General features: G+C 37.9%; 52 protein-coding genes, 1 pseudogene and 1 other annotated feature (1 of these 54 running past the window's edge). Of the genes and pseudogenes, 28 read left to right on the top strand and 25 right to left on the bottom strand.

All coding sequences use genetic code 11. The annotated features are described in order from the left end of the window. Positions 1-46: 46 nt before the first annotated feature. Positions 47-247 (bottom strand): hypothetical protein, encoded by a 201-nt coding sequence (locus tag PS1M3_RS08185; RefSeq protein WP_006792973.1) that lies wholly within the window; start codon positions 245-247, stop codon positions 47-49. Between the two features lie 91 nt (positions 248-338). Between PS1M3_RS08185 and PS1M3_RS08180 the strand changes: the two genes are divergently transcribed. Further along, the gene (locus PS1M3_RS08180; protein WP_203987188.1) at positions 339-827 is read left to right on the top strand and encodes a GNAT family N-acetyltransferase; all 489 of its coding nucleotides are present in this window, start codon (positions 339-341) and stop codon (positions 825-827) included. 15 nt (positions 828-842) lie between these two features. Continuing rightward, entirely contained in the window at positions 843-1,724 is an 882-nt protein-coding gene (locus tag PS1M3_RS08175; protein ID WP_203987186.1) for an alpha/beta hydrolase, read from the top strand. Positions 1,725-1,934: 210 nt separating this feature from the next. Here PS1M3_RS08175 and PS1M3_RS08170 read toward each other — a convergent pair whose 3' ends face one another. Continuing rightward, entirely contained in the window at positions 1,935-3,143 is a 1,209-nt protein-coding gene (locus PS1M3_RS08170) for a porin (protein ID WP_203987185.1), read from the bottom strand. 518 nt (positions 3,144-3,661) lie between these two features. Here PS1M3_RS08170 and PS1M3_RS08165 point away from each other — a divergent pair. From PS1M3_RS08165 to PS1M3_RS08145, 5 genes are all read left to right on the top strand, one after another. Beyond that, complete coding sequence (locus tag PS1M3_RS08165) at positions 3,662-5,251, top strand: ABC-F family ATPase (RefSeq protein WP_074210169.1); 1,590 nt, start codon at positions 3,662-3,664, stop codon at positions 5,249-5,251. Between the two features lie 205 nt (positions 5,252-5,456). Beyond that, the gene (purE, locus tag PS1M3_RS08160) at positions 5,457-5,939 is read left to right on the top strand and encodes a 5-(carboxyamino)imidazole ribonucleotide mutase (protein WP_006792966.1); all 483 of its coding nucleotides are present in this window, start codon (positions 5,457-5,459) and stop codon (positions 5,937-5,939) included. A gap of 2 nt (positions 5,940-5,941) precedes the next feature. Next, the gene (locus PS1M3_RS08155; protein WP_203987182.1) at positions 5,942-7,090 is read left to right on the top strand and encodes a 5-(carboxyamino)imidazole ribonucleotide synthase; all 1,149 of its coding nucleotides are present in this window, start codon (positions 5,942-5,944) and stop codon (positions 7,088-7,090) included. A 258-nt stretch (positions 7,091-7,348) separates the two neighbouring features. Next, positions 7,349-8,512 carry an endonuclease/exonuclease/phosphatase family protein gene (locus tag PS1M3_RS08150; RefSeq protein ID WP_203987180.1) on the top strand — a complete coding sequence of 388 codons (1,164 nt, stop codon included), beginning with the start codon at positions 7,349-7,351 and terminating at the stop codon, positions 8,510-8,512. Between the two features lie 119 nt (positions 8,513-8,631). After that, positions 8,632-11,133, top strand: a complete 2,502-nt coding sequence (locus PS1M3_RS08145; RefSeq protein ID WP_203987178.1) for a prolyl oligopeptidase family serine peptidase — start codon at positions 8,632-8,634, stop codon at positions 11,131-11,133. A 44-nt stretch (positions 11,134-11,177) separates the two neighbouring features. Here PS1M3_RS08145 and rrtA read toward each other — a convergent pair whose 3' ends face one another. Further along, positions 11,178-11,801: a rhombosortase gene (gene rrtA / locus PS1M3_RS08140; protein WP_239104493.1), complete on the bottom strand. Its 624-nt coding sequence runs from the start codon at positions 11,799-11,801 to the stop codon at positions 11,178-11,180. A gap of 64 nt (positions 11,802-11,865) precedes the next feature. Between rrtA and ggt the strand changes: the two genes are divergently transcribed. The 3 genes from ggt (at position 11,866) to PS1M3_RS08125 (ending at position 16,379) form a co-directional block, all read left to right on the top strand. Next, positions 11,866-13,644 (top strand): gamma-glutamyltransferase, encoded by a 1,779-nt coding sequence (gene ggt, locus PS1M3_RS08135; protein WP_203987176.1) that lies wholly within the window; start codon positions 11,866-11,868, stop codon positions 13,642-13,644. A 136-nt stretch (positions 13,645-13,780) separates the two neighbouring features. Next, the gene (locus PS1M3_RS08130) at positions 13,781-15,475 is read left to right on the top strand and encodes an NAD-dependent malic enzyme (RefSeq protein ID WP_008133030.1); all 1,695 of its coding nucleotides are present in this window, start codon (positions 13,781-13,783) and stop codon (positions 15,473-15,475) included. Between the two features lie 178 nt (positions 15,476-15,653). Further along, on the top strand, positions 15,654-16,379 hold the full coding sequence (locus tag PS1M3_RS08125) for an SIMPL domain-containing protein (protein ID WP_203987290.1): 726 nt from the start codon (positions 15,654-15,656) through the stop codon (positions 16,377-16,379). Here PS1M3_RS08125 and PS1M3_RS08120 read toward each other — a convergent pair. Beyond that, positions 16,367-17,734, bottom strand: a complete 1,368-nt coding sequence (locus PS1M3_RS08120; RefSeq protein ID WP_039037021.1) for a DUF2254 domain-containing protein — start codon at positions 17,732-17,734, stop codon at positions 16,367-16,369. The two genes, PS1M3_RS08125 and PS1M3_RS08120, sit on opposite strands and share 13 nt — an antisense overlap. A 155-nt stretch (positions 17,735-17,889) precedes the next feature. On the opposite strand from PS1M3_RS08120, the gene PS1M3_RS08115 reads away from it, so the two are divergent. The 4 genes from PS1M3_RS08115 (at position 17,890) to PS1M3_RS08100 (ending at position 20,643) form a co-directional block, all read left to right on the top strand. Continuing rightward, complete coding sequence (locus tag PS1M3_RS08115) at positions 17,890-18,264, top strand: MAPEG family protein (RefSeq protein WP_006792956.1); 375 nt, start codon at positions 17,890-17,892, stop codon at positions 18,262-18,264. 14 nt (positions 18,265-18,278) lie between these two features. Then, complete coding sequence (locus tag PS1M3_RS08110; RefSeq protein WP_203987174.1) at positions 18,279-18,914, top strand: sulfotransferase; 636 nt, start codon at positions 18,279-18,281, stop codon at positions 18,912-18,914. Positions 18,915-19,020: 106 nt separating this feature from the next. Beyond that, positions 19,021-19,593, top strand: a complete 573-nt coding sequence (locus PS1M3_RS08105) for a tRNA-(ms[2]io[6]A)-hydroxylase (protein ID WP_008133023.1) — start codon at positions 19,021-19,023, stop codon at positions 19,591-19,593. 273 nt (positions 19,594-19,866) lie between these two features. After that, positions 19,867-20,643, top strand: coding sequence for a DNA/RNA non-specific endonuclease (locus tag PS1M3_RS08100; protein ID WP_010556505.1), 777 nt, complete (start codon positions 19,867-19,869; stop codon positions 20,641-20,643). A gap of 281 nt (positions 20,644-20,924) precedes the next feature. Here the strand turns inward: PS1M3_RS08100 and PS1M3_RS08095 are convergent, their stop codons facing one another. From PS1M3_RS08095 to PS1M3_RS08070, 6 genes are all read right to left on the bottom strand, one after another. Next, a complete protein-coding gene (locus PS1M3_RS08095) occupies positions 20,925-21,884 on the bottom strand; it encodes a sugar-binding transcriptional regulator (protein WP_203987172.1) in 960 nt (319 codons plus the stop codon). 176 nt (positions 21,885-22,060) lie between these two features. Continuing rightward, a complete protein-coding gene (locus PS1M3_RS08090) occupies positions 22,061-23,071 on the bottom strand; it encodes an ABC transporter ATP-binding protein (RefSeq protein ID WP_010556506.1) in 1,011 nt (336 codons plus the stop codon). 10 nt (positions 23,072-23,081) lie between these two features. Beyond that, positions 23,082-23,846, bottom strand: coding sequence for a carbohydrate ABC transporter permease (locus PS1M3_RS08085; RefSeq protein ID WP_371816612.1), 765 nt, complete (start codon positions 23,844-23,846; stop codon positions 23,082-23,084). 67 nt (positions 23,847-23,913) lie between these two features. Then, positions 23,914-24,786 (bottom strand): carbohydrate ABC transporter permease, encoded by an 873-nt coding sequence (locus PS1M3_RS08080; RefSeq protein WP_203987168.1) that lies wholly within the window; start codon positions 24,784-24,786, stop codon positions 23,914-23,916. 138 nt (positions 24,787-24,924) lie between these two features. Continuing rightward, on the bottom strand, positions 24,925-26,232 hold the full coding sequence (locus PS1M3_RS08075) for a sugar ABC transporter substrate-binding protein (RefSeq protein WP_203987166.1): 1,308 nt from the start codon (positions 26,230-26,232) through the stop codon (positions 24,925-24,927). A gap of 107 nt (positions 26,233-26,339) precedes the next feature. Further along, positions 26,340-27,668 carry a hypothetical protein gene (locus PS1M3_RS08070; RefSeq protein WP_203987163.1) on the bottom strand — a complete coding sequence of 443 codons (1,329 nt, stop codon included), beginning with the start codon at positions 27,666-27,668 and terminating at the stop codon, positions 26,340-26,342. Positions 27,669-28,114: 446 nt separating this feature from the next. On the opposite strand from PS1M3_RS08070, the gene PS1M3_RS08065 reads away from it, so the two are divergent. The 5 genes from PS1M3_RS08065 to PS1M3_RS08045 are packed head-to-tail and all read left to right on the top strand — an operon-like array spanning position 28,115 to position 33,715. Continuing rightward, positions 28,115-28,498, top strand: coding sequence for a response regulator (locus PS1M3_RS08065; protein WP_006792946.1), 384 nt, complete (start codon positions 28,115-28,117; stop codon positions 28,496-28,498). A gap of 12 nt (positions 28,499-28,510) precedes the next feature. After that, positions 28,511-29,416: a MoxR family ATPase gene (locus PS1M3_RS08060; RefSeq protein ID WP_203987160.1), complete on the top strand. Its 906-nt coding sequence runs from the start codon at positions 28,511-28,513 to the stop codon at positions 29,414-29,416. A 5-nt stretch (positions 29,417-29,421) separates the two neighbouring features. Further along, positions 29,422-30,411 carry a DUF58 domain-containing protein gene (locus tag PS1M3_RS08055; RefSeq protein WP_138741142.1) on the top strand — a complete coding sequence of 330 codons (990 nt, stop codon included), beginning with the start codon at positions 29,422-29,424 and terminating at the stop codon, positions 30,409-30,411. Beyond that, positions 30,408-32,384, top strand: coding sequence for a DUF3488 and transglutaminase-like domain-containing protein (locus PS1M3_RS08050; RefSeq protein WP_203987159.1), 1,977 nt, complete (start codon positions 30,408-30,410; stop codon positions 32,382-32,384). The genes PS1M3_RS08055 and PS1M3_RS08050 overlap by 4 nt, the downstream gene beginning before the upstream one ends. An 8-nt stretch (positions 32,385-32,392) precedes the next feature. Beyond that, positions 32,393-33,715: a Na+/H+ antiporter family protein gene (locus PS1M3_RS08045; protein WP_138741144.1), complete on the top strand. Its 1,323-nt coding sequence runs from the start codon at positions 32,393-32,395 to the stop codon at positions 33,713-33,715. 180 nt (positions 33,716-33,895) lie between these two features. Here the strand turns inward: PS1M3_RS08045 and PS1M3_RS08040 are convergent, their stop codons facing one another. The 3 genes from PS1M3_RS08040 to PS1M3_RS08030 are packed head-to-tail and all read right to left on the bottom strand — an operon-like array spanning position 33,896 to position 36,001. Continuing rightward, positions 33,896-34,327 (bottom strand): acyl-CoA thioesterase, encoded by a 432-nt coding sequence (locus PS1M3_RS08040; protein WP_058404001.1) that lies wholly within the window; start codon positions 34,325-34,327, stop codon positions 33,896-33,898. A 5-nt stretch (positions 34,328-34,332) separates the two neighbouring features. Further along, positions 34,333-35,151: a M23 family metallopeptidase gene (locus tag PS1M3_RS08035; protein WP_203987157.1), complete on the bottom strand. Its 819-nt coding sequence runs from the start codon at positions 35,149-35,151 to the stop codon at positions 34,333-34,335. After that, positions 35,144-36,001 carry a 6-carboxytetrahydropterin synthase gene (locus PS1M3_RS08030; protein WP_203987155.1) on the bottom strand — a complete coding sequence of 286 codons (858 nt, stop codon included), beginning with the start codon at positions 35,999-36,001 and terminating at the stop codon, positions 35,144-35,146. Before PS1M3_RS08030 ends, PS1M3_RS08035 begins: the two co-directional genes overlap by 8 nt. Before the next feature lie 203 nt (positions 36,002-36,204). Here PS1M3_RS08030 and fabA point away from each other — a divergent pair, with 203 nt between their 5' ends. Then, on the top strand, positions 36,205-36,720 hold the full coding sequence (fabA, locus tag PS1M3_RS08025; protein ID WP_006792937.1) for a bifunctional 3-hydroxydecanoyl-ACP dehydratase/trans-2-decenoyl-ACP isomerase: 516 nt from the start codon (positions 36,205-36,207) through the stop codon (positions 36,718-36,720). 68 nt (positions 36,721-36,788) lie between these two features. Here fabA and rmf read toward each other — a convergent pair whose 3' ends face one another. Then, positions 36,789-36,959, bottom strand: a complete 171-nt coding sequence (gene rmf, locus PS1M3_RS08020; RefSeq protein WP_004586522.1) for a ribosome modulation factor — start codon at positions 36,957-36,959, stop codon at positions 36,789-36,791. Positions 36,960-37,324: 365 nt separating this feature from the next. Between rmf and PS1M3_RS08015 the strand changes: the two genes are divergently transcribed. From PS1M3_RS08015 to PS1M3_RS08005, 3 genes are all read left to right on the top strand, one after another. After that, positions 37,325-37,960, top strand: a complete 636-nt coding sequence (locus PS1M3_RS08015; RefSeq protein ID WP_203987153.1) for a TetR/AcrR family transcriptional regulator — start codon at positions 37,325-37,327, stop codon at positions 37,958-37,960. Between the two features lie 49 nt (positions 37,961-38,009). After that, positions 38,010-39,002 (top strand): MDR family oxidoreductase, encoded by a 993-nt coding sequence (locus tag PS1M3_RS08010; RefSeq protein WP_203987151.1) that lies wholly within the window; start codon positions 38,010-38,012, stop codon positions 39,000-39,002. A gap of 72 nt (positions 39,003-39,074) precedes the next feature. Continuing rightward, entirely contained in the window at positions 39,075-39,491 is a 417-nt protein-coding gene (locus tag PS1M3_RS08005; RefSeq protein ID WP_006792934.1) for a VF530 family DNA-binding protein, read from the top strand. A 138-nt stretch (positions 39,492-39,629) separates the two neighbouring features. Here the strand turns inward: PS1M3_RS08005 and PS1M3_RS08000 are convergent, their stop codons facing one another. Continuing rightward, positions 39,630-40,061, bottom strand: coding sequence for a DUF3859 domain-containing protein (locus PS1M3_RS08000; RefSeq protein WP_203987149.1), 432 nt, complete (start codon positions 40,059-40,061; stop codon positions 39,630-39,632). Between the two features lie 158 nt (positions 40,062-40,219). On the opposite strand from PS1M3_RS08000, the gene PS1M3_RS07995 reads away from it, so the two are divergent. Together PS1M3_RS07995 and PS1M3_RS07990 are read left to right on the top strand one after the other, a co-directional pair. After that, positions 40,220-41,224, top strand: a complete 1,005-nt coding sequence (locus PS1M3_RS07995) for a YHYH protein (protein ID WP_203987147.1) — start codon at positions 40,220-40,222, stop codon at positions 41,222-41,224. A 3-nt stretch (positions 41,225-41,227) separates the two neighbouring features. Then, positions 41,228-41,749 carry a hypothetical protein gene (locus PS1M3_RS07990; protein ID WP_058551942.1) on the top strand — a complete coding sequence of 174 codons (522 nt, stop codon included), beginning with the start codon at positions 41,228-41,230 and terminating at the stop codon, positions 41,747-41,749. Positions 41,750-41,801: 52 nt separating this feature from the next. On the opposite strand, the gene PS1M3_RS07985 is transcribed toward PS1M3_RS07990, so the two are convergent. Beyond that, positions 41,802-43,613: a serine/threonine protein kinase gene (locus PS1M3_RS07985; protein WP_203987145.1), complete on the bottom strand. Its 1,812-nt coding sequence runs from the start codon at positions 43,611-43,613 to the stop codon at positions 41,802-41,804. Positions 43,614-43,821: 208 nt separating this feature from the next. On the opposite strand from PS1M3_RS07985, the pseudogene PS1M3_RS07980 reads away from it, so the two are divergent. Next, positions 43,822-45,836 (top strand): annotated as a pseudogene (locus tag PS1M3_RS07980) (TonB-dependent receptor). Between the two features lie 143 nt (positions 45,837-45,979). Here PS1M3_RS07980 and PS1M3_RS07975 read toward each other — a convergent pair. Then, positions 45,980-46,654 carry an NADPH-dependent FMN reductase gene (locus PS1M3_RS07975; protein WP_008131041.1) on the bottom strand — a complete coding sequence of 225 codons (675 nt, stop codon included), beginning with the start codon at positions 46,652-46,654 and terminating at the stop codon, positions 45,980-45,982. A gap of 182 nt (positions 46,655-46,836) precedes the next feature. Here PS1M3_RS07975 and PS1M3_RS07970 point away from each other — a divergent pair, with 182 nt between their 5' ends. Beyond that, positions 46,837-48,354 (top strand): leucyl aminopeptidase, encoded by a 1,518-nt coding sequence (locus tag PS1M3_RS07970; protein ID WP_008131039.1) that lies wholly within the window; start codon positions 46,837-46,839, stop codon positions 48,352-48,354. A gap of 43 nt (positions 48,355-48,397) precedes the next feature. Here PS1M3_RS07970 and PS1M3_RS07965 read toward each other — a convergent pair whose 3' ends face one another. From PS1M3_RS07965 to PS1M3_RS07955, 3 genes are all read right to left on the bottom strand, one after another. Then, the gene (locus tag PS1M3_RS07965) at positions 48,398-48,982 is read right to left on the bottom strand and encodes a lipoyl domain-containing protein (protein ID WP_203987141.1); all 585 of its coding nucleotides are present in this window, start codon (positions 48,980-48,982) and stop codon (positions 48,398-48,400) included. Between the two features lie 137 nt (positions 48,983-49,119). Beyond that, entirely contained in the window at positions 49,120-50,133 is a 1,014-nt protein-coding gene (locus PS1M3_RS07960; protein WP_203987139.1) for a DUF5924 family protein, read from the bottom strand. Positions 50,134-50,830: 697 nt separating this feature from the next. After that, positions 50,831-51,382 carry a cytochrome b gene (locus tag PS1M3_RS07955; RefSeq protein ID WP_203987137.1) on the bottom strand — a complete coding sequence of 184 codons (552 nt, stop codon included), beginning with the start codon at positions 51,380-51,382 and terminating at the stop codon, positions 50,831-50,833. A gap of 81 nt (positions 51,383-51,463) precedes the next feature. Here PS1M3_RS07955 and PS1M3_RS07950 point away from each other — a divergent pair. Next, positions 51,464-52,644, top strand: a protein-coding gene (locus PS1M3_RS07950) for an IS3 family transposase (protein WP_086007400.1) whose coding sequence is annotated in 2 segments (ribosomal slippage) — positions 51,464-51,722 and positions 51,722-52,644 — 1,182 coding nt in all. Because the reading frame shifts where the segments join, the coding sequence is not laid out codon by codon here. Positions 52,645-53,171: 527 nt separating this feature from the next. Here PS1M3_RS07950 and PS1M3_RS07945 read toward each other — a convergent pair. From PS1M3_RS07945 to mmsB, 5 genes are all read right to left on the bottom strand, one after another. Further along, entirely contained in the window at positions 53,172-54,701 is a 1,530-nt protein-coding gene (locus PS1M3_RS07945) for an ATP-dependent endonuclease (protein WP_203987135.1), read from the bottom strand. Between the two features lie 20 nt (positions 54,702-54,721). Continuing rightward, positions 54,722-55,941, bottom strand: a protein-coding gene (locus PS1M3_RS07940) for an IS3 family transposase (protein ID WP_223230517.1) whose coding sequence is annotated in 2 segments (ribosomal slippage) — positions 54,722-55,653 and positions 55,653-55,941 — 1,221 coding nt in all. Because the reading frame shifts where the segments join, the coding sequence is not laid out codon by codon here. Continuing rightward, positions 55,547-55,663: a sequence feature (AL1L pseudoknot), on the bottom strand. (Overlaps the previous gene by 117 nt.) 12 nt (positions 55,942-55,953) lie before the next feature. Then, entirely contained in the window at positions 55,954-56,334 is a 381-nt protein-coding gene (locus PS1M3_RS07935; RefSeq protein ID WP_239104492.1) for an AAA family ATPase, read from the bottom strand. Between the two features lie 372 nt (positions 56,335-56,706). Further along, positions 56,707-57,477: an SDR family oxidoreductase gene (locus tag PS1M3_RS07930; RefSeq protein WP_138740887.1), complete on the bottom strand. Its 771-nt coding sequence runs from the start codon at positions 57,475-57,477 to the stop codon at positions 56,707-56,709. 9 nt (positions 57,478-57,486) lie between these two features. Continuing rightward, positions 57,487-57,671: the end of a 3-hydroxyisobutyrate dehydrogenase gene (gene mmsB, locus PS1M3_RS07925; RefSeq protein WP_138740886.1), read on the bottom strand. The gene runs 715 nt beyond the window's last position; 185 of the gene's 900 nt are visible here — the last part of the coding sequence; its start codon lies beyond the right edge, outside the window; the stop codon is at positions 57,487-57,489.

Below are 57,671 nucleotides of genomic sequence, written 5' to 3'. Positions count from 1 at the left end.
TTATAAAAAAGGCTGCTTAACTGCAGCCTTTTTTATTGATGGAGCGTTAGCTATTTTGCTCTCGAGCTAGCTGGTTAGGGAGTAGCTCTTCAATAATTTCACGTGCTGGTAATGTGTAACGTGTACCATCAAACATAACAGAGGTAAATTCGTTAATGTTAGTGATTCCGGTTAAGGTCCAACCTTCACCACGTTTAGGGCAGTAAACTGTAGTTGTTGGTTGTATCACTTTAAAGTCGTCACTCATGCTTGGCTGCTCTCAATTTAATGCTTGTTAATACGTTATGGTAAGTTAATAATACGCGTTCATAAAGTGCTATTTAATTTTGTATTACAACATGTATAAAAATTTGGCTACACCTCGTGTCACGCTTCGCTTAATATCCCATAAAGATGCTGCCAGTATGCATGCTATTTTAAATAATCCTCTTGTTAGCCAGTTTAATGACTACACAACACCCCTTAGCAAAAGTGATATTAAACAATTAATACAAAATGATATTAGCGGCTATTATGAGGGAGAAGTTATACGCTTTACGATTAAACAGAATACCCTCAATAAAGTAATTGGTAGTTGTGGTCTGTATAAAATTAATAAAGAAGCAAGAACCGCATTTTTAGGTTTTGAATTAGATCCTGAATTTTGGCAACAGGGCTACATGAAAGAAACGCTGCAAACTTTAATCCCAAAACTTGTTATGCATTACGAGTTAATAATGCTTTACGCAGAGGTTAACAAAGCTAATACGGCTTCGTGCAAGTTGCTTGAGGGACTAGGGTTTACTAATAACGAAAATATTTGGGTTTGTAGTCTTAAAAATAATTAGTAAAAAGAGAGATACATGTCGTTAAAAATTAATAAAAACTATCTAATTAACCTCGGATTAGCAGTCATTACGTTAAGCTTACTTATTTTAGGCGGCCGCTACTACAATCATTATGTATCGGCTTATACAGACATTACACTTGATTCAAAAATTTTAAATGAATCGCGTAAGGTATTTATTAGGCTACCCGTTAACTACGATACCAATAAAGTTTATTCGTTAATAATAAAAACCGATGGTAACTTTAACCTAGATACGTGGAATGAAACATTAGCGTCATTCTCAAACAAAGCACAGGCCGAGCAAGCTATATTGGTATCAATCCCTAACTTGTTTTTTACGGCTACTCGAAATCGTGATTTGGTACCTCCTTATGCTCGCCAAGACGTTAATACCCAAGCGCCTGAAACAAACAATATAGAACCCAACGGAGAAGCAGATAAGTTTTTACAGTTTATAGAGTTAGAATTATTACCTTATTTGACTAATCGATTTAAATTAAACAATAACCGTATTTTAAGTGGTTTTTCTGCTGGTGGCAGTTTTGTGCTTTATACGCTTCATACTAAACCGGATTTGTTTAATGGCTATTTTGCGTTTAGTCCTGCCGCCTGGTATGACGATATGACGGTAGTAAACAAAGTTGACTCGTTTTTAAAGGCGTCGAATAAAATGTTTAAAAAGCCAACGTATTTGTTTTTATCGGTAGGTGAGGAAGAGCATCCGCTTATGTTAGAGGCGTATAGTAATTTAGAGCAAGCATTAAAGGCCAGCCCTAACGAGCACTTAAAGTGGGAATCTGTTATTAATCCCAATGCGGAACATAACGATAATCCAAGACTAAGTGTTGCAGATGCGTTAGGTGGATATCAAAAGTTTTTAAATAAAAGGCCTTAATATGTTGCTAAACCAAACGTTGTAAACAGCCTACAAAATATATATACAGGTTTGCTTTAAGTAAGTTTATGTAAACCCCGTAAAGAACACATCATACAATATATGGTAAAAGTTAATCTTAGCAGGTGATTGTATATGAGAAATAATAAGAAAGAGTGAGGTTAGGGTACAGCGCCCTAAGTCACTAGAGCGCGAAAGGGTAATTACTTTCTACAATTGATATCTAAATCCAAATGCAATGCCGTCATCTTCTGACTGCTCCATTTGTGCTTGCTGATCTTTATCATTGCTTTCAAAGTCACTAAAATCCTTACGTGCTTCTATATACGTAATTGTGTCTTCGTCAATTAAATAATGAACACCAATAACAGCAAATTGACGTTTAAATACATCGTTCGGATCGGTATTAAAGTTTGGCTGAATTACGTAATCATCGCCTGCATCAAATACGTTGTAGGCAATAAAAGGGCGAAAATCGTTGTCAAAGCGGTACGATGCAAATGTTTCTATACCTATTGCATCTTTAATTAAGCGACCAAGATTATCGGTGTCATGATTTTTGTTTTTATTAATATTAGCTGAAACATAAAGACCTTTTTGATCTACTCGACCCCACATAATGCCTGCACCGTATATTAGGTCTTCAACATTTTGTGTGGTGCCATCACCGTAAGTTAAATCAAACTCGCCTCGGTTTACACCGGCTGTAAGCGTTAACATGTCAGTAGGGGGATAAGTAACCGAAGCACCAAAGGTGTAGTTAAATTCTACTTGTTGGGCAGCTGTATCGCCTGCATTCCAAAGTGTTTCGCATTCTTGTTCTGTAATGTCACTAACGTCACAGGTATAAAACTCGCTGTTTTTGAGCTGTGCTTGCAGTGTAAAACTTAAGTCATTGTAGCTATTGCGATATTGAATAAGTTTATCGCCTCGGCCCGTACCGTTTACTGCGCCATCGTCCTTGTTATAGGTATAAACACCCGCTGCATTACCATCCCATACAAAGCTGTTATTTGTGCTATAAACAACGTCGTACCATGCACCCCATTGCTTACCAATTGTAATTTGCCCGTATTTATCATGCGAGAGGCCGGCATAGCCTAAACGGTTATATAAAAATTCATCCTGGATTGATTCAAAGCGATTGTTATAAATAATATCGCTACTACCTACAGGGTTTACACCCCACTCAACTAGTCCTAAGGCTTTCCAGCCTTGCTTAAGTTTTCGATCAATTTTAAAATTTATACGTGATGTACCGTTCACGACTTCAGTTTGGTTTTGCGTATTTATTACTCTTACGTCTATAAAACCACCCACACTCATTGAATTGCGCTCGTCCGTGTATATGTTTACTTCAGAGAATACTGAAGGGCTAACCATTATTGCTACTAGCATTGATGTTAGTTTCAATTTCATTGTGTGTTTCCTTGTGTGCGATGTGGTCAATGATAAGTGCAGGGCACACTAGCAAACACCTTTGTTTGTCAAAAGTGAAAAAACATCATCGAAATTTTATACATAATAGGTAGACATTCACATTGAGTTAATTGTGTTTTTAAGTTGTTATGAATGTGTATTTTTATAGTAAATACACAAGTAGTTTGAAAATTTACAACCTTAAAAACATTTAATTATTGTGATGATTTTTCAAGTTAGCTATTAATTATGTTTCTAGTATAAAAACTCTAATTCTTATGTTTTTCAATTAAATAGCATAACTTTACTTAATTTTTAAAAATTTATATGAGCATGGCTATTTAGCATTAAATTTAATATTAACCATAAGGTAAATACCAAAATAAAATTAGAAATCTGTACTCTTAATCATTAAGTTTTGGTGCTTGGTAAGTTTGATTTGTGATAGAAAAATAGGCCATTTTGGTTTAAACTGCGCGCAATTTAAATACATCCTGTCTCCCTTGGAGGGTAGCGCTATTATTAGTACAGCTAACATCACCATGCAATTTGGTGCTAAACCGTTATTTGAAAATATCTCAGCAAAATTTGGCGAAGGAAACCGTTACGGTTTAATTGGTGCAAATGGTTGTGGTAAATCAACATTTATGAAAATACTCAGTGGTGAACTAGAGCCATCTTCGGGTAACGTAAGCACTGATCCAAATGAGCGTGTTGCTAAACTAAATCAAGACCAGTTTGCTTACGAAGAATACTCTGTAATTGATACTGTGATCATGGGTCACAAAGAGTTATGGGCTATTAAACAAGAACGTGATCGTATTTATTCTTTACCTGAAATGAGTGAAGAAGACGGTATGAAAGTAGCCGATCTTGAAACTGAATTTGCTGAAATGGATGGTTACTCAGCCGAGTCTAAAGCGGGTGAGCTTTTATTAGGTGTTGGTATTGCTACTGAGCAGCACTATGGTCCTATGTCTGAAATTGCACCGGGTTTTAAACTGCGAGTGTTACTTGCACAGGTTCTGTTTTCTGACCCTGATATTATGCTACTTGATGAGCCTACCAATAACTTGGACATTTACACTATCAAGTGGTTAGAAGATGTATTGAATCAGCGCGATTGTACTATGATAATCATTTCGCATGACCGTCACTTCTTAAACTCTGTGTGTACACACATGGCCGACATAGATTACGGTGAGCTACGCATTTATCCTGGTAACTACGACGAATACATGTTTGCAGCAACGCAAGCACGTGAACGCCTATTAAGTGAAAATGCAAAGAAGAAAAGTCAAATTGCCGAGCTCCAGCAGTTTGTATCACGCTTCTCGGCTAATGCTTCAAAAGCTAAGCAAGCCACATCGCGTGCTAAGCGTATCGATAAAATTCAGTTAGACGAAGTAAAAGCATCATCTCGTCAAACACCGTTTATTCGTTTTGACCAAGAAAAACAGCTGTTCCGCAACGCGCTAGAAATGACAAGTATCAGCCAAGGTTTTGAAGACAATACTTTATTCTCAGGCCTTGAAGGTTTAGTTGAAGTTGGCGAGCGTATTGCCATAATTGGTGAAAACGGCGTAGGTAAAACAACGTTACTTAACACGTTAGCAGGAAAACTTACACCAAAGGCAGGTGAATTTAAGTGGTCTGAAAACGCTAACATCGGTTACTATGCGCAAGACCACGCTGACGAATTCGAAAAAGACATGAACTTGTTTGAGTGGATGGAGCAATGGCAGCAAGAAGGCGACGACGAGCAAGTTGTTCGCAGCTTTTTAGGTCGTATGTTGTTCTCACAGAACGATATTAAAAAGTCGGTAAAAGTAATATCAGGTGGTGAGCAAGGCCGTATGTTGTTTGGCAAAATTATGATGCATAAACCAAACATACTTTTAATGGATGAGCCAACCAACCACATGGATATGGAATCGATTGAAGCACTAAACTTAGCGCTTGAAGCATACGAAGGCACTTTACTTTTTGTATCGCATGACCGCCAGTTTGTCTCTTCTGTTGCAACCCGTATATGGGAAATTAAAGACGGTAAAATAATCGACTTTAGAGGTAATTACTCTGAGTACCTAGCAAGTAAAGAAGCGTAATTACGTTGCAACTTCAGATTTACAAAAAGCCATGTTTAACATGGCTTTTTTTGTTTTTGTTGTGTATTAATTATTTATAAAAAATTAGCCTTTAATCTTCATTTAATACCATTCGAACCTCGCAAATTAAACGTGTTTGGGTATAATACCCGCCTAAAACCGGACATAAGTCCGCTATTTTAAAATACATTACTGAGGAGTATTTATGACTGTTGGCATTATTATGGGTTCTAAGTCAGATTGGCCAACCATGGAACACGCTGCACTGATGCTAGAGCAGTTTGGTATTAAGTACGAAACCAAAGTTGTATCTGCACACCGCACTCCTCAATTACTTGCTGATTATGCAAGCTCTGCTGCAGAACGTGGCATTAAAGTTATTATTGCCGGCGCAGGTGGCGCAGCCCATTTACCGGGTATGGCAGCGGCTTTTACATCTGTTCCTGTTTTAGGCGTTCCTGTGAAATCAAAGGCATTAAATGGTGTTGATTCTCTATTGTCAATTTGCCAAATGCCAAAAGGGGTAGCAGTAGGTACCTTAGCAATTGGTGAACCAGGCGCTGCAAACGCAGGCTTATTAGCCGCACAAATTTTAGGGTGCCATAACCCCGACATTTTTGAAAAAATCGAAGCGTTTCGTAAAAATCAAACAGACACAATATTAGCCAACCCAAACCCTGCAGAGTAACAATGAATATTTTAATTTTAGGTGCCGGACAACTTGCACGTATGATGAGCCTTGCAGGCGCACCGCTTAATTTGAATGTAGTTGCCTACGATGTGGGAACTAAACAAATTAAGCACCCGCTAACGGGTGAGATTTACACAACTACACTTGAACAAGCAATTAGCGACGCTGATGCAATCACGGCAGAATTTGAGCACATTCCTGATGATGTATTAACGCTATGCTGCAACAGTAATAAGTTTTATCCGGGTAAAGCTGCAATTAAAACGGGTGGCGATAGAGCACTAGAAAAAGCGTTACTTAACAAAACCGGTGTTGAATGCGCGCCTTATCAGTTAATTACAGAAAAAGTACATTTGGAGTTGGCCGCTAAAAACCTGGGTAAGCCACTTGTTATAAAAACCTGCCAAGCAGGGTACGATGGTAAAGGGCAGTGGCGTTTAAAATCTGATGAGCAAATTGACGAAATTTGGTCTGAAATGGCTGAGTTTATAGCATCGGGAACACTAGATGCGCCGCATACTATTATTGCTGAAAAAATGATCCCGTTTGACCGAGAAGTGTCGATTATTGGCGCAAGAGATAAGCACGGTAATGTTGCAATTTACCCATTAACAGAAAACGAACACACCAATGGTGTGTTAACACTGTCGGTTGCGGGTAAAAATAACCAAAATGTTGAAGCTCAAGCAAACGATGCATTTACAAAAATTGCAAACGAACTTAACTATGTAGGTGTATTGGCCATTGAGTTTTTTGATGTAATGGGCACACTATTAGTTAATGAAATTGCACCGCGTGTACATAACTCAGGTCATTGGACTCAGCAAGGTTGCCATTGTTCGCAATTTGAAAATCATATGCGTGCCGTTGCAGGTTTACCACTTGGTAATACTGAGCTTAAACATATTACAGCTATGATCAATGTACTAGGACAAGCAAGCATCCCTGCTGAGGTGCTTACATTACCCGACGTGACAAGTCATTGGTACGGTAAAACGGCTAAGCCAGGTCGTAAAATGGGTCATATAAATGTATCGGCTCATAATATGAATGACCTGTCAGATAAGTTAAGCCAATTAACTGATTATTTACCAGAGCACGATTACCCGGGAATTTTAAAAACGGCAGAAAAACTCATTCTAGGTTAGGGTGTTTTTTTGTATGGCTAAAGCTGTATGGTCTAGTAGGTTATGATTAGGTAAGCCTTCTTACTGTTTTGCACATGGATGTTATTTAGGGATTGAGCAGATCTTAGAAGTAGTTGCTGGCCGACTAGTTCAAAACTATACGAATAAAAAATGAAATAATAAAAGCCGAGTAATCTCGGCTTTTTTTTGCCTGAAAAAACAAAAACAGGTTACATTATTAAATAATCAAAATTACTTTTTTATAAGTAGGATAATTAAATGAAATTTGATCTAACGTTTGGTGCGTTGCTAACAGCTGCTTCATTGAGTCTCAATGCGTTCGCAACCGATACAATTCGTGTTGCAACGTTTAATGTAAGTATGGATGCCACAAATTACACCGCTAAAGGCGAGCCTATTAAAAGTGATGCCTTAGTCAACGCTCTTACCTCAAACACACAACAGATAAAAAATATTGCAGAAATTATTCAGCGCGTTCGCCCTGATATTATTTTACTGAACGAATTTGATTTTGTACCTAAAGAGCAAGGTATTGATTACTTTAAAACGCATTACTTAGCCGTAAGCCAAAACAAGCAAAAAGCCATAGATTATCCTTATTCTTATATAGCCCCCGTCAATACTGGACTTGCGACAGAGTTTGACCTAGATAACGATGGAAAAAAAAGTAAAGTGATGGGGGATGCCCAAGGCTTTGGCTTTTTTGAAGGGCATTATGGTATGGCCATATTATCGAAATACCCAATCGATTTTGACAAAATCAGAACGCTTCAAACCTTTAAATACAAAGATATGCCTAATGCAAAAATGCCGTTGATGCCAAAAACAGGCGAGAATTGGTATAACGCTCAAGAGTGGCAAGCGCTTAGGTTAAGTTCTAAATCGTTTTGGGATGTCCCCGTTGTAATTGATAATAAAGCAGTGCATATATTGGCGTCTCACCCTACGCCTCCAGTATTTGACGGCGAAGAAGATAGAAATGGTAAACGTAACCATGACGAAATTAGATTAATTGCCGACTATGTAGCCAATGTAGACTACCTATATGATGATAATGGCACAAAAGGAGGGCTAGAGGCTCAGTCGCGTTTTGTTATTTTAGGGGATTTAAACGCAGCACCAGAAGGTGATAAAGCGCGTTTAGAAACAACAGATCAATTGCTAAAAAATCCATTAATTAATGCACAGTTTGTACCTAAAAGTGCAGGCGCTAAACAGCAATATGAACTTGCCTATGCACAACACTTTACTGCCAATTGGCAAGCACGAGTAGACTATGTATTGCCATCAACTTACGGTTTAGATATTAAAGAAGGTGGGGTATTTTGGCCAGTTGAATCAAACGAACAATATCGCTTAATTAAAGATAGAAGTGCATCAAGCGATCATCGCCTAGTATGGCTAGATTTAGTGATTAAATAATTAAGGCTTAAGTAAACTGAGCTTTACCCTGTTAAATGGCTATTTATCTTAAAAAATTGCATTAACTTTAGTGCTTCTGCTTAAATACCCGTTAATTATAATAACGGTATAGAAGCACTATGATTTTTAATTTTTCTTCATCTAAAACGTTAGTAGCATTAGCTGTTGCCTCAAGCGTAATGCTTGCGGGCTGTAGTGCAACTGCAAACACAGCCTCAACAAATAATGCTTTGGAAAAAAACAAAGTTGAATCGGTGGTTAGTACACCTGCCGATGTTGGTTCAGAAAAAATAACTTTAAAACAAGCAATGGCCGATCCTGATTGGATAGGCAACCAACCACAAAATGCCTTTTGGGCTGCTGATTCGGCAACAATTATTTATGCTCAAAAGCAACAAGGTAGCACATTACGTGACTTATTTAGCCAGTCTGTAACGTCACAAACTGCAGAACAAATAGCATTAAATAAACTACATACACTGGGTGCTAGAAATGCGGTTTATTCAAACGACAAGGCTCTGCAAGCCTACGTCTTTAAAGGCAATGTGTTTGTAAAAAATATTAAAACTAACACACTGCGCCAAATAACCCATAGCACAGCTAACGAATCTAATCCGCAGTTTTTAAACGATGGTACTTTGGCTTATCGCCAAGGGAATATGTTTTTTAAAGTTGATTTAGTTACGGGGTTAACACAAGAAATTGCTAACTTAAAACTTGCTGATAAACCAAAAGGAATTAGCGAGCCAAGTTCGTACATTGCAAAAGAGCAGCATAAGCTTATTGAATACATTGCTCTTGAACACAAAAATAAAAAAGACCAACACGCACGTAACGCGAAAATAAACGAACTAAATAGCTCTGTAGCAAATACAAGTTACTATTTAGGCAAAGGTAATAAAGTTGATCACGTAGAACTTTCACCCAATGGAGATGCGTTACTAGTTGTCGTAAAAAAACAATCAAGTTGGCGAAGTGACACCGATATAATGCCACATTATGTGACTGACGACGCCACCATAGCACCTAAAAAAGTTCGCCGTCGTATAGCTGATGCAAAAGAAGAAACATCGCAAGTTATATACATTAATTTAAATGATAAAACACAAAACACACTAGCGTTTGATTCGCTGCCAGGTTTTGATGAAGATGTATTAGCAAGTGTAAAACAAGAAAATTATGCACGATTAGGTAAAACCTACGAATCAAAAAACTCACCACGCGCTATTAATTTGATCACAAATTGGGGATTAGGACAAAGCCCAATAGTTTGGAATAACGATGGTTCGCAAGTTGCTATTATGCTTGAAGCGTGGGACAACAAAGATCGCTGGATTGCGACCGTAGATTTTGAAAACAATAAACTGGTGTCGCAGCATCGTTTACATGACGACGCATGGATCGCTTATGCATTTAATAATTTTGGCTGGTTGAATAATGCAAACACGCTTTATTACCTTTCAGAAGAGTCTGGGTACAGCCAGCTTTATAAAAAACCATTAAACGGTAACGCCGTTGCGTTAACTCAGGGTGAGTTTGAGGTATCAAACCCAACAGTTACAAGCGATGATTCTGCTATTTATTACAAAGCTAATGTTGAACACCCTGGTCTATACGAAATTTTCCGTGTAGATCCACAAACAGCTAAAAGTGAAAAAATTACTGATCTAAATGGCATGACCGACTACACGTTGAGTCCAGATGAAGAAAAATTACTGCTTGTTCATTCAAAAATTACCATGCCTAGCGAGTTATATATTGCGGATGCTAAAGCAAATGCAACGCCAACACGTTTAACTAATACAGTATCAAGCGCTTTTTTAGCTAAAAAATTAACTGCACCGAAAATAGTTGCAGTGCCGTCTAGCCATACTGATGCGCCAATATATGCCAAGGTATACTACCCAGCTGATTACGTAGAAGGCGAAGGTGGTAAAACACGTAAAGCAGTTATTTTTAATCACGGTGCAGGTTATTTACAAAACTCACATATGGGTTGGTCTGTGTACTTTAGAGAGTTTATGTTTCATTCATTATTGGCTGATGAAGGTTACGTGGTAATGGATATGGACTACCGTGCATCTAAAGGGTATGGCCGCGACTGGCGTACAGCTATTTATCGTCAAATGGGCACACCAGAAACGCAAGATTTAGCTGATGGTGTTAAATGGATGGCTGAAAATGCTAACGTCGACACGCAAGCAGTAGGCACCTACGGTGGTTCTTATGGTGGCTTTATGACCTTTATGGCATTATTTACTGCACCAGAGTTGTTTCAATCAGGTGCAGCACTTCGCCCGGTAACTGATTGGGCACACTACAATACGGCCTATACGGGCAATATTTTAAACCATCCAGATGTAGATCCCATTGCATACGAGCGTAGCTCACCTATTTACTTTGCAGAAGGTTTAAATAAGCCATTATTGATAAATGCACCAATGGTAGACGATAACGTATTTTTTCAAGACTCAGTACGCTTAGTCCAGCGCTTAATTGAGCTTGAAAAAGAAAACTTTGAAACGGCTATCTTCCCAGTTGAACCACATGGTTTTGTGCAACCGTCAAGTTGGTTAGATGAATACCGCCGTATTTATAAACTATTTAAAGACACCCTTTAAATAAACTATGTAAAACGCCACTTTGATTAAAGTGGCGTTTTTATTTAACCTTTGGCTCTATTTTTATAATATTTAATAACAAGCTCGATGCCTAACAATGATCCACCAATAACGCCAATTAAATGAGCATCTATTGCAACGGTCGAATTAATAAGCTCGCCTATATCAGCACTTGGACCACTCAATTGCTCATATGCTATTTTTACCCACACACCGATGAATAATAAATACCCCGATTTAAGCCCTTGTGTAATATCTTTTACTGCGCCCCAAATAATAACACCGTGTAACAGCGCGCTTAAACCTGTATAGATATGTATGTCTGGGCAATAAAAATACACGCCTAAACCGCACCAAAGCGCTAAAGTGATTGTATTTAGAAAGTACCGGGTAGGGCTAGTATACTCACCATGTAATAACCAAATTAAAAAAATCCCGCTTATATTTAACCCCAAATGGGCCCAATTTGCGTGTACAAATTGGCTAGTAAAAATACGCCAAAGCTCATCTTTATTAACTAATGTTCGGTTAAATTCTAGTAAATTATTTAAATCAAATGCAGCAAAAATAGTGCTAAAAAGTATCAATAATAAAGGTGGTAAAATATAACGAGGCTGTATAGGTAAATTAAGCATTTTATTGTATTTTTTTAGTATTAATTTTTGCATATTGTGCCCGTTTAACTTTAAGATGCCAATTACCTATTGTAATTAAGTGTTTTTAGTATTTTTTATGCATTTTAGACTTAACTCATTATTTGCTATCGGCTTAGGTGTACTCTCTTTGCCGGTGCTATCAAAAGAACCCACAAAAGTAGAAGTTCGCGAACCAGAAGCTACCACATCAATTAGTTCTAAGCAGATCGTTGTAGGTGACAAATACATGGTTGCCGCGGCAAATCCATATGCATCTCAAGCGGGACAGCAAATATTAGCAAAAGGCGGCAGTGCAGTTGATGCAGCAATAGCCACTCAACTTGTTTTAACACTTGTTGAGCCTCAGTCATCGGGTATTGGTGGCGGTACATTTATGATGTACTACAACAAAGAAAATAATAAGTTAACCAGCTTTGATGGAAGAGAAACGGCCCCTAAAAATGCGAATGAAAATTTATTTTTAAATAAGCATGGCAAAGCGGTCAAATGGATTGAAGCCGTTGTAGGCGGTCGTTCTGTAGGCGTACCTGGTGTTCTACATGCCTTTGCAAATGCGCATAAGCACTATGGTTTATTACCTTGGGAACAGCTATTTAAACCGGCTATTGAACTTGCTGAACAAGGGTTTGTTGTATCGCCTCGATTACATGGTTTGTTAGCTCGCCAGCTAAATCCAGGTGTTATGAGTATGCCAGTGATAAATGAATACTTTTACCCAAATGGTAAACTCATTGAGGCCGGTACCGTAAAAAAAAACCAGCCGCTTGCTGATTTATACAAAGCCATTGCTAATGAAGGCATTGATGCGTTTTATAAAGGTGAAAACGCAAAAAAAATGGTAAGTGCGGTACAAAATTCAAAAATTGCACCCGGTAAATTATCTCAGCAAGACCTTGCACAATACAAAAGCAAAGAACGCGATGCTGTTTGTATAAAATACCGTGTTTATAACGTATGTTCTATGGCACCACCAAGTAGTGGCGGTGTGGCTGTTTTACAAATACTAGGGTTACTAGAGCATACAAATATTTCTGCCTTAAAGCCTAACAGCGAACAAGCAATTCATTACTTCAGCCAAGCGTCGCGTATTGCCTTTGCCGATAGAAATGTATACATGGGTGACCCAGATTTTACTGAGGTACCAACTCAAGCGCTATTAAACAAAAGCTACATTAAATCACGCGCAACACTCATAACCGAAAAAGATCAGCATGCAGTTGCCGGCGACCCCGTTAACTACTTAAGTTATGCACAAGATGATTCGTATGAACTCCCTTCAACATCGCATGTCTCTATTGTTGATAGCTTTGGTAATGCAGTATCAATGACCAGCTCAATAGAAATGGCATTTGGCTCTACAGTTATGGTTAATGGTTATATTTTAAATAATCAGTTAACCGATTTCTCACTTTCTCCTCGTAAAAACGGTAAGTTAGTTGCTAATCGTGTAGAGCCAGGAAAACGCCCGCGCAGTTCTATGTCACCGGTTATGGTTTTTAATGAAGATGGTAGCTTACGTTTAGTTGTAGGATCTCCTGGTGGTAGCCGCATTATTGACTACGTCGCTCAAGTAGTTGTTGGCGTTTTAGACTGGAATTTATCGGTGCAAGAAGCTATTAACCTGCCGCGCACTACTAATCGTAATGATTACACCAGCCTTGAAAAAGGCACCGTTATTGAATCACTTGCACCAGCACTCACTTCACGTGGTCATAAAGTGCGTGTGTTAGACCTAAATTCAGGTTTACATGGCGTTGAAGTGAAAAATAATAAGCTGTATGGCGCAGCCGATCCGCGCCGTGAAGGTGTTGCGTTGTCTGATTTAACTAACAATAACGCCACTTTCAAATTTTAAATTATTTATAATACAAACACGACCTATGTGCGTGTTTGTATTCTCAATGGTCTGACAAGTACTATGTTCATTGCATTTAAATTCTGAGCATTGATAATGACAGATCATAACTTAAGACTCATTAAAGCCTGGAAATATGACAACAAATACTGATCCTAATTACTTATATATTCATCACTCTGGCCCTGGCCTTATTGAAACGCCATTACTAAACAAGGGCAGTGCGTTTAGTAAAAAAGAGCGCGAAAATTTTAACCTTGCAGGTTTACTTCCTCCACGCTTTGAAACCATCGAAGAGCAAGTTGAACGTTGTTATCAGCAATACTCAAGTTTTACCGACAATTTAAATAAGCACATTTATTTACGTGCCATTCAAGATAACAACGAAACGCTTTATTACCGCTTAGTGCGCGATCATCTTGAAGAAATGATGCCAATTATTTACACCCCTACAGTGGGTGATGCCTGTGAAAAGTTTTCGGATATTTACCGCAGCGCACGTGGCTTGTTTATTTCGTACGAAGACCGTTACCAAATTGACGACATTTTACGTAATGCCACAAAAGGTAAAGTAAAAGTCATTGTTGTGACCGACGGTGAACGTATATTAGGGCTAGGCGACCAAGGTATTGGTGGCATGGGTATTCCTATTGGTAAATTGTCATTGTACACCGCGTGCGGTGGCATAAGCCCAGCATATACATTGCCAGTTATGCTTGACGTAGGGACCAACAACGAAAAGCTTTTAAATGATCCTATGTATATGGGCGCACGCCATAAACGTATAGCTCAAGACGAGTACGATGAGTTTTTAGATCTATTTATTAAAGCGGTCAAACGCCGTTGGCCAAATGTATTGCTTCAATTTGAAGACTTTGCACAACCTAATGCTATGCCGCTTCTTAAGCGCTATCGTGAAGAAATTTGTAGCTTTAACGATGACATTCAAGGCACTGCATCAGTAACAGTTGGCTCTTTATTAGCTGCGTGTCGTGTTAAAGGCTCAACTCTTAGCCAACAAAAGGTTGTATTTGTTGGTGCAGGCTCTGCGGGTTGTGGTATTGCTGAACAAATTATTAGCCAAATGGTATTTGAAGGTATCTCTGAAGAGCAAGCACGTAGCCAAGTATTTATGGTTGATCGTTTTGGTCTGTTAACTAATGGCATGGAAGGTCTACGCGACTTCCAACAAGCTTTAGCGCAACCAACAGACGCGCTAAATGATTGGACTTACAGTGGTGAATACGCGTCTTTGTTAGATGTAATGCATTGTGCAAAACCAGACATACTTATTGGTGTATCGGGTCAGCCGGGTTTGTTTACAGAGCAAGTTATTCGTGCAATGCATTCAACGTGTGAACAACCTATAATTTTCCCGTTAAGTAACCCGTCTAAACAGGTAGAAGCACACCCAGAAGACGTCATTAAATGGACTGATGGTAAAGCATTAGTTGCAACAGGTAGCCCGTTTGATCCCGTTGAATATAATGGTGAAACTTTCCCAATTCCACAGTGTAACAACAGTTATATTTTCCCTGGTATTGGTTTAGGCGTTATTGCAGCTAAGGCTACACGCATTACAGATGCCATGCTTAGCGTGTCGAGTGAAATGCTTGCTGAGTCTTCACCGCGAGCAAACAGCGGTAAAGGCAGTTTATTACCAGCATTAACAGAAATTGAAACGCTTAGTAAACGCATTGCATTTGCTATTGCTAAAAAAGCGATAGAAGAGGGTGTTGCGTTGGAAATTTCTGACGATGCTCTGTGGGCAGCCATTGATAAAAATTATTGGTTACCAAAATACCGTAACTACAAACGTTGCAGCGTTTAAGTAGTATAAGTAATTTTATGTAACCCTGCGTTACAACACATAACAAAAAACAGGCGCTAGCCTGTTTTTTTATGCTTGTTCATTTATTGTTAACCCATTAGGCTCTTTAATAGAGCTAATGCAAATCCGCGATCATACTTAATTAAGCAAATTAGTATAAAACAAAAAGGATTCTATGATGAACACACTAAAACTTTTTCTCGGCAGCGCCATAGCATTAAGCACACTTAGTTTTAATGCCGTTGCCAGCCCAACACCCGATGCACCACACATATATGTGAAAGGGCAAGCGACACTTACCACCATGCCTGATTATGTAAAAGTGAGTGTGGGTATCACTGAGGTAAATAAAGACCTAATAGCTGCAAAAAACAAAGCCGATATCACTATGGCAAAAGCCATCAAATTAGTAAAAACGTTAGGCGTTAAAGACACTGACATTAACGCAGGGCAAATTAATATACACCGCGATACTCAATACAATCGCCAAACTGGACAGCAAGAATTTATCGGTTTCAAAATTACCCGAACACTAACGGTCAAACTTACTGATATAAGTAAATACCCTACGTTATTACAAAGTTTGGTTAATAACGGCATAAACCAAATTAACAATACCCAATTTTTAGCTAGCAACTATAACGAGCTTCATAAAAAAGCTCAAAAAATGGCAATACAAGATGCTAAAAAAGCGGCTAAAGAATTAAGCGACGACTTTGATGTGTCGTTAAAAGGACTATATAACGCATCGTTGAGCCCACTTAATGTTCAAACTCAGCCCTATATGCGTGCAAAAGAAATGGTAATGGCGGATAGTGCACCCGGTAATTATGTCCCGGATGCGTATCACAGTGGAGAAATTAAGGTAACAGCATCTAGTTACGCTATTTATTATATTGAGTAGGAATTATTTTGGTGGTGCTCAAAACGTGCCACCAATTGACTACCTTGTTGCTCATTGATGCGTGTTATAGAATTTAGCATATTACAAATTTCGCGCCTGTCGTACTCGTTAGTCACATTCATGTTTATGTCATCAACAATAGCGAATAAATAATTAAATAAGCTTTCGCGTGCTTTTTCATTATCGTGCGCCACAAATAAAATATTTTTAAATGCTTCTAATACATTTGTCATTACGTAGGCGTCACCTTTTGCATAATGACGAAGCGGCGAAAAGTTATCATGCAGTAACTCATCAAAACTGGTTTCATGTAAATATAAAAGAGGTTTTTTTTCACTGTGCTTAAACGAATAATTTATATCGTTAAGAGATAGGCGCTCAATCAGTAAAATACTCAGCATATCAATTGATTTAACAGCGGTACCTGGATCGTTAATGCCAGGGCTCATAGCTTTTACTGCTATTTCAGATATTTGTGTTAAACCATAGCGGTAGTGGTCGCTAATGTACTCTTCTATATAAAAAATAAAGCAATCTAATATTTTTTCTAAGAGCTCTTCATCGTGTGTTATATCGACATTACATTTTAAAAATGGATAACCTTTTACTGTAAAATATCCTTGGTTAACAGAAATATATAAGTTTATATCGTGCTCTTTTAAAATTGCACACAATTTATCTGTTTGCACACCCTTATAATAACCCTCTGTTTTACTGCTTATAGAGTGCCATGTTGAAAAATCTGGAAACTCACTGACAGGAGCCTCTTTTTGTCTTTTAATAATCGCTTTAATTTCTTTTTTAGTCTGGCTAAACAAACCATTGAGGACATTATCAACTTGGATAGCGCGTGAAATAGAATGAATAAAAAATACAAATAACCCTAATGAAATCAAGCCAAAAATTAAAGCAAATAAAACACCTATAGACGGAATTGCAGTGCTGCCGCCTTCTAACTTATTAATATTTATAAGCATGATAATAGAGTAAATGATACTGCCTAAGTAAAAGCCGAGCACCATTTGATGAGACTTTCTCGTAATTAAACCGGGCACAACGCGAGGCGATAGACTTGCACTAGCCGAGTTTAAAACCACCATAACCATAGAAAAACTAAATACAGTCAATGAGATAATACTACCTGCTAGCGTACTTAAAATTGTTCGCGCATTTTCTGCGCTATCAACCAAAACCACTGAGATAAAAGACTTCAACTGCTCAACAGGGGCTAAATATTCAACCGACATTGTAATGATGGCAAAAAACAAAAAACCAACAGAAAGCACAGAAGGGTAAAAGCCAATGCTGTTTATCATTTCACGATAACTATCGGCCACTTTGCGAGGAACAAACATATAATCCCTATGATTGCGTATAAAATATGGCTATCACCTTATCATAGTTGAACTTTAAACTTGTGATAAAGCCGTTAATTTATATGTTATTATCTGCACAGCTTAACGCTGCGCATACTTAATGCGTTTAAAACAAAAACTAATAGGAACACACTGTGATTATTTCAACATACGCTGCATTGCTCGCTTTTTTTTATATTTATTTAAGCTTTAATGTCATAAAAGTTCGCAGAGCAGAGCAAATATCATTAGGTGACAACGGTAATTCAGTTTTACAACGTGCAATTAGAGCACATGCAAACTTTATGGAATATGTACCTTTTGCTGTTATTTTATTATTTTTAGCCGAATACCAAGGTCTAGCCAGTCATTATTGTCACCTTTTAGGCGCATCTTTGTTAATTGGTCGATTTTTTCATAACCTAGGTATAGTAGAAAAAAACTTAAAGTATCGTCAAATAGGGACTGTAGCTACTTTTCTGGTTATGATAATAAGCGCGTTTGTTTTATTACTCACTCGTAATAGCTAATTAAAGTACAGTACATGACTAAAATATTTGTAATAGGCTTACCGAGAACAGGCACAACTAGTGTGTGCCACGCACTACTAGAATTAGGTTTAGCCACCGCACACACAGCATACACAAAAGCTAGTTTTGACAATGCACAAGCTATTGCCGACACCCCCATATTTACTGATTATAAAATGCTTGATAAGCATTACCCAGAGTCTAAGTTTATATATTTGGAAAGAGAAATTGATGTTTGGTTGCCATCAATTAGGCAATTACTCACACGTATGCATACTAATTTAACACGTACAGATGGCGGTTTTAATATTCATATAAAACGGTGTTACTTTGATGTTTTTTCTAATTTATCTCTCGAAAACATTAGTGATGATAGTTACTTAGCAGACTGTTACAAGCGTCACCTAAATGCTGCACAGTATTATTTTGAAAAAAGACAAGCTGACTTTTTATCGATTGATATTGCAAAGGCGGGGAGTTATCAAAAAGTATGTGATTTTTTGAACATACAAAGTGATAAAACTGATTTTGATAAAATGAATATGGGCGGAAAAGTCACCGCATGGAACGATATTAAACACCCGTTAAAAATAGAGTCGACAGCAAAAGGGCGCATAGATAAACATTTACCTTACACCTCCCAACTGTAATTATCTAAATTAAGCCTTAAGAGCATTGCTTTACTAAAACCTATTGCGAGATTTTTATTTTCAAATACGTTAAAATTCCCGCATTATTTTTTAGGTAGTATTTATTATGTTTGAATTAAAATACCAAACGCCATTTGAATGGACCGAGGCTGTACTTGCCGACTTTAACACCTTTTTGCAAGATCATGCGGCTGCTGAAAAAAAAGCATCAGGCATGGCTATTTCAATGCTTTCGCATTACCCAGACAAGCGTAAACTTGTAAAAGCAATGACCGATTTAGCACTTGAAGAGCTTATTCATTTTAAACAAGTACTCAAGCTATTAACTGAACGCGACACAACATTGGGTGATGACCAAAAAGATCCGTACATAAAGCAAATTCGTGCTTTATTTAGGCACGGACGTGATGGCTTTTTAATGGATAGGTTATTAGTTGGCGGTGTAATTGAAGCTCGTGGACACGAACGTTTTTCATTAGTTGCGCAAGCATTACCTGAAGGTAAAGAAAAAGAGTTTTATGTAGCCATTGCTAAATCAGAAGAAAAGCACAAAAACTTATTTGTAGAGCTAGCCTACGAATACTTCGACAAAGAAGAAGTAGACGTGCGTTTAGAAGAGTTATTAGTTGCTGAGGCTGAAATTTGTAAAAGTATTCCATTTACAGCGGCACTTCATTAATCTTATTTTATTAAATTATAAAAACGCAGGCATTTGCCTGCGTTTTTTTATGCCTAGGATTTATTTAAAATGCATAAATAACTATTGGTAGGGTGTTTATTACCTTTTTATTAAGCGATTAACTAGAACGAATAAATTAACAATTAAACACAATACTTAAGTGCTAAATATACATATATGCAATTAACTTATTGAATATATGTATAAAGTTAAATATATCTGTAACATAAACTTGTTAGGTTTTTATCCTCATTTATACAGGATAAAAAAACAATGAAATCATTTATAAATATATCACTAACCTTAACAAGCTTACTACTAGCTTCAACTGCCAATGCTGCCAATTGCTTAGAAGGTTGTCCAACAGGATTAAACAACGGTAAAACAATTGAACGTAGTATTTATACTTTAAAAAATAACCGTTACACAAAATTTGCAGACTGGGTAGCATACCAAGTAACGCCCAATACAATGAGCGGACCATCAAGATCAAGGAGTTGGAAATCAGACCCTGATTTATATTCCCATTATACGCTTGAACCCAGTGACTATACCGATGCATATGCAACAATTAATACTGACCGGGGGCATCAGGTTCCATTGGCATCTTTTAGTAATACAGCTGATTGGCGTTTAACAAATTTGCTTTCTAATATTACACCACAATCTTCAGCATTAAACCAAGGGCCATGGGTTAGGCTTGAAACAGCGGTAAGAAATCATGTTGATGATGGAAATAACTTATACGTAGTTACTGGTCCAATGTACGAATATTACTTTGCAGATTTACCACGAGCAAATGAAAACCATACTATACCAAGTGGTTATTTTAAAATTGTAATGAAGCAATCTGGTAACACCATTAAAGCATCAGCATTTATTATGCAGCAAAGTGCTGGCCGCAGAGATAATTTTTGTAATACCCAAGTAAGTATTGATGAAGTTGAAAGTAGAACTGGCATTAATGTTTTACCTAATTTAACGAGTAATCAGGCACAAACAATAGAATCATCCGTATTTGGTTTAGCAAGTGAGTTAGGCTGTAATTAAAATATCTACATGATTAGCGGTATAAGTTTATGCCGTTAATCATGATTTAAAATAGATAATAGTGAAATAGAGCGTCTTATACGTTAAATAGATAAGCACTTTACCTTACTAAGTAATTAAAATACTGCATTTAACATAATATAAATTATAGGTAGTTAAATGTTATTTAATAAGAGCGCATGAATGCACTCTTATTATGTCCAATACTAGACGGTATCGGACATAAGAAAGTTTTGTTCGCTATAAAAATTTTGTAATACACAATGCAATTTTCAAATAACTCAATCAATGCTGAGTAAACGTTCTGCGGTATATTCGTTAGTGATTAAACCACTAATCATATTTGATCTTACTGCGCCTAGTATAGCCAACACTTTTTCTTCACCTGCAGCTATTGCATAAATTTGTTTGTTTTCATTTGTTACTAATGGCGTACTCGCAACGCGTTGGTTTACAGTGCAATCTAGCAATTTACCATTTTTATCGTAAACCCAGCTGATCATTTCGCCAACGGCGCCTAAGTTTTGAAGCTCTTTTAATTCATCAGCGTCAACAAAACCATCTATGTGTAATGGTGACTTTTCACCTAAACTACCAATGCCAACAAAAGTTACGTCTGCATTTTTAGCAAGCTTCAGGTTAGCAGTTATATTATGTTGTGCATGTAGTTGGTTTTTTTCTTCAATACTGCGCGGTAAAACTGGCAATGGCATCGGATAATGTTTTGCATTAGTGTGTTCAGCCATTCTAACTACAACATCGTAAGGCGAAGCCGAACCATCTAACGCCATGTTACCTAACATAGCCACTATTTTATGTTGTGGGCAATCAAGTATTGGTAGTTCATCAACAATAGCACGCAAAACTCTACCTGTTCCCATTGCTAATACTTTTGGCGTTTCTGATTTCAAATGGCGTTGTATCTCAGCGGCACCAGCTTGTGCAAGTCCGACTGTAGATGATGGTTCAGAAGGATCGCTTGGCACCACTTCACATGATGCTAAACCAAATCGGCTTTTTAATTTTTCTGCTAAATCCATACATTTGGCAATGGGGTGATCAAGTCTTACTTTTATTAGGCCTTGGCTAACTGATAAAGCAACCATTCGCTGCGCTGACTGACGAGATACATTAAGCTTTTTCGCTATTTCGTCTTGAGTTTGGCCGGCGACATAATATAACCACCCCGCTCTTGCTGCATCATCAAGTTTTCTTATTTCTGTATTCGATAATTTTGCCACTTAAACCTCTGTAATTAAGGAGTAACTTGTGTTTGATATTATTAATGGCTTCAAACTTATGCTTTAAGACAAATATATCATTTATTTATATAATGCCGAAGCCAATAATGAGCTAATAACCAATACCTTAAAGTTAATTATGACCAAATAAGGTATTGGCTCTATTGCTTTCAAACTTAGTTGCTAGCTTTAATCGTTACCCCATTTTTATCAAACCTGTGTACCTTATTTTCTTGCGCAGTTAAAAATACAGAGTCACCGTATTGGAGCGAGCAATCACCGTCAGCTTTTACGGTCACTGTGCTGCCATTTGTAAGTGTTACATGTAGAAAGCTCTCAGACCCTAAGTGCTCAATTACCCCTACTTTACCTGACCACGTGCCTGTATCTTGCGATATTATAAAGTGCTCTGGACGAACACCTAAGCTTGACGCTCCATTAGTGTCACCATTTGGTACATCAATAAAGTTCATTTTTGGTGAACCAATAAAACCTGCCACAAATTTATTTACTGGGTGTTGATAAAGTTCCAATGGAGTACCTACTTGCTCGATAATACCGCCATTAAATACGGCAATTCTGTCGGCCATTGTCATTGCTTCAACTTGGTCGTGAGTTACATAGATCATTGTAGTGGCTAAACTTTTATGCAGCTCTGAAATTTCAAGACGCATATTTACACGCAATGAAGCATCTAAATTTGATAGTGGCTCATCGAATAAAAATGCAGAGGGTTGTCTAACAATTGCGCGCCCTATTGCTACTCGTTGACGTTGACCACCTGATAGCTGTCCTGGTTTTCGATCTAGATAATCAGTTAAATTAAGAATTTTAGCGGCGTTAGCGATTTTAGTTTCTATTTCTGCAGCGCTTACTTTAGCGCGCTTAAGTGGAAAAGCAATGTTATTGCGAACGCTCATATGTGGGTACAACGCATAAGATTGGAACACCATTGCCAAACCTCTTTTAGCAGGTGGTGTATGTGTTGCATCTTGCCCGTCTATTTCAATATTTCCGCTTGTTGTGTCTTCAAGCCCTGCAATCATGCGTAGTAATGTTGATTTACCACAGCCAGATGGCCCAACGAAAACAATAAATTCACCGTCTTTAATTTCTAAATCTAACGGTTTAATAACGTTTACGTCGTCAAAGTTTTTAGTGACTTGTTTTAGTGTGATGCTGCCCATGTGTGTTCTCCTACTTTACTGCGCCAAAGCTTAAGCCGCGCACTAATTGTTTTTGACTAAACCAACCAAGAATTAAAATTGGCACAATGGCCATGGCAGATGCTGCCGATAATTTGGCGTAAAATAACCCTTCAGGGCTTGAATAACTGGCTATAAATGCAGTTAATGGTGCAGCATTTGCTGCGGTTAATATTAGAGTCCAAAATGCCTCGTTCCAGGCTAAAATTACATTTAACAATAATGTTGAAGCAATGCCAGGTAAGGCTATAGGCAGTAATACATGAAATATTTCTTCGCCAATTGTTGCACCATCCATGCGTGAAGCTTCTAATATTTCACCCGGTATTTCTCTGAAGTAGGTATAAAGCATCCAGATCATAATTGGTAAATTTATAAGGGTCATGACGATAACTAAACCTAATTTTGTATCGAGTAAACCGAAGTCGCGAAATAATAAGTAAATAGGTATTAGCACCCCTACCGGCGGTAGCATTTTGGTCGAAAGCATCCACATTAGTAAATTTTTTGTTTTTTTACTTTGCACAAAAGCCATGGACCATGCTGCCGGTACAGCAATTAATAAACCTAATAAACTTGACCCTAATGAAATAACAATCGAATTCCAAAAATGCGTAAAGTATGGTGAGCGTGATAATACATCTGAGTAATTTATTAGCGTCCACTCGAATGCAAACAAAGTGGGTGTAGCTGATATAGCCTCAGATTCTGTTTTAAAACTTGTGATCAACGTGCATAAAATAGGGAAGAAAATCATTGAACTGACTGTCCATGCCGCAATGGTATAAATAAGTGTTGAACGTGTGTTATTTTTAATACTCATTTTACCCCTCCAAGTTTTTGCCAATTAAGCGCATTAAAAATATTGCTACTATATTTGCAATGATCACGGCAACTATAACACCTGCCGAACCAACACCTACATCAAATTGCAGTAATGATTGGGTATAAATTAAATAAGTAATATTTGTTGATGAATAACCTGGTCCACCGCTTGTTGTAACCAATATTTCAGCAAATATAGAGATTAAAAAGATGGTTTCAATTAATATCACCGCAGTCACAGCGCGAGATAAATGAGGTAAAACAATATAGAAAAACTTACTAAATGGGCCTGCACCATCTAAATCAGCGGCTTCTAATTGTTCGCGGTCTAGTGACTGAATTGCTGTAAGCAAAATCAGTGCTGCAAATGGTAACCACTGCCAAGACACAATTATAATGATTGAAAATAACGGCATTTGAGCAAAAAAGTCTATTGGCTCAAAACCTAACCAAATTGCAAAGTGAGCAAACAAACCATTTACAGGGTTCATAAGCATGTTTTTCCACACTAAGGCTGAAACCGTTGGCATAACAAAAAATGGCGCAAGTACCATTATACGAACGTAATTACGTCCCCATATTGCTTGGTCTAATAAAATAGCCAAACCTATACCACCACAAATGGTAATGAGTAACACGCCAGTAACTAAGTAAAGCGTGTTAAAAAAAGATTCAAAAAACGCTGGATCAGTTAAAAAAAACTCATAGTTTAAAAAACCTACAAATTCTTTATCTCCAGGAACCAATAAATTGTAATCAATGAATGAAAAATACAATGTTATACACAGCGGAACAATCATCCAAGCGAGTAACAATGTTACGCTAGGAAGAAGCATGAACCGAGCAAGCGTACGCGAGTTAGTTGTTGCCATAACGGTGACCTTAAAAAAGCCAATTCTATTTACTCACTATTAAGTGAAAATCAGAAACCCTTAATAATATGTAAAATCATAAATAGAACTGACATAAAATACAGGGCAAGTTGAGAGCTTGCCCACCTATAATTGATACTACTTAGGGTAACGCGCTTTACGCATGGCTCTTTCAACTAAACGTTGAGATGAGCTTAACGCTTGTTTAACGGTCATTTGCCCAGTTAAAGCGGCTGAAAATTGTTGCCCTACTGCTGTTCCTATCCCTTGAAACTCCGGAATAGCAACAAACTGAATACCAACATAAGGAACAGGTTTTACGGTTGGGTTTTTAGGATCTGCGGTTTCGATTGAATCTAATGTTATTTGAGCAAAAGGCGCTGCTTCCATATACTGAGAGTTACTGTATAAAGATTTACGAGTACCCGGTGGCACTTTTGCCCAGCCTTTTTTATCGGCTACAAGTTGAGTATATTCTTTAGATGTTGCCCAGCTGATAAATTTCATTGCAGCATCTTGTTTTTTACTGCTTGAAGGAATGGCTAGTGTCCACGACCATAACCAATTACCACGTTTACCTAGCCCGTTGTCAGGTGCGAGTGCAAAACCAACTTTATCGGCTACTTCAGAATCTGTTTTGTTTGTAACAAATGCGCCAGCTACTGTTGCATCAATCCATATACCACACTTACCGGTTTGAAATAATGCTAGATTTTCGTTAAAGCCATTAGCTGACGAACCCGCAGGACCTGATTCATTCATAACATCAACATAGTACTGAAGAGTTTTTTTCCATTCAGGTGTATTAAACTGAGGCTTCCAGTTTTCGTCAAACCAACGTGCACCGAATGAGTTAGCCATTGATGTAATCAGTGCAATATTTTCTCCCCAACCGGCTTTACCACGCAAACACATACCATAAACGCCATCCTCTTTACTGGTCATCGCTTTTGCTGCTTTTCTAATAAAGTCCCAAGACGGTGCTTTAGGCATGGTTAACCCAGCTTTTGCCATTAAATCAGTACGGTACATAACCATTGAGCTTTCGCCATAAAAAGGAGCGGCGTATAGCTTATCGTTAACGGTAAGGCCGCTTCGAATAGCGGGTAGTAAATCATCTAAATCGTAATTTTTGCCAAGGTTATCTAACTCTGTTAACCAATTCTGTTTACCCCAAATTGGTACTCCATAAGTACCGATGGTCATAACATCATACTGCCCACCTTTTGTTGCCACGTCTGTTGTTACACGTTGGCGTAAAATATTTTCTTCAAGTGTTACCCACTTCAAATCTATATTAGGGTTTTGACTGGTGAATTCATTGCTTAGTTCTTTCATGGTGATCATGTCACCATTATTAACAGTAGCAATTGTAATTGTTTCTTTTGCGTAAGCGTTGCTCATTGCCATGATGCCACAGGCAAGCATTAATAATTTATTTTTCATTTTAAATACCTTATCTCTAACATTAAAAGGTGCACTTGTACTTAATAAAAGTGAATTTAAATAGCTTTAATTACGTGAATATTAAGTACTAAGTTGCTGAATATAAGTTAAAATTTAACTGAAATCTCAGATGTGAAACCGTCAAAACCAGCGCCTATTTGGCCTGCAGAGTTAACGCCTTCTTCTTGATTTACATATTCCACTTTTAATAACGTTTTATCGTTAAACCAGTAGCCCGCAGCAACTTGAATACGCTCTACTGTATTGTCTGTTTGCTCAATTAAATCAGATGTATTTTCTGCTTCTGAATAACGAGCTGCTACATATAACTGTTTAGGGATAAGGTATTGTTGTGCTTCAAAAACAAAATATTCTACTGATGTATCACCTTTGATCACACTGTTTGAATCGTACGTTGTGCCATTAGCATCGGCTACTCCATCGGTACCAAAGTATGTAATTCCTGCAACTGCATTGCCCGCAGCATCTGCAAATGTGTAATCATCTGATGATTTACCAACCATGAACACTAAACTTGTTTCGTCAGATGGTTGGTATGCTAGATTTAGTTGTATGATTGACTGCTCTAGTCCGGGCATTGCACCTACGTGCGTGTCACGTTCATTTGATGGTGAGGCAGAAAAGTTATAGTTTTCACCATCGCCAAAACGATAGTTTGTTGTAGTTACTCCGTCTAAACTAGCTACACCATTTTCAAAGTTTAACTGGTCGCCTTGATTGGCCTTGAAAAGATTTAAACCCGCTTTGAAACCACCTTCAAATTCTAATGTGCCTTGTAAACGGTAATTGTAACCACGGTCTTCTTGGAATGCTTCGCCAAAGCTTGAGGTTGTTATATGGCCAGCCACATTGTATGAGCGAAGAAAACCGCTGTCGTAAGTTTTTGTGTAACTAAGTTGCGCGCCGTTTTCAGCTGTAGCGTAATCAGTTATTCCGTTACCAATTAATGCATTACCTTGGTTATCTGCTCCATCTTGGAATCCTTTGAATTGAAACGGTGATGCACCAATGTTACCGAGCCTAAGGGTCAGATTCTCATCTTCTTTTGGTGTTTCATAAAGGCCAAATAAATCAAACTCAACACCGGCAAAGTCATTATGAAATGAAAAATCTCGGTCACCGCCACCAAAATCATTAGGTTCTTCAGCTATATCAATATCAGCTGTAATAAATTCATTAATATGAAATTTAAGCTGTAAATTTGCTCTTACACGGCCAAATCCAGATTCTTGGACTTCATCTTCAGGACGAAACGCCCCCTCTTTTGCTTGAATAGACTGGAAATTTTGCATTAATAAAAAGTCGACATCAACGCGGTCTAAGTAGTCAGAAACATCAGCTTGAGCTGACATAGAGGTAGCCATTGCAGCTGTTAATAGTGAGATTGCGAATTTTGTATTTTTATTTTTTAACATAATAAGCTCTTCGTGTTGTGTAGTGTTTAGTGTGAGTGTGTAGAAAAGCATTGTGAGCATTGGATGTGACTTTATATTAAAATCCACCAATGAGCATAAGCTCAACTGGTGAGCATAATCACAGAATGATTTTAATAGGTCAACGATTTTTTATTACAAAACATTTACAAAATTAGAATTGTTAATTTAAAAGTCTTAATATCAATGACTTGTAAATGTATTAGATGTAGTTCAAAAAACGAGTGTGCGGGTGTTTATAAAATGGATAACTTTTAAATTAATTAGAAAGTAGTAGAATTGAGTGTTGTTTTGATATTTTTTAAGCAGAATACAAAATCAACAAAAGTATGGATGTATTGTGATTTTTTAAGCAACGTTCTTGAGGTTATTAAGGTCATAGCTTAATATTAATGTACTTAAGAAGTATTAAAAGAAGTAACTTACATATGGAATTTGTTCGCCCTTTAGAGCCTATCCTCATCATTGACGATGTTAAAGAAATCCGTGATTACCTAAACCAAATATTAACCGAACTGGGTTATGAAGATATTTTAGAAAGCACGGATTTTAGCTCTGCCAAGCCAGTTATTGATAAAAAATGCCCTAGTGTAATTTTTTTAGATGTAGACTTACCCGACTCTGATGGGACTGATATTTTAGAATTTATTAATATAACCTACCCAAACGCACATGTAGTTATGTGCTCAGGTCATAACAGCTTAGAAAATGTTCAGAATACTTGGGAGCTTGGAGCTAAAGGGTTTATAGCAAAACCTTTTAATGCAAAAAAAGTTGATACCGTAATGAAACGTCTCGAACACATAGAATAATAAAAGGTTAGCATGCAAAGCTCCGTTAAAGCGATTATTGAAGACTTATCAGATGTTATTTTTGGAAAACAAAAACAGATAAAATTAGCACTAACTTGCTTGTTTAGCGAAGGACACTTACTAATTGAAGACTTGCCTGGCATGGGAAAAACCACACTTTCTCATGGTTTAGCGGCAGTACTTGGCTTATCTTACCAACGAATTCAATTTACAAGTGACTTACTACCTGCCGATATACTCGGTACAAATGTATTTAATAGTAACGATCACAGCTTTACGTTTCATAAAGGCCCTATTTTTAGTCAAGTTGTATTAGCTGACGAAATAAACCGTACAGGGCCAAAAACGCAAAGTGCATTACTTGAAGCGATGGAAGAACAACAAATCACTGTTGATGGCAAAAAGTATAGCCTTCCAGATCCATTTTTTGTTATTGCTACGCAAAATCCTTTATACCAATCGGGTACTTATCCGCTACCGGAATCTCAGTTAGATCGATTTTTAATGCGTATAAGCCTTGGTTTTCCTCAAAAAGAAGCTGAAAAACGTTTAATTTTAAATATGCAAAAACGCGACTACAGCCAACTTCCTAAACGGATAGATAAGCAGCAATTAAAACAAATCCAGGCACAAATTAGTGAAGTTACACTTAGCACTCCCGTTGTTGATTACATTATAGAGCTTGTTAATTATACAAGAAGCAGCAATGCGTTTGCGTCTTCATTATCACCTCGAGCAAGCATTGCGTTAGCTAAGGCTGCTAAATCATGGGCTTATATTGATGGACGCGATTATGTAATTCCTGAAGATATACAAGCAGTCTTTACAAGTGTGTGCCAGCACCGCTTAGGTTTGCATAATGAATCGGGTGAAGCTCAAGTGAATGACATTTTAAATGCTGTGCCGGTTCCGGTGTAGCTTTTATGCCATCTAAAAAATCAAAACGCCCGAGCATATTTGCATCTTTAAAACGTTCTGTTTTTGATAAATTTTTAAAACATAAACACCAAAAAAATTCAATTACGTTAGAGCACAACACAATCTATGTTTTGCCATCATCCCTTGGGTGGTATTTTATTATTGTGGCTATTTTAAACTTTGTAATGGGTATAAATTATCAAAATAATTTAATTTTGATCATGTCGTATCTGATGTTCGTGGTCATTGTATTAGCTGTTTTTATGGGATACAGCAACGCGAAAGGCTTAACAGTAACTTTTGATAAAGTATTACCGAGTTTTTCTCCACAACAACCCATTTTAAAATTGAATTTACATAGTAATTCAATCTGCCAATCGCTTTCTATTACCTATAACAATGATTTAAAAGCAAGTACACATCATGATGAAATTTCAAATAAATCGATTAGTAGCAGTTTACCGCTTCCGTATGAAACACGAGGTTGCTACAAATTAGAACGAATAAAAATAGCCAGTAACTATCCTTTTGGTTTGGTATCTGTATGGAGCTATTTACAAGTACAAACTAAAACTTTTGTTTACCCTGCTCACGAATACGTATTAAGCGATGCACACATTTCTTCACAAGATGAAAATACACAAAATGGAATGACAAAAAAGTCGGGAACTGAAGAATTCGACAATCTATTAATACATCAACCCGAAATGGGCTTAAGCAGAATATCGTGGAAACACTTCGCTAAAACAAAGCAATTATTAGTCAAAGACTTTGTAGATTTTAAAGCGACTGATGCTTTGTTTGATTTTAATTTAATGAGTGGAGCTACAGAGCAACGCCTTAGTCAGTTGTGTTATTTAGTGTGTGAAGCAACTGAGCACAACACCCCTTTCATGTTAAAACTGCCAAGCAAATTAATCAGTATTAATACAGGACAAGCCCATAAGCAACACTGTTTAGAATGCTTAAGTTCATTTGCAGGTGAAAAGCAATGATTGAACTTGAAAATGAAAAAGTTATTAACTTCTCTTTGTGTTTTATTTACGCCTGTTTAGTTCTATTTTTTACAGCACACCTGCCACTCCCATTTATTAGTGTATTAGCTGGCTTATGCCTATGGAATGCAGTTATTACAGCCAAAAATATCGTAAAGCCCAATGCATGGCTTGCAAACATACTAGCCGCTGGTGCTTTGGGTTTAATGATATTTACAATAGGAATGTCCGATACTGTAATATTGTTTGTGGCCATGTTGTTGTTATCAAGCTTATTTAAACTTTTACAAGCTAAAAATAAAAAGCATTATCAGGTAATTACAACCCTTACTTTTTTTTCATTGTCGTCGGTGTACTTATTTAGCCAAACTATATTTACCACTGCAGTTGTTAGCTTTTTATATGTAATAAATTTTTCAGTAATGGGTTTATTAGAATCTAAACATAATTTAAAAATAAGCGCTAAACAAAGTTCAAAGTTATTATTAATGGCGTTACCACTGGCTGTTTTTTTACTGTTGTTTTTACCAAAAATGCCTGCGTTTTGGCAGTTACCCGGGCCAAAACTTGCTAAAACTGGGCTTTCTGAGCAAGTAGATCCGTTTGATATTGCTAAATTATCTAACTCAGATGAACTAGTATTTAGAGCTACTTTTAATAATCCCCCGCCTGCAACACCTTACTATTGGCGTGCAATTATTCATGATGAATTTAATGGCAATGCATGGCTTGCGTCTGATTTTTTAAAATACAGTAACCAACAAACAAACCAAAACTTAATATCCGAAAAAAGCATACTTATTGCAAACTATTCAGTCATTGCAGAACCTGCAACGCAAAAATGGCTTTATGGCTTAACTTATTCAACCAGCAATAGTAAAAATGTAAGCGCTAATGCGCTTGGATTATTAAGGAAAAACAGTTACCAAGCAAAAAGCCTGCAATATGATGTGGCAAGTTATCAATTTTCAGTAGATTCACTTAACGAATTTGAAAGAAATAGATATACATTTTTAAGTTTAAAGCAAAATATTAAAACTAATAAGTTTGCTTTACAGTTAAAAGAACAAGCTATCAATGAGCAGGCTTTTTATGACGCATTACTAGCGTACTTTGTAGAGCAAAACTTTACCTATACATTAACGCCGACCCCAATGAGTGGCGATAATACACTAGACCAATTTTTACTTGATAATAAACGTGGCTTTTGCGGGCATTATGCCAGTGCCGCTGCTTATATTTTTAGGGTTGCGGGCATACCTGCACGTGTAGTCAGTGGTTATTTAGGTGGTGAATATAATAGCGACAATAACACGCTTACTGTTCGCCAATATGACGCCCATGCTTGGGTTGAAGTATATTTACAAAATACCGGCTGGACTATTTTTGATGCCACTGCTGTTGTTGCTCCCGAGCGGTTAAATGGATCGCTTTCCCAAAACCAAGAGCTAAACGAAGAATTTAAAAATAATTTAGATTTCGGCTTAGTTAGCTTAAGCAACTTTGCAGCAATAAACTGGTTAAGGCTTGAACTCGAGCAATTAGATTATCAATGGTCTAGTTGGGTGCTTGGTTTTGATCAAGAAAAACAAAATGATTTTTTAAAATCCATATTTGGTAATAAAAAAAGTTGGATGGTGCCTTTAGTTGTATTAATTACAGCTGGGTTAAGTTTTGCAATTTACTTTGTCTATTTAAACTGGCCAAAAGCAAAACCAGTTAAACTCCCCCCTATAGTTAAAGCCTATAATGAAGTTTTTGATTGGGGAAATAAAAACAAAATTACATCGGCCGACTCTCTTAGTCCGTCACAACAACTTGATCATATGGCAAAGCAAAGGCCTAACGCGTCTAAGGAGCTAATAGAATTTAAACATTTATTCGAAAACAGCCGTTATGCTAACAAACCGTTTACCAAAGAGCGCAAAACCAAAGCTAAAGATCTGATAAAATTAATTAAAAGTTCAAAATAGAGAAAACTATGAATGCTGTTGTTGTTGGCGTGATTTTAATGCTTGCGCTCACTTTGGTTCGTGTCAACGTTATTGTAGCTATGACACTGTCTGCTTTAGTTGCTGGGTTAACTGCTGGTTTAGGAATAAAAGAAAGTTTAGATGCATTTAATTCGGGTTTGTCAGCGGGCGCTGAAATCGCCTTAAGTTATGCAATGCTTGGCGCATTCGCAGTTGCAATATCAAAGTCTGGTTTAACCCGCATATTAGCTGATAAATTATTAGCTAAAGTAGATGCTAGAGGGCAAGGCAGCCAAACATTACTTAGTTATTTTATTTTAATGATTATATTAGCGTGCGCTATCTCATCACAAAACTTGGTGCCCGTGCACATAGCGTTCATCCCAATTTTGATCCCGCCTTTGTTGGTTGTATTTAATAAATTAAAACTCGATCGACGTGCCATCGCGTGTATTTTAACATTTGGTTTAGCTTCGTCCTACATGGTACTCCCCTATGGTTTTGGTGGGATTTACTTATATTCAATTTTACATAAAAATCTTGTAGATAACGGCCTCCAAATTGTAAATACCAGTGTACCCGTAGCAATGATTATCCCTGCGTTAGGAATGTTTATTGGCCTACTCATTGCTGTATTTTTTACTTATAAAAAACAACGTACTTATAAATCGATCACAGTTACTAACCAGAGCAACCATGAACCTATAAAAAACCCAAAAAAAGTCATGTTAGTTGGCTCTTTTGCAGTTATTATCTCGTTAATTGCACAAAATATAAGTGGCTCAATGATACTTGGCGGCTTAGTAGGCGTTATGATTTTTAGCCTATTTGGTATTGTTAAATGGGAAGAAAATGGAGACGTATTTAGTAAAGGCGTTGCCATGATGGCCATGATTGGTTTTATCATGATATCGGCGCAAGGTTTTGCATCAGTTATGCAAGCGACGGGTGATATACAAAGCTTGGTCAATAGCGGTGCAAGTTTGTTTGATGGAAATAAGCCTATAGCAGCGGCGGTAATTTTATTAGTTGGTTTACTTATCACCATGGGAATTGGAAGCTCTTTTTCAACGGTACCAATTATTGCGACCTTATTTGTTCCTTTATGCCTAGAGCTTGGTTTTTCAGTAATGGCAACAGCTGCTTTAGTCGGTACTGCGGGCGCTCTAGGCGATGCGGGCTCCCCTGCTTCAGACTCAACACTTGGGCCAACATCTGGTTTAAACGCAGATGGTCAGCACGACCATATTTGGGATTCGGTAGTCCCAACTTTTATACACTTTAATATCCCACTATTAATATTCGGCTGGATTGCAGCAATGGTACTTTGAGTACTCTAAAACCTTCAATTTAAGAGGCTTATTATGTTATAAGCCTCTGATTCCCTGTTTAACCTTTTTTCACATATAATTTCGATGTTAAGATTAACTTTAAAGTAAGTATCGTATGATGTGTTCTTTTACACCTAAAATATAAGCACCTATTCTGGTGCTTATATTTTTATATTATTTTTACTTAAACCCGTTAATCATTTTATCGCATACTACAGGTGTAGGCCTATGATTATCATCTACAGCTACAAATGTAAAACTACCGCTTATAGCCGAGTGTTTATCATCTTTGTGCATTGTTTCAAGTAGTATATCAACATCTACTTTTAAGCTAGTGTTACCAACATGTACAACTTTAGCTATTAGTTCAGCAAATGTACCTGCAGGTATTGCCTCTTTAAAATCTACTCTATCAGAAGAAATAGTTACCAAGGGTTTACGGCAAAAACGCGTTGCAGCAATAAATGCAACCTCGTCCATCCATGCTAATGCATCGCCACCAAATAATGTATTGTGATGATTGGTACGCCCTGGGAATACCGTTTTTGTAACTGATGTAGTTGAATCTTTTATACGCTGAGCAATAATTGCATCGCGGTTTACGTCTGTCATAGTCTCTACTTTTTGTTGGCTAACGTATCTTGCATTAATAAGCCTGGATCTAGGCGTTCGCCTTTCCAGTTAAAGCGCCAATCTAAATGCGGGCCTGTAACTCGGCCGGTTGCACCAATTTGAGCAACTTTATTACCTTGTTTAACTTTATCACCCACGTTTACATCTAACTTACTTAAATGAATGTAAGTAGAGGTAATACCATGGCCATGATCTAAAATAAGTGTTCCGCCAGAATAATATAAATCGGGTTCTGCAAATACAACAGTGCCACCAATTGGTGCGTACACCGGCGAACCAGTTTTGTTAGCTATATCTAAACCAAAATGCGGGCGACGTGGTTCACCATTAAAGTAACGCTGGCTGCCATACACACCCGAAATTCGCCCTTGTGCAGGTTTTAGTACTGGGTCTAAAAAGTAAGTAAGGTCTGAATTAACAGCACGGGCATTTCTGACCGCAACCGCTTCTCTGCTTATACGTTCACTTACAGATTTAGGCGGAGAAACGTATTTTTTTGCAACACCCGTTATTTTGTCAATGTTGTAATCACGCTTGGTGATAATAAGATTCTGGGTATGCTTTTTGCCATTCGTATCAATCCAGCTAAGTGTATGATTTGCTTTTGCGTCACGGCCAAAACCAAATACAAAATCACCATTTTTTGAAAGCTTTAACGGTGTGTCGTTAAAACTAACAGACTGCACATCACTAAGCTTTCCTGTTACTAAGCCGCCTTGAGTAAGGTGTCCTTTTAGCTCAACAGCTAACGAATTTACACTAAATGTTGCCAAAACTAACGCAGATAAAAGTGACTTAAGCATAACTAATTGCTCCTTTGCCAACCCCTTCATACGCGGTTATTTTAACATTTTGTTCAGGGTGCTTGGCTTTAACTTGCCCTGCAATATACCCCGCAATACATTCAACGGTTGTGTCTATCGGTAAAATATCACAGCGAGTTTCACTAATGGCCATTTCGAAATAACCTTGAGCTGATGTATAAGCAAAACAAACATCATTATCTCTTGCGCTAATATGCTTTAAGTTTTGCGGTTCTATTTGGTCTTCACTTGTTGCTAGGTATATATCTTCCCACTGCATTGCCCATTCTTTTTGTAAGCGTGGCATGGAAATACCGTCTAGGCTTATACCTATTTGAGAACGATGACCATGAATAATGCGCTGGCAATTACCATCATGTTTTTTAAGACCATGACTATAATGATAATAAAAGCTTTGGCTATGTTCTGGTTTTAACGATAACTCTATTTTTTCTATGTTTGAGGGCAACTTAGGTAAAATAGTATCAACTAAAAATGCAGTTACCGACTCCACATTAATTTCATCGGCATCAATCATACAATAGGCTTGATGCGGTGCACTCATTGCCAAGTGGTGGTTGTCGCCAAAAGTGCAATCAAGTGTTTTATGATCATCAAATTCAGTCACTGAACCATTTATGCTATTAGGAATAGCTAAACGGTGATCAATACATTCATCAATAATACCTTTAATTTGTTTTTTAACTAATCCAAAGTCTAACACCATAGACTCGTCGTTAAGTTTACCGTGCAAAGTTAAATCAACAATCCAGCTCTCGCCAACGGCGCCGCGTTTGTTACATAAGTAAGAAAAATCTATCACAGTAAGTGAGTTAACAAAAAGGATCATAAACTTCCTTTAGACTAGTTATAAGACAGCGTTAATTATAATGATTTTTGATTGTAATTGCGCGGTTTTATAAAGCAAAAACCTAACGCATTGTTTGATTGATGATTTAATACTCAATATAGTAGGTATTTAACTGCTCCGAGTTGTTTAGCGTACAAGTGTACGCTAAAGTACGGGCAATTTCTAAGCGAAGATAAAGAGTTATGGAACCTAAAAACAGCTATACAAAAGAAGAATTGATCCTATGTGGTCAAGGTGAAATGTTTGGTGAAGGCAACTGTCGTTTACCTAGCGATAACATGTTAATGATGGACCGCATTACCTCTATAAATGCTGATGGTGGAAGCCACGGTAAAGGTGAAATAATTGCTGAGCTTGATATTGACCCGACCCTTTGGTTTTTTGATTGTCACTTTAAAGGTGACCCTGTTATGCCAGGGTGTTTAGGCCTTGATGCAATGTGGCAACTAGTGGGTTTTTATCTTGGTTGGTCAGGTGGTCCTGGTCTTGGCCGCGCTTTAGGTGTAGGTGAAGTTAAATTTACAGGCCAAATACTTCCAACGTCTAAAAAAGTAACCTACCGCCTTGAAATGAAACGCGTAATTAAACGTAAACTCTTTATGGGTGTTGCAGATGGCACTGTTGAAGTAGACGGCCGCGTAATATATGAAGCCAAAGATTTAAAAGTAGGTTTATTTCAAGACACCACGTCTTTTTAATAGATTTACAATATAAATACAAAAAGGCCTCCAATTTGGAGGCCTTTTTGCTTAAATTTGGGTAATAATTAGGTTTTATACATATTTCGATTTTCAATTGCCTCTCGCCATCCACCTAACCACTCTGACTTTGGATCTATCTGTTGATAAGGGCATAGCTCTTTAGAACGACCTGCTAAACCTGCTTTGAAACCTTGAGAATGAGCTCTTTCTAAACGATCTCTTTTCTGTCTCTTCATCGGTATTATCCTCACCTTTTTTAATTATATATTTTGTAGCATAAGTGAAATCTACAATTAATGAATAGTTAATAAAAATGTAAAGTTCAAATAACAAAAACAATTAAATTGTTTGACATTAACTAAGCTGCTGATGCAAAAATGAATTAACATTTAAAGAATCAACCTGGTCATACCACTACAATATACAACTTAAGTATCTATCTAAAACCATTAATTACTAAGTTGCACAATTTGTGTATCAACCATAATTATTGACTAATAAAAATAACTGAAGTTCAAACAAAAATGTAATGCATAAAATATTTTTAAACAGATGAATTTAGTACTTGCACATTAAAAGCCGATCGGTCTAATATGTAGGTATGAACAAAAATAATACAGTATCTCCACGACGTGGCCGTCCTCCTAAAATAGCCAGAGATAACGCCGATACTAAAGCGTTACTTATACGTACGGGTTTAGAAACGTTAACAGAGTTTGGCTTTAGTGCCACAGGACTCGATACAATATTAAAAAAAGCCTCAGTACCCAAAGGCTCCTTTTACCATTACTTTAAAAGCAAAGAAGCCTATGGCATTGCGTTGGTTGACGCCTACGACAGTTACTTTATTGCAAAGCTAAACCATTACCTCGATCAACAAAATATTCCCCCACTGGAACGCATAGTAAACTTTACACAAAGTGCCATTAAAGGCATGGGTAAGTACGACTACAAACGCGGTTGCTTAGTCGGTAATTTAAACCAAGAATTAAATCACTTAAGCGACGAATTTAAAAATCGCTTATTGCAAAGCTACACAGCTTGGCAAGAACAAATTGAAAACTGTTTAAATCAAGCTAAACAGCAAGGCACTATTTCTAAAACTGTAAATACACAATTAATGAGCGAGTACTTTTGGATTGGTTGGGAAGGCGCAGTAATGCGAGCAAAACTTACCAAGTCAAGTATACCCCTTACGTTATACACTGAAATGTTTTTGCGTGCATTACTTACATAATGCATTTTTATTTACCAATTAAAAGACGATCGGTCTAAAAGGATATGATATGAATAACCCAATTAAAGCCATTGTTATTAATAAAGAAGATAGTAACTACAGCGCTTCTTTATCACAGCTTAAAGAAAGTGATTTACCTGACGAAAATACCACAATAAATGTGTTGTACAGCACATTAAACTATAAAGACGGTCTAGCCATTACAGGTAAAGGTCCGGTAGTGAGAACCTTTCCGATGGTGCCCGGTATAGATTTAGTAGGCACTGTAACAACCTCCACCAGCGATGAATTTAAAAATGGCGATCATGTTATTTTAAATGGTTTTGGAGTAGGCGAAAAACATTGGGGCGGCCTTGCACAAAAAGCAGCGCTAAATAGTGACTGGTTAATTCCCCTACCCGCTGCTATCAGTCCAAAACAAGCAATGCAAATTGGGACTGCCGGTTATACCGCTATGTTGAGCGTTATAGCACTCGAAAAACAAGGGGTTAAACCAGACGATGGTGAAATTTTAGTTACAGGTGCAAACGGAGGTGTTGGCAGTTTCGCTATTTATCTATTAAGTCAGCTCGGCTATAACGTAACCGCCGCCACAGGACGAGTAGATCAAAGCGAATACTTAAAAGAACTTGGTGCATCTCAAATAATTAACAGAGATGAGTTATCAAACCCGGGAAAACCTCTTCAAAAAGAACGTTTTGCTGCAGCTATAGATTCTGTTGGCAGCCATACGCTTGCAAATATTTGTGCGTCGCTTAAATACGGTGGTGTAGTCACTGCATGTGGTTTAGCCCAGGGCATGGATTTACCCGCATCAGTTGCGCCCTTTATTTTACGAGGTGTTTCACTTATCGGAATCGATAGTGTTATGCGACCAAAAGCAGACAGAATTGATGCATGGGAAAGACTATCTACATTAGTAAAAGCTGACTATTTAGATAAAATTTCAACAGAAATTACACTCGAGCAAGTAATTGAAAACGCCGAGCAACTCATGGAAGGTAAAATTCGTGGCCGCGTTGTAGTTAATTGCCAAGGTTAGGCTATTTACACTATTAAAGCCTCGTTATTAAATTTATAATACACTTTGTATTTTAATAACGAGGCAACACCTATGAGCAACCAAGAACTTTTCAGTAATAATCCACTGCAAGGCGTAAAATTAGAACAAGTGGTTGAAGAGCTGGTTGAGCAATACGGGTGGGAACTCCTGCACGCTTACTTGCAGCTTAATTGTTTTAAAAATAATCCGGATATTAAATCTGCTGTAAAATTTTTACGTAAAACCCAATGGGCACAAGAAAAGGTAGAAAATTTTTACCTTTATCGACTTAAAAACTTGCCTAAACCAGATGATGTTCAGTACGAGTTACCACCGCGTGATCGTGTTATACCGGCCGATCATAAACCAGGTGAACCTTGTGAACTAAGCTTTAGTGACGCAAAACGCATTCAAGCTAAAAAAGCCACTAAACAACGTGCGCGAGAACGCAAACAACGGTCTAATCCAAGTAACCCTTGGGGTAATTAAGAGTGAGTTTAAAAAGCCAATTTTTTTATTGGCTTTTTTTATGCCTTGTTGTAATTAGTTCTTAGCGTTGCAGCACTATAACTATGTAAACCGAATAAGTTAGCTTATTTAAATCTATGTTGCCGTTGTGCCTAGGAACTAGTACCCGCGCTTTTTCCAAAAATCTACTTCTGTTTGTTCCGCTTCTAATGCAACATTAAATGTTTTATCTGCAATTATTTTATTATTCATCGTTAAAGTCATTCGCCATGGGCCTAGTTTATTGTTGATGGGCTCCCATAATGTATCACCAAGATAAAAGTGCCAATCGTTATCTTTAACGTATTCAACGCCTTCAAAGGGCGGCATAACATCCCCCTCTTCGTTAGGTATGCCTGGATGGTAAATACAAAAATGTAGTTTTTCACCTTTGGCTTTTTTTATATTTACTATTAGCCCAAATTCTACGTCTATTTCAGCAATCACATCGGTAGTGAATTGCTCAATTTGTGGAAGAGCCTTGCTACTACTATCCCAAGTTGAATAAATACCATAACTCTGGAGCGTAACGCTGGGTTTTAACTTTGCCATTTATCCAACCTGTACTTACTTATATACCAAAATTTTATAATAAACCGTTGGTTTAGTCTTATATAAAAGTTTACTTACATAATTTTCATTTATATTTGCACATTGCTTGCACAATTACAGAATAATATTTTGATCTCTTTATCAGTGAGTTCAAAGTTATGAGTACATCCCTAGTAAATAGTATTTCTAAAAATGCAGTTGCACAATTTAAACTAATTGTGGGCTTTACTGCAATATCATCACTTGTTGCATGCGGTGGTTCTGAGCAAAATACTTCAATAAGCGACGTAATAACTGACAGCACAACAGTTGACGGTTCAAATGCTGATACAAATGCTTCTACACACAATATTTTATGTGAGTACGCTTACAATGAATACAACAACGCTGACTCTGTACAAACAACAAGCTCAGCTGACTGGACATGCACAGGCACAACGCGTGACATCATTGCTAATGGAATTCCTGACCACGACGTAGGCACTTTTCCTAATCCGGCTAACCCCAATACCATCGCAGAGCAATCAGTGAATGAAAGGTTTACATTAACACCGATTCAATCATCATCCGCTACAATGATGGGCGGCCCTCGCGGTATAACAGGGCTCGTTTTAAATGGCGTTAAAATTGATGCCGGCACAGGTGGTAGCTGTGATGACTCAGGTGAAAATTGCGACCTAGGTGATAATAGCGGCAACTGGAATATAGAAGCTTTAAGCCAAACAACATTTAGTTTTGGCACAGATGCTAACAATGCCCATGTGCAACCAGATGGGACGTATCATTACCATGGAATGCCCGAAGGGTTTATAACAATGCAAGGCGGTAATGAAACAACCATGACATTAATAGGCTGGGCTGCTGATGGCTTCCCTATTTATGCACGTTATGGCTACTCAGATTCAACCGATGCCACTTCTGAACTCGTTGCAATGACAGGAAGTTACCAACACGTTACCACAGTCAGTACAAACAGACCTTCTACCGATATATACCCATTAGGAACATTTGCACAAGACTGGGAATACGTTGCAGGTTCAGGCGATTTAGATGAATGCAATGGCCGTATTGGCGTAACACCGGAATTTCCAGATGGTATTTATCACTACTATGCAACTGACACTTACCCGTTTTTTCAGCGTTGTGTAAAAGGAGAGCTTTAAGTTATGCGCCTTTCAAAATTAATACATAACATTGGGGTAATTATTATCGCTTTCTGTATATCTCAAAAAACACATGCGCACTTAATAGTTGCACAACATGGCACTCTTAATGTTGTTGAAGAGCATGTGTTTGTTGTGCTGTCGCTTCCTGCGTCGTCATTATTAGGCGTTGACGAAAACAACGATGGGACACTTTCACTCACTGAATTTAATAAATATCGTAATCACATTAGTAAACAGGTTAAAAAGCACGTGTATTTGTCTGATCAGCAATATCGCTTTTCGATTGAAGGGCTGTTATTACATCCAGAAACGGCGCACAGCGGTAACAATACATTTGTTGATCAAATTACCATTACCGGCAGATTCACACCTCTAATGACAAACAATATAAAATTCAATATTAATTTATTTGCCAATAACCGTAGTAAACAAACTTATAAAATTACCGCTACCAATAAACAGCAACAGCTTATTCATCAATTTGAGCTAGAGCCATTGTCTCCGCATAGTGAGTTATTTTAAAGTATTAGGCTGATTTACCAAGCCAAATAAACCCATTACAAAAGCTGACACGTTATACACGTTTTGGGTTTTTAGGAAAGAATTGCTCAGCTTGTTGTGCACACAAATCAAACTCTCGTGTATTTTTATAGGGTAGCTTCATAAAGCCCGCAACGCCCACATCGGTAATGTTTACAGCATATTGCATTAGTTTATTTAACAAACGTTTAAATTCGGCCTCTTTTGTCGAGTCGAGTAGCCTGTAGTAGTGGTGAATTTTCATTCTGTCGGGCAAGGCTTCAAAAATAATACAACCAGTATGGTGTATTTGGTTTAGCTCAAATACACATTTAATTACCTTTTTAGGAAGCTGTAATTGCTCATCGGGATCTTTACCATCTTCAAAGTATGAATGTGGCCGGGTTATTTCGTTAGCTTTAACACTCACAACTTCATAATCTAGCTCAGGAAGACTATCAAACTTAAATGCACCGGTGCCATCTCGCTCTAATTGAATGGTTTTACGTGCATCAAATAAACAACATTTAAATAGCCCTTTTTGGTTAATTGCTTGGGCTAACATCACTGTATTGTTTATTGAATCTGTAAATGCTTTGCCTAGTGACTCATCGTGCATTATTAGTGACGACTCAATAAACAACGATTCATCTTTCCAATGAAAACTAAGCCCTCCTACGGCTGGGTATTTCGCAAGCCGGCTTATGGAGGCCAAAAATGCTTTTTCGGTGTCGCCAGTATCAAATAAAAATTCTTTGTAGTATCGGTCTAACTGGGCATCATTTACATCTAGTAACTGTTGGTTGTGGTCAGCTTGGCGTAAAAACTGTTTACGCGAGCTATAAACTACAGTATCTGGCGCTTCATCGGTACCGTACCAAAACGGGATGGCGGCTTTTTGCTGTGTTAATTTAAGATCGGGTAAATACGCTTTTGCCATTGTTGGTATATTACGTATAAAGTAATCGCCTGCAGCATCACGTACTGTTTTACTTTTACTGAGCATGCCATCTATAACGTTAGCGAGCTCTATAGGTAGCCCTAAAGAAATTGCAGGAATAGCCTGCGCACCAAATCGGCAAGACTGTGCAGACGCTAATGCATATAAAGTTGCTGCAACACCTTGCTCATCAAACCGCGGGGATGATTGCTCACCCGACATTTGCGCTTCGCCTATAAAGTACACATCTCCCATACGTGCATTGGTCGTGCTTAAATCTCCCGACATTAAATCCATAAAGTTACTGGCTACGGGCTCACCGTTACTGTGTAATTGGGCATATACTGAACTCCCCCAATCAACTAAAGATAAAGCGTCTGTTTGCGCATCCCACACCAAATTTGAAGGTTTTATATCTCCATGCACAATTGGTTGAGCACTTAAGCCATTTTTGTGGTTACTTAAATCAAGTAACACATTACGTAATTTAACGGCTAATGCCATTATTTTAGCTGCGCTAAATCGCCCCTCTTTAAGCGACACTTTTTCAAGGTCTTCTCCCATGGCGCGCGCCATCATTAATATGCCCTGCTTTTTAATGCGCTCAAACGCATAAAATTTAGGCACAAGCGGATTATTAATTTGTGAAAGCATATACGCTTCGTCTTCAAGACGGTCACGTACACTTTGAGCAAGCGTAATCCGTGAAAACTTAAACACCCAAGGCAAGCCTTTGTCGTCTTCACCTGCAAATACAAACCCAAATGCACCTGAGCCAATCATTTCTACATTTTTATAACCAAGCAAAGTAAGTTGTTTAATACAAATATTAAGCCACTGGCGATGTTTTTTAGCATCACGATGCGACAGCAAATATACGGATTGCTCTTCGTTAATGTAAAAATTTCGAATTTCTTTGGCTTTCAATACAGGCTCTCTAATTATGTGATTACTGGTAAGTTTTAACACTCTGATTATTAGTTTTATATAACGACATTACAATAGCACCAATATAGTTTTTAAACTTAAGCCCTATTTGAATAATAAAACACTCAATGTTGCATCCAAAAGGTTTACTTAGTCGTTTTAATTTAAACAGCACTGAATAGTAAACATAATAGATAGGACTTTAAGGATGAAAACATTAGCAATTTTAACTATCGGCACATTATATAGCGGTTATGTACATGCCAATATAGAAAAGCTCACTGTATATGGGCACCGTGATGGTTTAATTGGCGAATCAATCAGTGCCTCTAGCGGCATTATTGGCCAAGGTGAAATTGAGCAGCGCCCAATGCTAAGAAGCGCTGAAATGTTAGAGCTCATTCCGGGGATGGCGGTTACTCAACACAGTGGCTCAGGTAAAGCAAACCAATACTTTATTAGAGGATTTAACTTAGACCATGGGACCGACTTTGCCACAAGTATCGATGGTATGCCTATCAACATGCGTAGCCACGGACACGGCCAAGGTTACACCGATCTAAACTTTATAATTCCCGAATCTATTTCTACCATTAACTATCAAAAGGGTTCATATAGCGCAAGCCAAGGTGATTTTTCAAGTGCTGGTAGTGCACAGTTTAAACTGGTTGATAATCTTAAACATCAGCAAATAGAACTAAGTATTGGAGAAGATAACTATAAACGCGCGGTAGTACTTGGCTCAACTAACCTTACAAAAGGTAAACTTATTGCGGCTGCTGAGTGGCAAGGCTACGACGGCCCTTGGGATGACATAAACGAAGACGTGAATAAAAAAAATGCCCTACTACGCTATGTTGGTAAAGCATTTAATGGTGACCTATCAATAAGCGCAATGGCATACGACAACACATGGAACTCAGCCGATCAAATTCCACAGCGTGCTGTTTCGCATAACTTAATAACACAATTAGGCTCGCTCGACACCACTCTTGGCGGCAGCTCTAGTCGTTATAGTTTATCGGGTAATTGGCAAGGGGAGCATTTGAAAGCCAGCGCTTATGTAATAAATTACGATTTAAACCTATATTCTAATTTCAGTTATTTTTTAAATGACCCAATTAATGGCGATCAGTTTAATCAGCAAGATAACCGCAATATTTATGGCACCACTTTAAGTTATCAGTTTGAAACTAAAACATCAGGCTTAAACATGCAACACACTGTAGGGCTTGAGCTTAAACACGACGATATAGATAACGTTGGGCTTTATAACACTAAAGCCAGAGAGCAGCTAAGCACTGTAAGGCAAGATGCACTCAAGCAAACGAGTTATTCAAGCTTTTGGGAGTCTAAACTTTTATTTACCCCAAAACTAGAAGCAACAGCAGGTGTAAGGTACGACTATTTTGATACAAATGTAACCAGTATTACCGCCGTAAACTCAGGTAAAGCATGTGATGATTTAATCAGTTTTAAAGCAAGCTTAAATTATCGCTTTACTCAATTGCTAGCTGCCTATGCAAATTGGGGGCAATCTTTTCACTCTAACGATGCGCGCGGCTCCACAATAAATATCGACCCAGTAACAGGTGATCAAGCCGAACGAGTCGATCTATTAGTAAAAAGTGAAGGCGCTGAAATTGGATTACGATTTGCTGATGAAAAAAATATAATATGTCAGCTGCGCTTTGGTGGTTAAAACTCGACTCAGAACTATTGTTTGTAGGAGATGCAGGTAATACAGAGCCAAGTGATGCGTCTAAGCGGTATGGGTTAGAAATGAGTGCCTATTACTGGATTAACGAGCAATTTAATATTGATTTAGAAGCCTCGTTTACACATTCTCGCTTAGATATAAATGACAATAACAATTACATAGAAGGTGCTGTACCCGTTGTAGCAAGTACAGGTTTAAATTGGCACTTAAGTAAACAATGGCAATCATCGATCAGGGTACGCCATATTGGTAAACGCACATTAACAGACGACGGTGATAAGCGCTCAAACCCGCTAACGGTAGTTAATAGCTCTGTGAGCTATAAGCAAACCCATTGGAAAGTAGACTTTGAATTACTTAACTTGTTTAACAGTACCGACCACGATATAGATTACTATTATGCATCGCGTTTAGCCGGTGAGCCCGCTCAAGGCGTTGAAGATAATCATTTTCACCCTATTGAGCCCAGAACTGCACGCCTAACACTTAGTTTATTGTTTTAGTATTTATTAACGCAACAGCCATGCTGTATATAAATATAGTATAGCTGTAAATGGGTACTTATTTGCAAAATTTCGCCTAACCGGTTTCTTTACTTTTTGATGACCCAAACAGTACAAATACATATAATTTAAATTACAGTAACTTAATTAGTAGTTGTTTTAGGCGCATTTCGCTGCGCGGGGCTTGTTTTAAAGCTTGCAATCATATTATGAGGGTTTTTACATTCAGCCTGTATTTTAGCGGCCTCAGCCCACCATATTAATTGATTAAATGTACGAGAAAAATAGTTAAACCACGAGGTCTGATCATCATCAGTAGCAAACTCTCCAAGCTCGTTAAACACATCCTGTGCCTTTGGAACATGAATCATCGACGATACTGGTAAACACCCAAGTTCTGATAAAAAAGTGCGCATACTAATTGCAGCACGAACCCCACCCCACTGCCCAGCAGAATAAGAAACAATCGCACTGGGTTTATACGAAAACAGTGAACTACCAAAATGATTGAGAAGATCAGCTAATGCAGGGCTCATAGAGTGATTATATTCAGGGCTGATCATTATGTAGCCATCAGCAGATTTAATTTTATCAGCCAAGTTGTTAAGTTTAGTGGGGGCATTGTGCTGTGTATATGCAAAGTGAGGTTTAAATACAGCATCGTTTGGGTAATCTAACGCATCAATTATTTCAAATTCATGTTCACTAAAGTGTGACTGCAAACACAATAAACATGCTTTACTAACTCTACTTCCAAGACGTACTGGTTTAGGGGGGGAGCTCTCACGCACAGTGCCTAAAAACAATAAAAACTTCATAATATAACTCCATGTAAACATTTTGTTTTACATTAAGCCTAGTATCACCGACATGCAAACAAATTTATAACGTATTTTTTATGCCGTTATACGTCGCTCTTAATTGCCGTTTCAGCTTATCGCACTTAACTAAGCACTCAAAAATAGGTAAAAAACAGTTTTAAATTAATCTTAGGTGAACGATGAAACACATAATTAAAGCCTCTCTCTTAACGCTAGCAATAAGCGCTAGTTTAAATACACACGCAGCACAGTTTTCGTTTTCTTCTAAAGTAGACAACGATGCACATACATTAATTGTGTTTTATAGCCAAGATGGAAAAAACAATCAATTTAAAAACCTCGACAAACAATTTAATGGACAGCTGCAACGTATAATTGATGTTGAAAACTTTGAAGGTAAATACGCCAAAACAACACAGCTGATTGCCCCGCTTAATAGTAACTACAAACGTATATTAGTTGTCGGAACTGGTAAACAAAACGAGTTAAATAAAGCACGCATTGCTAAATTAGGCGGAAACGTGCACGCTCAATTAGTTAAATATAAAGCAGATACCGCCAATGTATTATTTGACGATGTAACGGGTGTTGATGCAAACCATTTACTTGCTGCAAACTTTGCGCATGGCGCGAACCTGCGTGACCATCGTTTTGAAAAATACAAACAAACACCTAGCACGCAAACAGTGACTTACTCGTTTGATGTCGATAGCACAAAAAAGACGAAAACAACGTATAAACAGCTAGAAAGTATTCAGGCCGGTGTATTTTTAGCACGCGATCTTACCTCTGAAGTAGCCACTGAAATGACGCCTGTTGATTTTGCAAATGCTGCAAAAGAGCTTGAATCGTTAGGCGTGACCATTACAGTTTTAAAGCCTGAACAACTTAAAGAGCTTGGTATGGGCGCATTAGAAGCCGTTGGCCGCGGTAGCGATCAGGGTGCTCGCTTAGTCGTTGCACATTATAAAGGCTCTAACGACGACCCCATTGCATTAGTAGGTAAAGGTATAACATTCGACTCGGGCGGTTATAGTATTAAAACAGGTGCATCTATCGCACGTATGAAATCAGACATGGCAGGCGCTGCAGCTGTACTCGGTACGGTTAAAGCAATGGCTATGGCCAAAGCCGACAAAAACGTTGTAGCTGTAATGGGTATGGCGGCAAATATGGTTTCGCAATTTGCAGTAGCACCTGGCGATGTTGTTCGAACAGCTGAAGGCTTAAGTGTTGAAATACTCAACACCGATGCCGAAGGCCGTTTAGTTTTAAGTGATGCAATGTGGTATGCACGTAAGCACTTCAACCCAAGCATAATGATTGATGTAGCTACACTTACTGGTTCAAAAATTCGTGCCGTTGGTAACGAGTATGCGGCTGTTTTCTCAAAAGACGACACACTCGTAAATCAGCTAACACTTGCTGGCGAGCAGGTAAACGAAAACCTATGGCGTTTACCATTAGGTTATAAAGATATGCTTAAATCAGACATTGCCGACATAACAAACGTAGGGTCTGGCGGACCTGGCGCAACCACTGCAGCAACGTTTTTAGAGCATTTTGCGGGTGAAACCCGTTGGGTTCATATTGATATTGCAGGTAATGCGTTAGTTAAAAAAGGAAAAGGTGAACTATCACCTGGCGGCACAGGCTATGGTGTACGCTTGTTAAGCGAATGGCTATTAGCTAACTAATTTTATTTTACGCCAAAAGCCCACGCTTTTGGCGTTTACTCCACTAATTAAATACAAAGCGACTCGCTGTTACACCAATAATAATGCCTACCACTAGTACAGCAACCGTATAAAACCCCCCTTTACTCTCACCACTATGGCTGACTTCTTGAGGTAGCTGTGCATTGGTGTCTATTTTAGACTCTGTGTGTGGCGTATCATTATGTTTATCCAAGCAAGCCTGTTTGGGATCATCAATCGTTGCATCTAGATTTATTATTTCATTATGAATGGGTGTTTCAGTGACTGAGCTCTGAATATCATAGGTGTTAATTTGGTCTGCGTCGCTGGTGTTATTTTGAAATGCAGGTTTATCACTCAAAGGGGCTTGTATTAACTCCTCAGTTACTTCGTCATATTCAAACTGCATCACCACTTGGTTTGAGCTAACCTGTTCACCTTCATTTATATTTATCTTGATGACAACTCCGTTAGCCATGGCAACAATTTCAAGAACAACTTTATCAGTTTCCACATCAAGTAATGTGTCATCTTTTTTTACGTGTTGCCCCTCAGTCACATATATTTTTGTAGCCAAAGCAGACATTGTTGGTTCGGGTAAATGAGGTATTAAAACATCACTGTTCATCGTTCTTCCTTGCTTAATAAATGTAATAAGTTTACTAATATAACCTATCAAGCCCTTTGATAGTTAACAATAATTTTTTAATACGTACAGTCCCTATTAATTTATTTATGCCTTATCAAATTTTTGTGCAATTTGTATTAAAGCGTCACCGTAAATTTTGTTAAACCAATTAACTGGCCTGATTCAGTCATAACCTTAACTTGCCACTTTCCTGCCGCGTTTTGTGGAAAATTTACTTTGTGTGTCCATGCTCTATAACCACTTTTACGCCCACCGCTGATATTAAGCGCTATTTTATCTACCTGCTTTTTATTGTGTGTCCATACATGAAATATCTTTTCGTTTAACCCTCGCGGTGCTTTTACTGCTGTCCATGTATAAAGCCCTTTTGCGTGTAACGAGCGTTCATTTAACGAGTTAATATTTCCTATCGGTTTTTTACTTTGCTCATTTACCTCATGCGCTAATGTAATGCTTGTTAGGTGCAGCGCGGCAGGTGGAACAAAGCTTTTTAATTGCCATATGCCTACACTCAAACTAAATAAAATTATTGCTAAAATAGGTAAACGCCACCACGGCGCATTAGGCATTAAATTAGTAAGACTAGGTAATGTTAATACTACGGCTATAACTAATGCAGCCGCTAAACTTTGACTAGTAGTTAAGCTAAACAAAATAGGCAATGTAACAAGTAAAACTACAAACAAAGCAAAGTTATGAAACACCGTAAATAGCGTTCTATTTTTAGCTAATTTTTTGTAATAGAAGGGATCAATAACAGATGCAACCGCACACAAAATAATAAGTGATGTAAATACTGCTTGAGGATGGTCCCACTGGGTAACAACTAAAAAAAATGGCAGCGCAAAAAACAAACTCTCTTGCTGAATCATTTGTAGAGCAAAGCGTGTTACATTAGGTGAAACACTCACACCAAATCGTTCTTCAACTTTATCACGAAGCCAATTATCTACAATTAACCACAACCAGCTTATAAGTAAAACTAAAGCAACAACTTGCGCAAACGACTCCTTTCTATCAACAAGCACGTAGCTTGCGATACCAGAGCTAAACGCTAAAACAGCCGGTAAGCCCGGTCGTTTTTGCATTGCATTAATAAATTGAGTAATCAACGATTTTATTTTGTTCATTTGTTCGCTTTGTAAGTACCAAATGCACTTTATTATTATGAAGTTAGTTATAACAGATTAGCTAAACAAAAATGAACAGAACATAGATAGCCCAATAATATTTTTAATATTGAGTAACTAAATAAGAGCGCGGGACTATTTTGGTAAATTGTTTATGAGGCTCAATTACAAATTATGCAAATAAAAACCTATTGTACACTCACAAAACCAACACAGTTTATAAGGACGGTACTAATAACAAATACTCAGGATAAATTTAAAGCGTTCTAACTAAGGCCTTTGAGAAATTAAACGGTAAATGTTGTTTTAACAAAGGCCCAACTAAAAACAAACCACGTTATTGATTTGTGGTAGAGCTTTTTTTAAATTGAGATAAACCCCAAAATAGTATGCCAGTGCCAGCACATGAAAGAAAAAAGAATAACCCCAAACCTAAAGGGGAACCCCAATTTAAAATATGATATATAAATTCCATACCCTTGCCTTCAAAAATTGAATTTAGCAAACATTAACCCAATAATTATAAAAATACTAACTAAAGCTTTTAAAGCTAAAAGAGCAACATTTGGTTCTTTGCAACTAACGCAATCAAATAGTTTAATTTAAAAAACGCAACTTTTAGGGATGCACCAGCTAAATATCAGTCACCAAACATTAAAGGCAAATTTAAAGGTCGGCTCCGTTCATTTTATTATTTCTAGTATTTTGGCAAACGCATTCGCGATACCGTATTATCAGCCAAAACATAATGGTGAAATAAAGCCGCAGCCGCATGTAAACCTATTACGTAATACCCCACTTCCCCTGCGGTTTCATGTATCTCTTTAATACTTTTAGCAAGTTCAAAGTTTTGAGCTGCCAAAGCAGGCAACTCTAAACCAAAAAACGGGATGGGTTTACCTGCTAAACTCAAAATCAGCCAACCAGCTATAGGCATAGCAAACATAAAAACATACAGCGCAATATGAACAAATGTAGCTAATTTATTTTGCCACTTTGCAGGCTCAGGTTGTATAGCAGGTGCTGCACCACCCACTAAACGCGCAACTAACCTCACACTAGCTAAAGCCAGCACCGATAAACCCAACATAAAGTGCCATATTTTAAAGGCATCACGGGTTTCAGTGCCTTTATCAAATAATTCGCGAAGTTCAATACTGCCGTACACAGTGACAATTAAAATAAACATCAACCAATGTAAAGCAACAGAAAGTGTATTGTAATGAGTATCTGTATTTTTAAAATTCATAATATGTAGTGGTACAGTGATTTTGGCCACCCATTAAGAAAGAAATGTTATGCTAATAAGCATACAAATTTGGGTGAAAAAATGACGAAATTAAAACGCGCAACGTATTCTGCGGCAATCAAATTAGAAACAGCTCAGCTTGTAGTTGACCAAAGTTATACTCAAGAAGAAGCAGCCAAAGCGATGGGGGTGGGTAAATCAACCGTCAGTAAGTGGGTTACTCAATTAAAGCAAGAGCGGAGTGGCCAGACACCATCTGCTTCACCAATGACGCCCGAACAAATTGAAATCCGCGAACTTAAAAAGCAAATCCAACGCATTAAATTAGAAAAGGATATATTAAAAAAGGCTACCGCTCTCTTGATGTCCGACTCCCTGAACAATTCTCGTTAATTGAGAAACTAAATCAACGAGAGCGTTACCCAATTAGCGTGCTGTGTAACGTATTCAATGTGCATCGTAGCAGCTATAAATATTGGGCTATACGGGATACAACGCCGACGCCAGAGCAAATAAGGCTAGAAGCTGAAGTTAAAGCCATACATGCAATGAGCGGCGGCTCAGCTGGGGCGCGGACAATCGCGGCAATAGCAACGAACAATGATTTTGAATTGAGTCGTTATCGTGCTGCTAAGCTAATGGTTAAATTAAAGCTTGAAAGCTGCCAAGTACCTCAACATTCATATAAACGCGGTGGTAATGAGCACCTTGAAATTCCAAATCTGCTTGATAGACAATTTGATGTTGTTGAGCCAGATACCGTGTGGTGCGGTGATGTGACGTATATTTGGACAGGCAATCGCTGGGCCTATTTAGCGGTCGTTGTTGATTTGTTTGCACGTAAAGTCGTTGGTTGGGCAATGTCGTTGTCGCCAGATACTAACTTAACGCTAAAAGCGCTTGAACTCGCGTATGAAAGCAGAGGTAAGCCAAGTGGACTGATGTTTCATTCAGACCAAGGTAGTCATTATACAAGTTTAAAATATCGTCAACGTTTATGGCGCTATAAAATTACACAAAGTATGAGCAGGCGCGGAAATTGTTGGGATAATGCGCCAATGGAGCGATTTTTTAGAAGCTTTAAAACGGAGTGGATGCCAAAGGTTGGATACGAAAACTTTAAAGATGCTAAATATAGTGTGAGTGATTATATCAACGGGTATTACAACAACGTTAGGCCACATCATTATAATGCCGGTTTAGCGCCAAATGAATCTGAGGTTAGATACCAAGATTCTAAAGCTGTGGCCAAATTTTATTGACCACTACAATACCTCTTAATAAACGCATTAAAGTTAAAAGCTCACTTATGCGTATAAGTACATGTTTACAGGCTAACCTTTAATCACTCACTGCTTAATGATCTAAAACATAAAATGAGTTACTAAGTCAGTTCAATGGTTTAATGATTCTGGAATTTAAGTATTAGTTACAATAACTGAGCAAGCTTAAAATAAACTTAAATAGTAGGCAAAAAAAAACAGCAACCTAAAGTTACTGTTTTAAAAAATCAACGTGTGTTTAAAAGTAATAAACCGCTAAAATTGAATGAATTTCTAGGTCTTCAGTCTTTGTATGCTAACCAGTGCTTGTACAGTTCGCTCTTTAATGTCTGAAGTCAAGATTTGACCCCTTTGGTTCCTTTGACTTGAAGTCAAGACTTGACCCCTTTGATTCCCATAGTACCTCTGCATATAACGCTAAGCTCAACTGCGTAGCAAGCTGGCGCTTTTTGTGCAGTCTTATGGACAAAATGTGACAGTTTGTGAAGTCAGATTGTAGCTTCTTGTTAAGCCTCTCCCACCAGTTCTGACAACTTTCCATATACTTTTAAGAATTCGTCGTCGTTTTCAGTTGGATTGTATGTTGATTTCAACTCTTCAAATGTCAAAGAACCAAAGTGTTTACTTGCTATCTTTTTACCACCTAGACTTACTTGTCTATTATGAGTTTTCGAAATGTATTTCACATCACACCAATCTGTGAAATTAACTCCACAGCCCGGAACCAATCTTTCTAATGCACTAGGAGCAATATAGTTTTCTAGCTCTCTCTTTCTTGATACAAGAAAGTTTTGTTCTTCTAAAAAACCATGAGTGATCAACTTTTGTGCATTAGGTGATTCATCCTCGTCTCGCTCTTTATCTGAGTCTAGATAAATAAAGAAGGGTTTATTTAAAGTCTGAAGAAGATCTAAAGATACCCAATGCTTAATACTATCGCATCCGCCAATAGGAATTGCAACGACCCCCATATCTTCCAGTGTACGATCAATTGCATTATTGGCTAGATAAGTATTAGCTATGTGTTCAAAGGCCGCGCAGTCATCAACGCCTTCTAGTAACAATAAACAACGAGCATTATCAAACATTGAGATAAACTGATTATCGATGGTAACTCCGAGATCATTTGCAATCTCCGCATGATTCCTTACTTCAGGGTTATAACCGTAATTCCCATTATTCTTGAAGACATGATGCAGGTCTGACCGCCTCGTTTGTGAAACTAAAACAGGTGAATGTGTAGTTAAAAATACTTGATACCCAGCTCCTGATATATCCATCAATTTCTCGAACAACTTCTCTTGTGCTGAAGGATGTAAAAATGTTTCAGGTTCTTCAAAAGCAAAAATAATATTTTGATGTTCTCTACTTCTTTCTTCAGCAAGGTATTCAAAATATGACATCATAGTTATTCTTCGAAAACCATCTCCTCTCGCAGATAGAGGTACTGAACCTTGTTCTCCATCACTCTCAAAACTTGTAGAAATCAACTTACTCCAATCAAAGTCAACCCTTGCTCTTACTTGTTCATCATCAGGTACAACTGAGTTAATTTTTTCAGTGATTGCAGTTAGAACTGTTTGTAATTGTTCCTTTACAGTTTCTTCAAGGGCATCCGTATCAACTTGATCTTTTATGACGCTAAATGCCATTTCTTTAAAGTATTTTTGAATGGCGCTGTCACTTTCTGATAGCGGAGAGTCGGCTAAAAAATATTCATACTGAGGAAGACATTTTTTAATCTCTTGCTCAGTCTTCTTGAGACGACTTTGTCCAGACGTGGGCAATTTTTCCTGAATATATTCAAATTCAATATTCCGTTCTTCATATATCTCTTTTAGCCGCTGCCGCTTCTCAGCATTATTATGTTCAGCCCCCGTATCAGGGTTTGTCATGAGCCCTGGTTCAGCTTCAAGATTATTATCTCTGCAGAGGCGAATTAGCTTTGCCTCTGTTAAAGAAAAGAAATCTAATTCTCCAAAAGACTTTCTTGTAATTAAATACTCTGGAGTTATCTTGAATCGCCCCGAGTTCATCGGAGACCAGTTTGTTTAAGTCAGGCCACTTTACCTGACTCGTTTAAATTATCATAGTAGTCTGTTTCATATTGAGCTGGTGAAATATACCCAATTGAAGATAATAAGCGTTGATTATTAAACCAATTGACCCACTCTAACGTTGCGTATTCAACAGCATCAACATTCTTCCACGGGCCATTTCTGCGAATAATCTCTGTTTTAAATAATCCATTTATTGTTTCAGCCAATGCATTGTCATAAGAGTCACCCACACTGCCTACAGACGCTTGAATTCCAGCTTCAGCAAGTCGCTCAGTGTATCGTATAGACAAATATTGGCTGCCTCTGTCGCTGTGGTGAATTAACCCTTCGGGGTTGCCACGATGCCAAATAGCTTGCTCTAACGCATCAAGAATAAGCTCTGTGTGCATTGTCGTTGATACACGCCAACCTACAATGTATCGTGAAAAAACATCTATCACGAAAGCGACATAAACAAACCCACTCCATGTGGCAACATAGGTGATGTCAGCTACCCAAAGTTGATTTGGCTGCTCAGCAGTAAATTGACGATTAACTAAATCAAGTGGCTTATCTTGTTGCTCGTCAGGTATCGTTGTCTTATGTGCTTTACCCCGACGAACACCTTGAATTCCCATAACTCGCATCAATCGTTCGACTGTACAGCGGGCGACTTGATGGTCGTCAAGCTGTAGCTGCTTCCATATTTTTCTTGCACCATAAACTGACATATTATCCTCCCACACTTCGCGAATGAGTATTATCAGCTCAGCATCACGCTTTTTGCGGTTAGACAGTCGCTCAGGCTCTCTTTGTATCTGTTTATGAGAATAATACGTTGATGGTGCAATCGGCAATTCCTTGCAAATTGACTCGACACCGTAATGCTCTCTACAAGCATCAATAAAATCCACTATTACTTCTGTTTGCGGTCGAGCTCCGCTTGGGCGAAAAAAGCGGCAGCTTGCCTCAGGATATCATTCGTTCGCTTGAGCTCTTTATTCTCGCGCTCTAAGACGGCAAGGCGTTCTTCAGTTGATTGCGTATTAGAAGAGGGTTTAGACGGTTGAGCTTGAGATTTCTTGACCCATGCTCTAAGTGTTTCTGGGGTACATCCCAGTTTATCTGAAATCGATACTAGCGCAGCCCAAAGAGAAGGGTATTCATGCTGTTGTGTGGTAACAAGCCTAATTGCACGTTCACGAAATTCTGATGTATAGCGATTTGATTTTTTCATAGTTCCAGTTTCTCAAGTTATTGAGTCTCTGGCAAACACGGGGCGATTCATCTTCCCTGTCTTAGTCCCATCCCACTTCTTAGCTATATGTAATAAGCCATTTTCATCCACCAAGCCTTCGTCTTCAAATGTAGTTGTTACATTTTCATCTATAATTATTTCGGTACGATGAGTTGAGAAAAATAACTCAATTTCTGAAAACTGGTGGGTTCTATTATTCAAGTTTTCAGCGAGATACTGCTTGTTGTTTAAAAAAAGATCTAACGCTTTAAGAATTGTAGATTTTCCTGAGTCATTTTTACCAACAATTACATTGAAATCTTTGGCTGGTATCTCAGTTCTATTGGAAACTCCCTTATAACCAGTAATTGCGACTTTTTCTAATTTGATCATTCTAATTCCTTGAACGTTGTTTGATTCTCGTGATTGGGCTTAACAGCTTATTGAACACCACTTTGGGGGGTTATAAAATCCCAAAGCGGCGTATATAACATTGTTCAATAATTCCACTAAACAACTTCAATGTAAACAAGTTATTACGCAAGTTATAAAACACTCGTTGTTAAAATACACCAAAACGACTTTTAATAATGTTATTAGACAAAACACCGTAAACTGTCTGTATATACAGTATCCTTTTTTATTTGAATATCGTTTATGAAACCCCTGTTTCTAACCATGATTAAATTATAATGGTGCGATTTAAAACAAAAAAGCACAGCCCAAAGAGCTGTGCTTTCAATAATTAAACTAGATCTAACAAAGTTATAAACGTATGCCGCCGTCTATCTCTACTACACGGCCAGTGAAAAAGTCGTTTTCGATTATGTACTGTGCGGTATGGGCAATTTCGTCGCTTTCACCTAAGCGCCCTACGGGTGTTACCGCAAGCATACGTTGTTTGGCTTCTGGCTTCATGGCGTCGGTCATGGCGGTGCTTATTACACCTGGTGCAATAGCGCCTACGCGTATACCAAAACGGCCAAGTTCTTTAGCCCATGTAGTGGTTAATGCCACTACACCGGCTTTTGATGCCGCGTAATTTGTTTGGCCTATGTTACCTGCCCGCGCTACGCTCGACATATTTACTATTACGCCGCCTTTGCCTGATTCAATCATGTGGCTTGCAGCTTCGCGCCCTGCTAAAAATACGCCGGTAAGATTAACGTCAATCACTGATTGAAATTGCTCTAGCGACATTTTTTTAACCACTTTTCCGTCTTTAGCTTTTATGAACATGCCGTCACGCAAAATACCAGCGTTGTTAATAAGCACACTAATGCGGCCAAAATCATTGTTAATAGTACTAAATACGCTTTCTACTTCACTTTCAACCGTCACATTAGCAGCGTAGCCTTTAATTATACCTTTTACGCCTTCAAGCTGGTTTAGTTGCTCGCATGCGTTGTTTAATAAATCTTGTGCCATGTCAATAAGTGCAATATTTGCGCCCATAGCTGCAAACTTTTGCGCCATAGCGAAACCTAAACCTTGCGCCCCACCTGTGATTACTACCGTATTATTTTTAATTTCCACGGTTTACTCCTACTTCGAAAACAATTTAAATATGGCGCTAAAGTCATCGCTGCCTGCACCTTGATGCTGAAGCATAGTGTACAAGTTTTTTGCCATTGAACCCATTGGCGTTGATGAATTACTTTGCTGAGCTGCTTCCATGGCAAGACCTAAATCTTTTGCCATCAAGTCAACCATAAAACCTGGCTTATAAT

The organism is Pseudoalteromonas sp. PS1M3 (assembly GCF_016865405.1).
GTDB lineage: Bacteria > Pseudomonadota > Gammaproteobacteria > Enterobacterales > Alteromonadaceae > Pseudoalteromonas > Pseudoalteromonas marina.
This window is presented reverse-complemented; position numbering and strand designations above follow the sequence as displayed.

Bases quoted from the DNA above. Each gene is read 5' to 3' on its own strand.
- PS1M3_RS08080 (WP_203987168.1), bottom strand. From the start codon at position 24,786: ATGGCAACAACTAACTCGCGTACGCTTGCTCGGTTCATGCTTCTTCCT.
- rmf (WP_004586522.1), bottom strand. From the start codon at position 36,959: ATGAAGAGACAGAAAAGAGATCGTTTAGAAAGAGCTCATTCTCAAGGT.
- PS1M3_RS08050 (WP_203987159.1), top strand. From the start codon at position 30,408: ATGATTGAACTTGAAAATGAAAAAGTTATTAACTTCTCTTTGTGTTTT.
- PS1M3_RS07970 (WP_008131039.1), top strand. From the start codon at position 46,837: ATGAAACACATAATTAAAGCCTCTCTCTTAACGCTAGCAATAAGCGCT.
- ggt (WP_203987176.1), top strand. From the start codon at position 11,866: ATGCATTTTAGACTTAACTCATTATTTGCTATCGGCTTAGGTGTACTC.
- PS1M3_RS08150 (WP_203987180.1), top strand. From the start codon at position 7,349: ATGAAATTTGATCTAACGTTTGGTGCGTTGCTAACAGCTGCTTCATTG.
- PS1M3_RS08155 (WP_203987182.1), top strand. From the start codon at position 5,942: ATGAATATTTTAATTTTAGGTGCCGGACAACTTGCACGTATGATGAGC.
- PS1M3_RS07945 (WP_203987135.1), bottom strand. From the start codon at position 54,701: ATGAACTCGGGGCGATTCAAGATAACTCCAGAGTATTTAATTACAAGA.
- PS1M3_RS07935 (WP_239104492.1), bottom strand. From the start codon at position 56,334: ATGATCAAATTAGAAAAAGTCGCAATTACTGGTTATAAGGGAGTTTCC.
- PS1M3_RS08105 (WP_008133023.1), top strand. From the start codon at position 19,021: ATGTTTGAATTAAAATACCAAACGCCATTTGAATGGACCGAGGCTGTA.
- PS1M3_RS08170 (WP_203987185.1), bottom strand. From the start codon at position 3,143: ATGAAATTGAAACTAACATCAATGCTAGTAGCAATAATGGTTAGCCCT.
- PS1M3_RS08075 (WP_203987166.1), bottom strand. From the start codon at position 26,232: ATGAAAAATAAATTATTAATGCTTGCCTGTGGCATCATGGCAATGAGC.
- PS1M3_RS08060 (WP_203987160.1), top strand. From the start codon at position 28,511: ATGCAAAGCTCCGTTAAAGCGATTATTGAAGACTTATCAGATGTTATT.
- purE (WP_006792966.1), top strand. From the start codon at position 5,457: ATGACTGTTGGCATTATTATGGGTTCTAAGTCAGATTGGCCAACCATG.
- PS1M3_RS08015 (WP_203987153.1), top strand. From the start codon at position 37,325: ATGAACAAAAATAATACAGTATCTCCACGACGTGGCCGTCCTCCTAAA.
- PS1M3_RS08065 (WP_006792946.1), top strand. From the start codon at position 28,115: ATGGAATTTGTTCGCCCTTTAGAGCCTATCCTCATCATTGACGATGTT.
- PS1M3_RS08010 (WP_203987151.1), top strand. From the start codon at position 38,010: ATGAATAACCCAATTAAAGCCATTGTTATTAATAAAGAAGATAGTAAC.
- PS1M3_RS08125 (WP_203987290.1), top strand. From the start codon at position 15,654: ATGAACACACTAAAACTTTTTCTCGGCAGCGCCATAGCATTAAGCACA.
- PS1M3_RS08000 (WP_203987149.1), bottom strand. From the start codon at position 40,061: ATGGCAAAGTTAAAACCCAGCGTTACGCTCCAGAGTTATGGTATTTAT.
- PS1M3_RS07995 (WP_203987147.1), top strand. From the start codon at position 40,220: ATGAGTACATCCCTAGTAAATAGTATTTCTAAAAATGCAGTTGCACAA.
- PS1M3_RS08040 (WP_058404001.1), bottom strand. From the start codon at position 34,327: ATGACAGACGTAAACCGCGATGCAATTATTGCTCAGCGTATAAAAGAT.
- PS1M3_RS08035 (WP_203987157.1), bottom strand. From the start codon at position 35,151: ATGCTTAAGTCACTTTTATCTGCGTTAGTTTTGGCAACATTTAGTGTA.
- PS1M3_RS07955 (WP_203987137.1), bottom strand. From the start codon at position 51,382: ATGAATTTTAAAAATACAGATACTCATTACAATACACTTTCTGTTGCT.
- PS1M3_RS08185 (WP_006792973.1), bottom strand. From the start codon at position 247: ATGAGTGACGACTTTAAAGTGATACAACCAACAACTACAGTTTACTGC.
- PS1M3_RS08085 (WP_371816612.1), bottom strand. From the start codon at position 23,846: ATGATTTTCTTCCCTATTTTATGCACGTTGATCACAAGTTTTAAAACA.
- rrtA (WP_239104493.1), bottom strand. From the start codon at position 11,801: ATGCAAAAATTAATACTAAAAAAATACAATAAAATGCTTAATTTACCT.
- PS1M3_RS07990 (WP_058551942.1), top strand. From the start codon at position 41,228: ATGCGCCTTTCAAAATTAATACATAACATTGGGGTAATTATTATCGCT.
- PS1M3_RS08030 (WP_203987155.1), bottom strand. From the start codon at position 36,001: ATGATCCTTTTTGTTAACTCACTTACTGTGATAGATTTTTCTTACTTA.
- PS1M3_RS08090 (WP_010556506.1), bottom strand. From the start codon at position 23,071: ATGGGCAGCATCACACTAAAACAAGTCACTAAAAACTTTGACGACGTA.
- PS1M3_RS08045 (WP_138741144.1), top strand. From the start codon at position 32,393: ATGAATGCTGTTGTTGTTGGCGTGATTTTAATGCTTGCGCTCACTTTG.
- PS1M3_RS08180 (WP_203987188.1), top strand. From the start codon at position 339: ATGTATAAAAATTTGGCTACACCTCGTGTCACGCTTCGCTTAATATCC.
- PS1M3_RS08055 (WP_138741142.1), top strand. From the start codon at position 29,422: ATGCCATCTAAAAAATCAAAACGCCCGAGCATATTTGCATCTTTAAAA.
- PS1M3_RS08100 (WP_010556505.1), top strand. From the start codon at position 19,867: ATGAAATCATTTATAAATATATCACTAACCTTAACAAGCTTACTACTA.
- PS1M3_RS08120 (WP_039037021.1), bottom strand. From the start codon at position 17,734: ATGTTTGTTCCTCGCAAAGTGGCCGATAGTTATCGTGAAATGATAAAC.
- PS1M3_RS08145 (WP_203987178.1), top strand. From the start codon at position 8,632: ATGATTTTTAATTTTTCTTCATCTAAAACGTTAGTAGCATTAGCTGTT.
- PS1M3_RS07960 (WP_203987139.1), bottom strand. From the start codon at position 50,133: ATGAACAAAATAAAATCGTTGATTACTCAATTTATTAATGCAATGCAA.
- PS1M3_RS08175 (WP_203987186.1), top strand. From the start codon at position 843: ATGTCGTTAAAAATTAATAAAAACTATCTAATTAACCTCGGATTAGCA.
- PS1M3_RS08130 (WP_008133030.1), top strand. From the start codon at position 13,781: ATGACAACAAATACTGATCCTAATTACTTATATATTCATCACTCTGGC.
- PS1M3_RS08110 (WP_203987174.1), top strand. From the start codon at position 18,279: ATGACTAAAATATTTGTAATAGGCTTACCGAGAACAGGCACAACTAGT.
- PS1M3_RS08005 (WP_006792934.1), top strand. From the start codon at position 39,075: ATGAGCAACCAAGAACTTTTCAGTAATAATCCACTGCAAGGCGTAAAA.
- PS1M3_RS07975 (WP_008131041.1), bottom strand. From the start codon at position 46,654: ATGAAGTTTTTATTGTTTTTAGGCACTGTGCGTGAGAGCTCCCCCCCT.
- PS1M3_RS08070 (WP_203987163.1), bottom strand. From the start codon at position 27,668: ATGTTAAAAAATAAAAATACAAAATTCGCAATCTCACTATTAACAGCT.
- PS1M3_RS07965 (WP_203987141.1), bottom strand. From the start codon at position 48,982: ATGAACAGTGATGTTTTAATACCTCATTTACCCGAACCAACAATGTCT.
- fabA (WP_006792937.1), top strand. From the start codon at position 36,205: ATGGAACCTAAAAACAGCTATACAAAAGAAGAATTGATCCTATGTGGT.